Below are 56,724 nucleotides of genomic sequence, written 5' to 3'. Positions count from 1 at the left end.
CGACGGTCCCGGCTTCGACAAGGTGGTGCCGGCGGCCTTCTTCACGGCTGAACCGGACCGGGACCGGGCCGCTTTCACGGGCATCCGCGTCCCGCTGTACCCCGGGAGCACCGACCGGCTGTGGTGAGGGCGGACCCGGCCGAATCCGGCCGGGTCACACGGGTCGGGGCGCCTCGCCCCGGACCGGGACCACCAGCGGTGCGCCGGTGCGCGGGTGGGGGAGTACCTCCACGGGCTGCCGGTAGACGCGGCTGAGCAGCGCGTCCTCGAACACCTCGGCGGGCGGCCCGGCCGCGGCGATCCGTCCGCCGTACAGGACGGCGGCCCGGTCCGCGTAGGCGGCGGCCAGTCCCAGGTCGTGCAGGACGACGACCACCGCGTCCCCGGCGGCGGCCTGCTCCCGGCAGATCCGCAGCACGAGTTCCTGGTGGCGCAGGTCCAGGGCGGCGGTGGGTTCGTCGAGGAGCAGCAGCGGCGCCCGCTGGGCCAGTACGCGGGCCAGTGCGACCCGCGCCCGTTCGCCGCCGGAGAGGGCGGAGAAGGGCCGCTCCGCGAAATCGGTGACTTCGGTGGCGGCCATGGCGGCGGCCACCGCCTCCTCGTCCGCGTCGGCGAACGGGGTGCCGGCCCAGGGCGCGCGGCCCATCCGCACGACGTCCGCCACGGGGAAGGGGAAGGACAGCGCGGCCGACTGCGGCAGTACGGAGCGCCGCAGCGCCAGGTCGGGGGCCGACCACGCGTGCACCGGGCGGCCGTCGACCCGGATCTCCCCGGCGGCGGCCGGCAGATCGGCGGCCAGCGCGGCCAGCAGCGTGGACTTGCCCGCTCCGTTGGGTCCGACCAGGGCCAGCACCTCGCCGGCCCGGGCGGTCAGGTCGATGCCGGCCAGGACCTCGCGCCCGCCGAGCCGCACGTGCAGGCCGGAGATCTCGGCGAGGTCCGCACCGGGTGCGGGGCGGGCCGGGACGGTCCGCCGGTTCCGGGAGAGCAGCCCGGTGAGCCTGCCGGTCGTTCCGGTCACGCCCAGCCTCCTTGCTTGCGGCGGGTACGGCGCAGCAGCCAGAAGAAGAACGGGCTGCCGAGCAGGGCGGTCAGGACGCCGAGCGGCAGCTCGGCCGGCTGGGCGAGGGTACGGGCGGCCAGGTCGCCCGCGACCAGGACCAGGGCCCCGGCCAGTGCGCTGCCGGGCACCAGGAAGCGGTGGCCGGGGCCGTTGGCCATCCGCAGCAGGTGCGGGACCAGCAGCCCGACGAAGGTGATGATGCCGGCCACGGCCACGGCCGCGGCGGTGAGCAGCGCCACGACCAGGATGAGGGCGAGGCGCAGCCGCTCGACGTCGATGCCGAGGTGGCGGGCGGGGCGTTCGCCGAGGGAGAGGAGGTCGAGGCGGCGGGAGTGGAAGGGGGCCACGAGCAGGCCGGCCAGGGCGCAGGGCAGGACGGCGAGCACCTTGGGCCAGGTGGCCTGGGCGAGGGAGCCGAGCTGCCAGAAGGTGATCTGGTTGACCTGGCCGCTGTCCGCGAAGAAGACGAACAGCCCGATGAGCGCGCCCGCGAAGGCGTTGACGGCGATGCCGGTGAGGATCAGGGTGACGACCTCGGTCTTCCCTCCGTTGCGGGAGAGGAAGTAGACGGAGGTCACGGTGATCAGGCCCGCGACGAACGCGCAGACGGTGATGGTCCAGTTGCCGAAGAAGCTGAGCCCGAGCCCGATGGCGGCGACCGCGCCGACCGCGGCGCCGGCCGAGATCCCGATGACGCCGGGCTCGGCCAGGGGGTTGCCGAAGACGCCCTGCATGAGCGCGCCCGCGCAGCCCAGGCTCGCGCCGACGAGCAGCGCGAGCACGACGCGGGGCAGGCGCACGTTCCACAGGACGCTCTCCCCGACCCGGTCGAGGGGCGCCCCGCCCAGCCCCATGTGGTGCTGGACGGAGGCGACGACGTCCCCGAGGGGTATGTGGTAGGCGCCGGTTCCGGCGGAGACCAGGGCGAGTACGAGCAGGCTGACGACGAGGGCCGTGGTGAGCAGGGAGGCCCGTCTGTCGGGGAGGGTCACGTCAAGCGGCCTTGCTGTAGAGCTGGGTGATCAGTGCGGACAGCACCTGGTCGGTGCGCGGGCCGTAGTTGAGCATGACGCCGTCGTCGACCGTGACCACGCGGCGGTCCATGCCGGCCGGGGTCTGGGCGACGCCGGGGATCTTCGTCAGGCCGTCGATGCCTCCGACGGACTCCAGGCCCTTGGACATGACGAGGATCGCGTCGGGGGCGGCGGCGGCCAGGGCCTCGCTGGTGATCGGGGTGAAGTCCTTGCCGAGCCCGGACTCCTTGCCGGTGTCGACCGCGCCGGCCGCCTCCAGCAGCGAGGCCGCTCCGGAGTCGGATCCGCCGAGCAGGTAGACCGAGGCGGTGCCGCGCAGGTAGAGGAAGGCGACCCGGGGCTTCTTGCCGGAGGCGGCCGGGATCTCCTTGCGGACGGCGGCGATCCGGTCGGCGGTGCGCTGGTTCAGGCGTGCGCCGGCGTCGGTGACCCCGAGCGCGGCGGCGACCGCGTCGATCCGCTTCGGTACGTCCTCCAGCGACTTGGCGGGGGCGATGACGAGGACGGGGACGCCCGCGTCGCGGATCTGCTGGACGGCCTCGGCGGGACCCGTGGTGGTCTCCGCGAGGACCAGCGTCGGGCGCAGCGAGAGCACGCTCTCGGCGGAGACGTCGTGGCCACGTGTCACCACCGGCAGTGCGGCGGCCTGTTCGAAGGTGGCGGTGATGTCCTTGGCGACCACCTTCTCGCCGAGGCCCAGGGTGTGGACGATCTCGTTGAGGCTGCCGGTCAGCGGGATGATCCGGTCCGCCGAGGCGATGGTGACCGAGGTGCCGTCGGCCGAGGGCACGGTCGCCGGCAGCGCGGGCAGGGGAGCCGGGGTGAGCGGTTCCACGCGGTCCGGCGCCGCGGCGGTGTGGGCGGATGGGCCCGGGGTGGTGGCCGTACCTCCGCAGCCCGTCAGCGCGAGTGCCAGTGCTGCCACGGCGAGGGCGAGACGGGGAAAGCGGTGTGACGCGGCGGGCGTAGGCACGAAGGCACCGTCCTGATCGTCCGACTGAGGTTTCTGGTGACCGGGGGTTTCCCATCCGGCGTGGTTAGCTTAGGTTAGCCTAACCTTTGCTCGCTAGACCCTGGAGGGGGCAGTCATGCCCACGAGACCCGCCCGTACGTTCGCCGTCGCCCTGTTGGCGGCCCTGCTGGGGGCGCTGCTCCCGGCCACCGTCGCCCGGGCGGGCACCGTGCAGGGAGGTCGACTCGACTGGGGCATCAAATCGTCTTTCCAGAGTTATGTCACGGGTCCCGTGGCGAAAGGAAGTTTCAAGCTGAAGAACGGAGCCGCCACCGTGGGCGGCAGCCTGTTCCGTTTCCACACGGCGACCGGCTCCTATGACCCGGAGTCAGGGGCCTTCGAGGCCTCGTACTCGGGCGGGGTGACCTTCCAGGGCCACCAGAAGCCCGACGGGGCCTACGAGCTGGACATGACCGTCAGCCGCCCCACCGTCAAGATCAACGGCGGTAGCGGCACCCTGTACGTGGACGTCTCCAGCAAGGCCAAGGACACCGGCGCGGTCACCAGCCAGTCCCAGGTGCCGTTCGCGACCCTGGGCCTGCGCGGGGTCGACATGAAGGGCGCCACCGGCCCGCTGACCCTCACGAACGTCCCGGCCACCCTCACCGAGCAGGGCGCCAAGGCCTTCGCCGGCTACTACGCGGCCGGCGCGCAGCTCGACCCCGTCACGCTCTCCGCCGACGTCAAGGCGGCCCCGTCCGCCCAGCCTTCGCAGTCGCCCAGCGCGCAGCCGAGCACGTCCGCACAGACCCCGCAGACGCCCGGTGCCTTCACCGACGCCGCCGTCGACTGGGGCGTGCGCCGCACCTTCCGCGAGTACGTCTCCGGTTCGGTCGGCCAGGGCAAGTGGACCCTCGCCGAGGGCGCCCAGGACGGCGGCGCGCTGTTCCGATTCGCACAGGGCAAGGGCGCGTACGACGGCGGGAAAGGCACTCTTGACGCCGCCTTCGCCGGCACCGTCCACTTCACCGGCGCCCATCTGGACCTGAAGCTCGGCGCGGTGCGCGTCACGGTGGAGAACGGCAAGGGCGTCCTGTCCGCCGATGTCACCACCGGCGGTACGACGAAGAACGCCGTCGCCCTGGTCGAGTTCGACGCCAAGAACCTCAAGACCGAGGGCGGCCTGGCCACCCTCACCGAGGCCCCCGCCACCCTCACCGAGGGCGGCTCCCAGGCCTTCAACGCCATGTACAAGGCGGGCACCGAGATGGACCCCGTCTCGCTCGCGATCGCCCTCGACTCCACCGCGAAGCTGCCCGCGCTGCCCGACCTGGGCTCCACGGCCGCACCCTCGCCCGAACCCAGCGCCTCCCCCGAGGCGGTCGCCAAGGCCGCGAAGTCCTCGAACACGGGGCTGTACACCGCCCTGGCCGTGGCCGTGCTGGTGCTCGCCGCGGGCGCCGTCCTCCTCCTGCTCCGCAAGCGCCGCGCCCAGGCCCAGGCCGAAAGCGCGCGGGGTGCCGGGGCGGACGCCACGGGCAGTGCCGGGGCCGAAAACCCGTAACGGCCGCGCCCCCTGCTCCGCCCCCTTCTCCCGTACCTCTTCCTTCTTCTCTTCCTCTTCCCAGGAGTTCTCAGCCATGTCGTCCCACCGCCGCCCGATCGCCGTCGCGGCCGCCGTCCTCACCGCCGCCGCCCTCGGCGCCACCGCCCTGGTCCTGCCCGCGTCCGCCGCGGACGGTCCGCCGACCGCCCCGGTGAAGATCGTCGGCGGCACCCTCGACTGGGGCGTGCTCGCCAGCTACCGCGCCTACGTGACGGGCATGGCCAAGGGCACCATCACCGTGGCGGAGGGCGCCACCCAGAACGCGGACGGCAGCCTGCGGTTCGGCGAGCCGACCGGACAGTACGAGCCGGCCGCCGGCCACGTGGTGAAGGCCGCCTTCAAGGGCAGCGTCACCTTCTCCTCGCCCGCCCCGCCGGCCGGCCACGGTTTCGAGGTCAAGCTCTCGGACTTCCGCATCGACACGGGCACGAAGAAGGTCACCGCTGACGTCACCAAGGGCGGCGCCACGACCCAGGACGTGCCGCTGGCCGCCGTGGCCTTCGCCGGCCAGTCGATGGCCAACCTGGGGACCACCCTCACCAAGGAGGCCGCGGACGCGCTCGGTTCGGCCTCGTACGAGAACAAGGCGGGCGACCCGCTCACCGCGAAGCTGGAGTTCGAGAAGCCCGCCCCGCCGTCCCCCTCCCCGTCGCCGACCCCGTCGCCGTCGCAGTCGCAGAGCCCCTCCCCGACCCCGACGAAGTCGGCGACCCCCACCGAGAAGCCCACGGTTCCGGCCGACGGCCCGCAGAAGGTCCTCAGCGCCAAGCTGACGTGGGGCGTGAAGGAGTCCTTCCGCAAGTACGTGCTGAGCGCCGGCTCGATCACCCCGGCCGGCGGCGCCGCCAAGAACGGCGACCTCTACGACTTCGCCCTCGGCAAGGGCGAGCTCGACGCCAAGAAGCAGACGCTGAACGCCTCCTTCGAGGGCAGCCTCCGCTTCCAGTACGCCGCCCACGGCATCGACATGACCTTCGCCAACCCCCGCGTCGCGGCCACCGGCAAGACCGGCACGCTCTACGTGGACGTGAAGACCGCCTCCGGCAGCAAGACGGCCGTCCCCTTCGCCACGCTCGACCTGTCGAAGACGGACTACAAGACCAAGGACGGCGTCCTGGCGCTGAACGCCGTCCCGGCGGCCTTCACCACCGAGGGCGCGGCCACCTTCGCCAACGACACCACCGGCTCCATGTACAAGGCCGGGGACGCGATCGACCCGCTCACCGTCTCCGTGGCGGTGGACAAGGACGCCACCCTCCCGGGCGGCACCACCGGCGGTACGGGCGGCACCACCGGGGGCACCGGCGGCACGGGCGGCACCGGAGCCACCGCGGCCACCGTCGGCGGCAACCTCGCCGCCACCGGTGCGGAGATCCCCGCGGGAGCCCTGCTCGGCACCTCGGGCGCCGTGATGGCGGCCGGTGCCGGCGCGGTCTTCCTCGCCCGCAGGCGGCGCACGGCCCAGCGCTGACCCGTGCTTGAATGCCCGCGTGAACGATCAACTCGATCAACTCGACGTGTTGAAGGTCTTCTGCGCGGGCGACGGCCGGCACGGCAACCTGCTCGGTGTCGTACGTGACGGCCGGGCCTGCCCCGACGATGCGTCGCGGCAGGCCCTGGCGGCCGAACTCGGCTACAGCGAGACGGTGTTCGTCGACGATCCCGAGCGCGGGATCGTCGACATCCGCACGCCCGGCACGCGGATGTCCTTCGCCGGACATCCGCTGGTCGGGCTCGCCTGGCTGCTGGACGTCGAGGAGCTCCGGCCGCCGGCCGGGTCCGTATGGGCCCGCGACGACGGCGAGTTCACCTGGATCACGGCCCGCCCCGAGTGGGTCGAGGGCAAGCGCACCGAGCAGTACGGGTCGGTCGCCGAGGTCGAGGCGCTGCCGGCCCCGCCGCCGGGCGAGGGCTGGCTCTACGCGTGGGCCTGGGAGGACGAGGCCGCCGGGCGCGTACGGGCCCGCGGCTTCCCGCGCCGCGCCGACGGGGTCATCGCCGAGGACGAGGCCACCGGCTCCGCGGCGATCCTGCTCACGGTCCAGCTGGGCCGCGCCCTCAACATCACCCAGGGCGCGGGCTCCCAGATCCTCACCGCCCCGGGCCCCGACGGCAGCGTGGAGATCGGCGGCCGCGTCCGCTTCGCCCGGCTCGCCCCGCCGGCGGCCGGGTCCCACCGCTGACCCCGCGGTCCGCACGTACGAAGAGGGACGGCCCGGTGCGTTCGCACCGGGCCGGCCCTCTGTACGCCGACCGTCCCGCGGGGGACTGCTACGCGCTGAGCTGGAACTGCTCGCCCAGCTCGCGGAAGACCGCGCCGTTGAAGTCGAAGGCGCGCTTGCACTCGTCGATGATGCGCTGCTTCTCCAGGTCGTCCGCCGCTATGGCGTCCAGCAGCTCGCGGTAGGTCCGCTTGAAGGCCGCCGGGTTGGAGATGTCCGCGAAGACGTAGAAGCGCACCCCGTCGCCCTTGCGCTCGAAGCCCCAGGTGCGCTCCGCCTTGTCGCGGATGATCTGGCCGCCGGAGAGGTCGCCCAGGTACCGGGTGTAGTGGTGGGCGACGTAGCCGCCGGGCCACTCGGCCGCGCACTGGGCCACCCGGGCGGCGTAGGCCTCGGTCGCGGGCAGCGCCACGACGGACTCGCGCCAGTCCGGGCCGAGCAGGTGCGCGAGGTCGCGCTCGATCTCGGCGACGCGCATCAGCTCGGGCTGGATGAACGGACCCGCGACCGGGTCGTCCTTCAGGGACTCGGCGGCGTCCTCCAGGGCCCGGTACACGAACCACAGCTGCTCGGTGTAGCGCGTGTACGCGTCCACGCCGAGGCGCCCGCCGAGCAGGTCGCTCATGAAGGTCGACGTCTCTGCTTCGGTGTGCTGCTCGTGCGAGGCGACGCGGATGACCGTAGAGAAGGCGTCCAAGACGGACCTCCAGGAAGAGGAAACAGACGTGGCGGCATGCCCGCCACGTCCGATCTTCCTACTTAGGCATGCCTAAGTCAATGTGTTCCCGACGTCTTGTCGGTAAAAAACGCGGCGGCCGCGGAAGCCGCTACGGAAGGGTCAGGATCTCCGCCCCGTCGTCGGTCACGACGAGCGTGTGCTCGAACTGCGCGGTCCGCTTGCGGTCCTTGGTGACCACGGTCCAGCCGTCCGCCCACATGTCGTACTCGTGGGTGCCCAGGGTCAGCATCGGCTCGATGGTGAAGGTCATCCCGGGCTCGATGACGGTGGTGGCGTGCGGGCTGTCGTAGTGCGGGATGATCAGGCCGGAGTGGAACGACGAGTTGATGCCGTGACCGGTGAAGTCCCGGACCACGCCGTAGCCGAAGCGCTTCGCGTACGACTCGATGACCCGGCCGATGATGTTGATCTGGCGGCCCGGCTTGACGGCCTTGATCGCCCGGTTCAGTGCCTCCCGGGTGCGCTCCACCAGCAGTCGCGACTCCTCGTCCACCTCCCCGCACAGGTAGGTGGCGTTGTTGTCGCCGTGGACCCCGCCGATGTACGCGGTCACGTCGAGGTTCACGATGTCGCCGTCGCGCAGCACGGTGGAGTCCGGGATCCCGTGGCAGATGACCTCGTTCAGCGAGGAGCACAGCGACTTGGGGAAGCCCCGGTAGCCCAGCGTCGACGGGTAGGCGCCGTGGTCGCACATGTACTCGTGCGCGACCCGGTCCAGCTCGTCGGTGGTCACCCCCGGCGCGATCAGCTTGGCGGCCTCCTCCATCGCCCGGGCGGCGATGCGGCCGGCGGTGCGCATGGCCTCGATGGTCTCGGCCGACTGCACCTCCGGTCCGGTGTACGGGGTGGGTGCGGGCTTGCCCACGTACTCGGGACGGCGGATGTTTCCGGGAACGGAACGGACGGGAGAGAGCTCGCCTGGTACGAGCAGCGACTGGCCAGACATGCAAGCGAGTGTATCCAGCGGGGATGGGGCAGCATGGCGGCAGAGAGCGGTAGCGGCGGTATCGAGAGGAGCCCGACAGCGATGGCCGTGTTCAAGAAGCGCCAGGTGGGCAAACCGGGCGAATGGTACTACTGCCTGGTCCACCACAAGGTCGAGGAAGGCCCCGAGTGCCCCGCCAAGGACCGCTTCGGTCCGTACGGGACCCCGGAGGAGGCGGCCCACGCCATGGAGACGGCACAGGAACGCAACCTCGAATGGCAGAACGACCCCAAGTGGAACGACAAGTCCCGGGAGGAGGGCGGCGGCGAGGGCACGGCGACCTGACGAGGGGCTGGACAACGGCTGGACGAGGGCTACCAGCGGCTGGGCGGCGGCGCGGTCAGCTGATCGGCCAGCCGTGCCAGCCGGTCCCGGAAGCGGCGCGGCCCGCGCTGCACCGGCAGGCTGTTCTCCCCGGCCGCCGCGCTGACCAGGTGCTGGAGGGTGTCCAGATCCATCCCCCAGCCGTCCGCGGCAGGGGGCGCCCCCTCCGCGGGGCCCGCCGGCGCCGAGAGCGCGTCGTGCGCGAGCGCGCCCAGGTCCGGATCCCCGCCGTCCAGGGACAGTACGGTCGCCCCCGCGCGCCGGGCGTCGTGGACGCGCTCCAGCAGCCCCTCGCCCGGCTCCCCGGGAGCCACCACCAGCACCGTGTGCCCGCGCCGGGCCGCGGCCAGCCTGCCCAGCCCGACCGACAGGTGCGGCGGCTGCCCGGGCTGCACGCGGTGGCGCACCAGCGTGGGCGCCAGCTCCGGCAGCCCCGACCAGGCGGCCTCGTCCACCAGGTGCGCGGCCAGGTGCCAGGGTTCGTACCGCTCGGTCCCCACGAGCAGCAGCTTCCCGCCGGCCGGCACGACCGAGCGGCGCAGCGAGCCCGCGAAGCGGCGTGCGGCGCCGGGCCACTGCGTACCGGCGAGGACCTCGCGCAGCAGCGCGACTCTCACGGCATCCATAGCGGCATCCTGCACCATGAACCGGACAACCGCGGCCACTTCGCACCCCTTGGCTTCCCCCACCCCACCCCCTCCCTTCCCTCCTCCTCTGCGGTACTCGGCAGTACCCTCGCCCCCATGACCTCCACAGACAGCACGCAGCAACCCCCGGCGAAGGCCCCCGCCAAGGACCCGTGGGACCTCCCGGACGTCTCCGGCCTCGTCGTCGGCGTCCTCGGCGGCACCGGCGACCAGGGCCGCGGCCTGGCCTACCGGCTCGCCCGGGCCGGCCAGAAGGTGATCATCGGCTCGCGCGCCGCCGACCGCGCGCACACCGCCGCCGAGGAACTGGGCCTCGGCGTGGAGGGTGCGGACAACGCCGAATGCGCGCGCCGCAGCGACATCGTGATCATCGCGGTGCCGTGGGAGGGCCACGCCAAGACCCTCGAAGCACTCCGCGAGGACCTCGCGGGCAAGCTCGTCGTGGACTGCGTCAACCCGCTCGGCTTCGACAAGCAGGGCGCCTACGCCCTCCGGGTCGAGGAGGGCAGCGCCGCCCAGCAGGCCGCCGCCCTGCTCCCGGACTCCCGCGTCACCGCGGCCTTCCACCACCTCTCGGCGGTCCTGCTCCAGGACGAGTCGATCGACGAGATCGACACCGACGTCATGGTCCTCGGCGAATCCCGCGCGGACACCGACCTCGTCCAGGCCCTCGCCGCCCGCATCCCGGGCATGCGCGGCGTCTTCGCGGGCCGCCTCCGCAACGCCCACCAGGTCGAATCCCTGGTAGCCAACCTCATCTCGACCAACCGCCGCTACAAGGCCCACGCGGGCCTCCGCATCACGGACGTCTGACGGGGCCGGGTGGGATCGCGCCCGCCCTTACGGGAACACTGCGGGGCATGGGAGACACTGGAGGGGCTCGGCCCCGTTCAGTGTTTTCGAGGAGCTCTTTCCATGCCCCGCCTTGCCGTCTTCGCCGTTGTCGTCTGCGTACTCGCCATCGCCGCGGCCGTCGTCGCCTTCGTGGAGGGCAGTTTCATCGGGATCGTCTGGGTGCTGCTGGCCGGTCTCACGTCCAACATGGCCTGGTACTACATCCGCAAGGCGAAGGCCGAGAAGGCGGCGCGGGCCTCGTAGGGCCGTCCCGCCGCTAGTTCTGCGGGACCTCGCACAGGCCGTCGGCCTCCTGCCAGAAGCGGTAGAGGTCGCGGCCGCAGTACGTCTCCAGGTCCGACACGCCCAGGCCGGTCAGGATGTCGCGCACCACGTCGAAGAAGAACGCGTTGACCTCCGGGATCCACAGCAGCGCGAACACCGCGATCAGGCCGAACGGCGCCAGCGGCTCCAGTTCGCGGCGGATCCGGTACGAGAGCCAGGGCTCGATCACCCCGTAGCCGTCGAGGCCCGGCACCGGCAGGAAGTTCAAGATCGCCGCCGAGACCTGGAGCAGCGCCAGGAAGGCCAGCGCGTAGCGGAAGGCGAGCGGGACCCCGTCCAGGGCGTCCAGCCAGAACGGGGCCGTGCACACCACGGCGAAGGCCACGTTCGTCAGCGGGCCCGCCGCCGAGATGAGGCTGTGCTTCCAGCGGCCCCGGATGCGGTCGCGCTCGATGTACACCGCGCCGCCGGGCAGGCCCAGGCCGCCCAGGATCACGAAGAGCACCGGCAGGACGATGCTGAGCAGGGCGTGCGTGTACTTGAGCGGGTTCAGCGTCAGGTAGCCCTTGGCTCCCACCGTCAGGTCGCCGCCGTGCAGCGCGGTGCGGGCGTGCGCGTACTCGTGCAGGCAGAGGGAGACCACCCACGCCGAGGTCACGAACAGGAACACGGCGAGCCCGGTGCTCGTCGAGTACCCCGTCCACACGGCCCAGCCGGTGACCGCCATGACGGCCGCGATGCCGAGGAATACGGAACTGATCCGCCGCTCTCCGCGGCTGCCCTGGTGACCCATGCCGCGAAACCTATCCCGGTTGCCGTACGGAAATAAGGTCGGGGCCGGGCGCCCGTCCGGGGACAATGGGCCGGTGCGTTACGCGATTCTCGGTACGACCCAGGCCATGCGCGACGACGGGAGCCCCGTCGCCGTCGGCGGAGCCCGCCTGCGCGCGCTGCTGACCGCGCTCGCGCTGCGGCCCGGCCGGGCGGTGCCGGCGCACCTGCTCGTCGCCGAGGTGTGGGACGGCGAGCGGCCGGCCGACGCGCCGGCCGCCCTCCAGGCGCTGGTCGCGCGGCTGCGGCGGGCGCTGGGGCACCAGGCCGTGCGCTCCACCGAGGGCGGCTACCTGCTGGCCGCCGACCGCGAGGACGTCGACCTGTACCGCTTCGAGCGGCTGGCCCGGGCCGGTGCCGAGGCCCTGGAGAACGGCGATCCGGCCAAGGCCGCCGACCTGTACGAGGAGGCCCTCGCCCTGTGGCGGGGCCCCGCCCTCGCCGACCTTCCCGACCCGGCCGCGGAATCCGCGCGCTGGGAGGCCGTACGGATGGACGCGCGCCGGGGCCGGATCGCCGCGGCCCTGGCCCTGGGCGGGGCGGAGCAGGCCCTGCCGGAGCTGACGGAGCTGTGCGCGCGGCAGCCGCTGGACGAGTCCCTGCAGGCCCTGCGGATCCGGGCGCTGCGCGACGCGCACCGCCCGGCGGAGGCCCTGGAGGCGTACGACACCGTGCGCCGCGACCTGGCCGCCCGCCTGGGCACGGACCCGGGACCCGCCCTGCGCGCCCTGCACGCCGAGCTCCTGAACCCCCGGCCCGAGCCCGGCCCCGTGCCCGGCCCCGCACCCGTATCGGGCGCGCACGGCGCCGCCGCGCCGGCCGGGCCGCCGCCCGGGCAGCCCGGCCGGCAGCCCGCGCAGGGCAACCTGCGGGCCCGGCTCACCACCTTCGTCGGGCGCGAGGACGATATCCGCGACATCGGCGGCGACCTCGCCCGCGCCCGGCTCGTCACCCTGCTCGGCCCCGGCGGGGCGGGCAAGACCCGGCTCTCCCAGGAGGCCGCCGAGGCACAGGACCCGGACGGCTGGCCCGACGGGGTGTGGCTCGTCGAGCTGGCCCCCGTGGACGATCCGGAAGACGTCGCCGAGGCCGTGCTCGCCGCGCTCGGCGCGCGCGAGACCAAGCTGCGCGGCGCCGCCGCCGAGGAGCTGCGGGTGCTGACCGACCGCACCGGCGACGACCCCCTCGACCGCCTCGCCGAGCACTGCGCACGGCGCCGGCTCCTGCTGCTCCTCGACAACTGCGAGCACGTCGTCGAGGCCGCCGCCGTGCTCGCCGAGCGGCTGCTCACGCACTGCCCCGGCATCCGGATCCTGGCCACCAGCCGCGAACCCCTCGGCGTGCCCGGGGAGACGCTGCGGCCGGTGGAGCCGCTGCCCGACCCGGTCGCGCTGCGGCTCCTCGCCGACCGCGGCGCGGCCGCCCGCGCCGGGTTCACCGTGGCCCAGGACCCGGCCGCCTGCGCCGAGATCTGCCGCCGCCTCGACGGGCTGCCGCTGGCCATCGAACTGGCCGCGGCCCGCCTGCGGCTGCTCACCCCGCGCCAGATCGCCGACCGCCTCGACGACCGGTTCCGGCTGCTGACCGGCGGCAGCCGGACCCTGCTGCCCCGGCAGCAGACCCTGCGCGCCGTCGTCGACTGGTCCTGGGACCTGCTGGAGGAGCCCGAGCGCACCGTCCTGAGCCGGCTCTCCGTCTTCGCGGGCGGCTGCGACCTCGCCGCCGCCGAGACGGTGTGCGCCGGGGGAGCCGCCGGAGGCGTCCTCGACGTCGCCGGGACGCTCGGCTCCCTCGTCGACAAGTCCCTCGTCGTCGCCGCCCCCGGGCCCGACGGCTCCGGCATGCGCTACCGGCTGCTGGAGACGGTCGGCGAGTACGCCGCCGAGCGCCTGGCCGAGGCCGGCCGCGACCGGGAGGACACCGAGCGCCGCCACCTCGTCCACTACCGCGAACTGGCCCGCACCAGCGAGCCGTTGCTCCGCGGCCACGGCCAGCGGGCGGCGACCGACCGGCTCGCCACCGAGTACGAGAACATCCGCACCGCCCTGCGCCGGGCCGTCGCCGCCCGCGACGCCGACGAAGTGCTCTGCCTCATCCACTCGCTGGGCTGGTACTGGCACATGCACGACCTGCGCGCCGAGTCCCGGCACTGGACCGACGCGGCCGCCACCTTCGGCCCCGACCCGTTCGCCGGGCCCGGCGTCGCCTTGGCGGAGCCCGTGTACGAGCGGCTCGTCGACACGCCCCCGCCCTACCGCGGCGAACTCCTCACCGAGGCCTGGCGCGCCGTCCACCTGGTCCGGCTGGCCTCCCGCGACCAGACCAAGGCCGACTGGAACAGCCCCGACGTCCGCGCCCAGGTCGACGGGGTGATCGCCGCCTACCGCCCCGGACTCCCGCAGACCTGCCGGACCCCCGCCTCGCTCTGGATCTACGCCGTCATGATCGCGGGCGATCCCGGACGGCTCCACCGGGTCATCGACGCGACCGTCGACACCGCCCGCGAGCTCGGCTACCGCTGGGAGCTGGCCTCCGCCCTCCAGCTGCGGGCCAACATCCTCGCCAACCGGGCGGACTGGGCCGGCGACGCCTCCCGCGACGCCGACGAGAGCCTCGCCCTGTTCCGTGAGCTCGGCGACGCCTGGGGCTGCGCCGAGGCGCTCTCCGCCCGCGCCGAGTCCCTGGAGAAGCGCGGCGAGTACGCCCTGGCCGCCCGGGACTTCCGGGAGGCGATCGCGTACGCCGAACGCCTGGGAGCCAAGGCGCAGGTGACGGTCCTGCGCGTACGGATGGCCGGGACCCTCAGCGAGAGCGGCCGGATGGAGGAGGCCGAGGAGATCCTCACCGGGATCGTGGCCACGGTCCAGCAGTACGGCAACGAGGCCATGCCCGCCGCCCGGATGTTCCTCGCCGGCATCATGGGCCGCACCGGCCGCATTCCGGAGGCCCGGGCGCAGCTCCAGACGCTGCGCGAGGAGTTCGCCTTCGGCGCGTTCGCCATCTTCGACGGCTTCCTGCTGGGCACGCTGGCCTGGCTGGCGAACCAGGAGGGCGCGTACGAGGAGTCGCTGACCCTGCTGCGCCAGGCGATGGACACCGTCCAGGACCCGCTCGCCCGGATGGTGGCCCCGCAGATGCCGACGGTCTACCTGGTGACCGCGGCGTTCTCGATGGCCTCGCTCGGCGGCCCGCGGGAGTACGACGCCGCCCGGCTGCTCGGCGCCTACCGGGCGCTGCTGCCGCCCGGGCACTTCGCCGTCACCACGGAACGCGAGGACGCCGCCCGTACGGAGGAGCTGGCGCGGGCGGCGCTCGGCGCGGCCGGATTCGAGGCGGCGTACGCCGAAGGCGGCGGCCTCACCCTGGAGGAAGCCGCCGCCCTCATCTGACCCGGCCCCCGGCCGGAGCCCGTCCGGGACGCGATCCGGAACGGACCGGTCCGCGGATCAGGTCTTCTGGCGGAACTTGCGCACCGCGAGCGGCATGGTGACGGCGGTGATGGCGACCGACCAGGCGAGGGTCATCCACACCGAGTCGCCGACCGGACCCCCGTTGATCAGGGCGCGGGCCGCATCGGCCAGGTTGGACAGCGGGTTGTAGTCCGTGAAGGACTGCAGCCAGCCCGGCATCGTGGACGGCGGGGCGAAGATCGAACTGCCGAACTGCAGCGGCATCAGGACCAGCATCGCCATGCCCTGGACGGCCTGCGCGGTCTTCATGGTGAGACCGAGCAGGATGAAGATCCACATCAGCGAGGCGCCGAAGACGGCCGAGAGGCCGATGGCCAGGAACAGGTCCAGCACCGAGGACTTGATCGACAGGCCGAGGATGAAGCCGACGCCGAGCAGGATCGTGATGGCCACCATCATCCGGCCGAGCTCGACGACGATCTTGGCGAGGAGCACGGACGACCGGGCGATCGGCATGGACCGGAAGCGGTCCATCACGCCCTTCTTGAAGTCGTCGTTGACCCCGGTGCCGACCGCCATGGCGATGTTCATGCCCATCATGGCCATCAGGCCCGGGACCACGTAGTTCACGTAGTCCGCCTGGTTGCCCTTGCCGGAGATCGCGCCGCCGAAGACGAACACGAACAGCAGCGTGAAGATGATCGGCATGAACAGGACGTCGAACATCGACTCGGGGTCCTGCTTGATCTGCAGGGCGTTGCGGCGCACCAGCGCGCCGATGTGCCGCAGGTTGGCCCGCAGGCCGATGCGGCCCTCGCCGGGCAGCGGGGCCGCGGCGGCCCGGACGGGCGTGTCCCCGGCGGGCTGCTTCGTCGTGGTTACGGTGCTCATGCCGCGACTTCCTCGGTCATCTCGGTGGTGGGCTTCTGGCCGGTGATCGACAGGAACACCTCGTCCAGGCTGGGCAGGTAGGTGCCGAGGTCGGCGATCGCGTACCCGCGGGCGGCCAGCAGGCCGACCACGGCGGTCAGCTGTTCGTCGCTCAGGATCGGCACCAGCAGGACGCCCTCGTCCGGCACGGCCTGCGAGCCGGCCACGCCGTCGAGCCCGGCCTCGGCCAGCGAGCGGGCCATGCCCGGCAGGTCGGCGGAGTCCACGGGGCGCAGCCGCAGCGTGCGGCCGCCGACCCGGGCCTTCAGCTCGTCGACCTTGCCGTTGGCGATGACCTTGCCGCGGTCGATGACCGTCAGCTCGCTGGCGAGCTGCTCGGCCTCCTCCATGTACTGGGTGGTGAGCAGCACGGTGGCGCCCTCGGCCACCAGCCGCTGGACCTCGTCCCACACCTCGTTGCGGGTGCGGGGGTCCAGACCGGTGGTCGGCTCGTCCAGGTAGAGGACGGCCGGGTTGCCGATGAGGGAGGCCGCCAGGTCCAGGCGCCGGCGCATGCCGCCCGAGTAGTTCATGGCGGCCTTCTTCGAGGCCTCGGTCAGCGAGAACCGCTCCAGCATCTCGTCCGCGCGGGACCGGGCGTCCTTGCGGGACAGGTCGAGCAGCCGCCCGATCATGTAGAGGTTCTCCCAGCCGGAGAGCTTCTCGTCGACCGAGGCGTACTGGCCGGTGAGGCCGATGGTGCGGCGCAGCTGCCGGGGCTGGCGGACCACGTCGAAGCCGGCGACCCGGGCCGTGCCGGCGTCCGGGGTGATCAGGGTGGACAGGCAGCGCACCAGGGTGGTCTTGCCGGCGCCGTTGGGGCCCAGGACCCCGAGGACGGTGCCCTCGCGGACGTCCAGGTCGACACCGTCCAGGGCCTTCGTCTCGCCGTAGTGCTTGACCAGCCCCCGTACTTCCACGGCGTTGGGATTCTTGTCGTTTCGCGTCATGCCCACCATGGGATCAGACGCCACTGACAAAGCACCGACAGCCGGCCGACACGCGTGCGACAGCCCGCCGGCATCGCGTCGGCGGGCTGTCGGTCACTGCGGGTGCCGACCGCTAGTGGAAGGCGTGCTCCGCCTGCGGGAACGTTCCGCCCACCACGTCCGCGGCGAAGGCCTTCGCCGCGTCGTTCATCGTCTGGCGCAGGTTCGCGTACTGCTTCACGAACTTCGGCATCTTCCCGCCGGTCAGGCCCATCATGTCGGTCCACACCAGCACCTGCGCGTCGCACTCCGCGCCCGCGCCGATGCCGACCGTCGGAATGTGCAGGGACCGGGTGACCTCGGCGGCCAGCTCGGCCGGGACCAGCTCCAGCACCACGGCGAAGGCCCCCGCGTCCTGCGCGGCCTTGGCGTCGCGCAGCAGCTGGTGCGCGGCCTCGTCGCTGCGGCCCTGGACCCGGTAGCCCATGGCGTTGACCGACTGCGGGGTCAGGCCCAGGTGGGACATGACGGGGATGCCCGCCTGCACGATCAGCTCGGTCTGCGCCAGCGAGCGCTCGCCGCCCTCCAGCTTCACGGCCCCCACGCCGGCCTCCTTGACGAGGCGGGTGGCGCTGCGCAGCGCCTGCACGGCACCTTCCTGGTACGAGCCGAACGGCATGTCGCCGATGACCAGGGCGCGGCTCGTGCCCCGTACGACGGCGGCCGACAGCATGGTCATCTGGTCCATCGTGACCGGGACGGTGGTGTCGTAGCCCAGGTGGCAGTTGCCCATGGAGTCGCCTACGAGGATCACGGGGATGCCGGCCTCGTCGAACACGGACGCGGTCATCGCGTCGTAGGCGGTCAGCATGGGCCACTTCTCGCCGCGTTCCTTGGCGAGGTTCAGGTCGCGGATCGTGATGCGCCGGGTGCCGGTGCCGCCGTACAGGGTGGGGCCCGACGGAGAGGCTGCTGCGGGTTCGCGGGCAGGCGAAACGGCATGCGTCATTGCAACTGCTCCTAGTGTCATCTCGAGGCGCCCTCACGGCGTCCCCGGACTCATCACCCATGGTCGCACCCGGGTGGCCCGCGGCGGAAGTGGCCGCGGCGGCGGACCGGACCCGCCCCGCCCGCACCCCACTCCCGCTCGAGCCAATGTGAGCGTTCTGTGACAAGCGGAACCCGTGGCGTACGGACGTTCGTCCTGCGGAACGTACGGTCGCGACAGGCGGTCGTGAGGTAACGCACGGAAGGCTCCGTACATCGCCTAGGGTCAAGGGGCGGGAACGGAGCGCGAGCACGGCAGTGAGGGCGGCGGCATGGCACAGGCGTACATGACGGAAAAGGGGAACGGCGGCTCGGAGCCCGAGCCCTCCGGATCCCGCTTCCGACGCCGGCTGGCCGAGCTGCGGGGCGACCGGGGGATCTGGCGGCGCGGGCTGGTGCTGGCCGGGTTCTCCGTACTGATCTCGCTGGTCATGATCTTCCACGCACAGCTGCCCAACCAGGTGGGCAACCTCGGCAGCCTCACCGAGACCTTCCTGCCCTGGCTGGGCCTGGCCGTGCCGGTGCTGCTGGCCGCCGCCCTGCTGCGCCGGTCGGCGACCGCGCTCATCGCGATACTGCTGACGGCCGTGGTCTGGGCGAACCTGTTCGGCGGCCTGGTCACCGACAAGTCCGGCGCCGGCGGCAACCTCACCGTCGCCACCCACAACGTGGACGCCGACAACGCCGACCCCCGCGGAACCGCCGAGTCCGTGGCGAAGTCCGGAGCCGACGTCCTGGCCCTGACCGAGCTCAAGGGGAACGTGGTCCCGGTCTACGAGAAGGCCCTGGCGGCCACGTACAAGTACCACTCCGTCGAGAACACGGTCGGCATCTGGAGCAAGTACCCCCTGACCGCCAGCGCCCCCGTCGACATCAAGATGGGCTGGACCCGGGCCATGCGCGCCACCGTCGACACCGCGCACGGACAGGTCGCCGTCTTCGTCGCCCACCTGCCCTCGGTACGGGTCAAGCTGAACGCGGGCTTCACCGCCAACCAGCGCGACAACAGCGCGGACGCGCTGGGCGCCGCGCTCGCCGCCGAACCCCTCAAGAAGGTCATCCTGCTCGGCGACCTCAACGGCACCATGAACGACCGCGCCCTGTCCGAGGTCACCTCGCAGATGCGCTCCACGCAGGGCGCCGCGGGCGACGGCTTCGGCTTCAGCTGGCCCGCCCAGTTCCCCATGGCCCGGATCGACCAGATCATGGTCCGCGGGATCACCCCGAAGGCCTCCTGGACCCTCCCGCGCACGGGCAGCGACCACCTGCCGATCGCCGCGCGGCTGAACGTCTAGGCCGCCCGTACGCACACGGAAGGGGCCCGCCGCATCAGCGGCGGGCCCCTTCCGTGTGCGTACGGGCCGGGCGCGGCGGCTACGCGCGTTCGCGCCAGCCGTTCGTGATCGGCAGCCGGCGGTCCTTGCCGAAGCCCTTCGCGGAGATCTTCGTGCCCGGCGGGTACTGGCGGCGCTTGTACTCCGCCGTGTCCACCATCCGCAGGATCTTCGCGACCAGCTCCCGGTCGAAACCGGCCGCGACGATCTCCTCCAGGCCCTTGTCGCGGTCCACGTACAGGGCCAGGACCGCGTCCAGCACCGGGTAGTCCGGCAGCGAGTCCGTGTCCACCTGGCCCGGGCGCAGCTCGGCGCTCGGCGGCTTCACGATCGAGTTCTCCGGAATCGGCGGGACCTCGCCGCGCTCGGCCGCGGCCCGGTTGCGGTACCGGGCGAGCCGGAAGACGTCCGTCTTGTACACGTCCTTGATCGGGCCGTACGCGCCCACCGAGTCCCCGTACAGGGTCGAGTAGCCGACGGCCAGCTCCGACTTGTTGCCCGGGGCCAGCACGATGTGGCCCTCCTGGTTGGAGACCGCCATCAGCATGGTGCCGCGCAGCCGGGACTGGAGGTTCTCCTCGGCGAGTCCGGTCAGGCCCAGCGAGCCCATGTAGGCGTCGAACATCGGCTCGATCGGCACGGTCCGGAAGTTCAGCCCGGTCCGCTCGGCCAGCTCGGCCGCGTCGCCCCGGGAGTGCTCCGAGGAGTACTTCGAGGGCATCGAGACGCCGTGGACGTTCTGCGCGCCGACGGCGTCGCAGGCGACGGCCGCGACCAGCGCGGAGTCGATGCCGCCGGAGAGGCCGATCAGGACGGAGCGGAAACCGTTCTTCCTGACGTACGCGCGCAGGCCCACGACCAGCGCGTCGTAGACCTCCTCGTCGTCGTCGAGGCGGTCGGCGTACCCGCCGGGGACGACCGGCTCGTAGGCCTCGACCGCTTCCTCGGACAGGATCACCCGGTCGATGCGCAGCCCGTCGTCGACCACGCCCTCGGGCGCGGCGGGCTGCGCCGCGGGAAGGTCGAGGTCGACGAGCACGCAGCCCTCGGAGAACTGCGGGGCGCGGGCGATGACCTCGCCGCTGCCGTCGACGACGATCGAGTCCCCGTCGAAGACCAGCTCGTCCTGCCCGCCGGTCATCGCCACGTAGGCGAGGGTGCAGCCGGCCTCCTTGGCCCGCTTCTGCACCAGTTCCAGGCGCAGGTCGTCCTTGTTGCGCTCGTACGGGGAGGCGTTGATCGAGATCAGCAGGCCGGCCCCGGCGGAGCGGGTGGCCGGGACCCGGCCGCCCTCCTGCCAGAGGTCCTCGCAGATGGCCAGGGCCACGTCGACGCCGTGGACCCGGACGACCGGCTGGGTGTCGCCGGGCACGAAGTACCGGAACTCGTCGAACACGCCGTAGTTGGGGAGGTGGTGCTTGGCGAACCGCAGCACGACCTCGCCGCGGTGCAGCACGGCGGCCGCGTTCTCCGGGGAGCCGGCCGGACGGCCGAGCCGGGGGGCCGAGGCGTCGCTGCGGTCGAGGTAGCCGACGACGACCGGCAGGTCACCGAAGCCCTCGTCCGCCAGCCGCCGTGCGAGGTCGCGCAGGCCGGTGCGGGAGGCCTCGACGAAGGACTCCCGCAGGGCGAGGTCCTCGACGGGGTACCCGGTCAGCACCATCTCGGGGAACGCCACCAGATGGGCGCCCTGCTCGGCGGAGTGACGGGTCCAGTGGACGACCGAGTCCGCGTTGGCCGCGATGTTGCCGACGTGCGAATCGATCTGATTCAGAGCGAGGCGTAGTTGAGGCACGGGGCCCAGTGTAATCGTCTTTCTGACGCGATGTCCTGGGCCCCGGCCGCCTTTCCGTTCCGGACCGCCGGGTCAGGTGACGGGACCGGTGTACTTCACGTCGTCGAGCAGGGTTCCCGCGGAGATGTCCGCGCTGATGCTCGCCGTGCCCTCGGGCACCTCGTACGCGATGACCCCGCTGGCGGACTCGCCGGGCAGGATCGAGCCCCGCACCATCTTGGGGACGCCGCCGCCGGAGCCGCCGCTGTCGAAGACCAGCTCGGCGGTCATGCCCTTGTCGTCGCGGACGTTGGGCACGGCGTAGATCACCTCGTGCGGCTCGGTCGAGCCGTTGGTGATGGTCACCGTGATCTGGATCGCGTTCTTCACCTGCTCGCGGGCGATGATGCCCTTCGGCTGGTACTTCTTGGGCGCCGAGAGGCTCACCTTGACGCCGTTGTCGTACGTGAAGGTCTCGCCGAACGGCAGCGCGCTGGTCAGGCCCGGCACCTGGGTGGGCGAGGGCGAGGGCGAGAACTTGGGCTTCGGCGAGGAGTCGGGGTAGGGGACCAGCTCGGGGTCCTCCCAGTCGAGGCGGCGCTCGGCCCGGTCGGCGGCCTTCTCGATGACGAGGGCGGAGAGGAAGACGCCGCCGACGGCCGCGCCGAGGCCGACCACGCCGAGGACGGTCCCGGTGACGGCCATCGCCTTGCGCGGGGCGCCCTTGGAGGCGCGGACCAGCGCGCCGATGCCGAGGCCCAGGGCGGTCGCGGCGAGGATGGCGCCGGCCCAGAAGAAGAAGGGGACGAGCGCGACCAGGATCCCGACGATGCCGACGACGAGGGCGGCCACGGCCAGCCCGTTCGTGGTCGGGAGCAGCGGCGGGTACCCGTGGTACGGGGCCCCGCCGTAGCCGGGCGCGGGCTGGGCCCAGGGGCCGCCGGGACCGCCGGGTGCGCCGGGTGCGCCGGGTCCGCCGGGTCCGCCGGGTCCGCCGGGTCCGCCGGGTCCGAAGCCGCCGGCCGCGGGGTGCGCCGGGGGAGCGGGTGCGGCGGGGGAGGGCGGGGCGAACGGGTTCGGCGCGGGCGCCGCCGGCTGTACCGGAGGTGCGGGCTGCTCGGGCGCCGGGGTCTGGCCGGGGGCCGCGGGCTTGTCCGGGGACAGCGGCGCGTCGGACGACCGGGCGTCGGACGGCAGCGGCTTCTCGAGCGAAGTCTTCTCGGGCGAGGGCTTCTCGGGGGACGCCTGCTTGTCCAGGGACAGCGGCGGTTCGGGTGTCGTGGGCTGCGGGAGCGGCTTGGCGGCGGGGGCCGCCTCGGGTATGGGGGTGCCGGCCGGTTCCGTCGGGGGACCGGTCGGCGGGGTGGGCGGGTTCGGCGGGGTGCTCATACCGGCGGAGGCGTCCTTTCTGATCCCCGCAAGGGTGCCACGCCGACGCCCCGGTCCCCGCCGGGTTTTCCGTGCCCCTAGTGTCCTGAGTCTGGAATTCTGTTCAGATAGCTGGCGAGTCGTTCGAGGATGTCGTCCGCGGTCTTGGTCCAGGCGTAGGGCTTCGGGTCGCTGTTCCAGGTGGCGATCCAGTCCCGGATGTCCTTCTCCAGGGCCTGCACGGACTTGTGGACACCTCGCCGTATCCGCTTGGTGGTCAACTCGGCGAACCACCGCTCCACCAGGTTCAGCCAGGAGGATCCGGTGGGCGTGAAGTGCAGGTGGAAGCGGGGGTGCGCCAGCAGCCACTTCTTGATGTCCGGGGTCTTGTGGGTGGCGTAGTTGTCCAGCACGAGGTGGATCTCGAGGCCGGCCGGCATTTCCTTGTCGAGCTTGACCAGGAACTTCTTGAACTCCTCGGCCCGGTGGCGGCGGTGCAGGGATCCGATGACCTTGCCGGTGGCGACTTCGAGTGCGGCAAAGAGCGTGGTGGTGCCGTGCCGGACGTAGTCGGCCGTCCGCCGCTCGGGCACCGCCGGCATCATCGGCAGCACCGGCTGGGACCGGTCCAGGGCCTGGATCTGCGACTTCTCGTCCACGCAGAAAACCAGGGCCCGCTCCGGCGGGTCCAGGTAGAGGCCGACGACATCGTGGACCTTGTCGACGAAGTACGGGTCCGTGGACAGCTTGAACGTCTCGGACCGGTGCGGCTGCAGACCGAACGCCCGCCAGATACGGGACACCGTCGACTGCGACAGGCCGGTCTCTTTGGCCATCGACCGCGTGGACCAGTGCGTCGCGCCCTTCGGCGTCGACTCCAGCGTCTTGGTGACGAGGGCGGCGACCTGCTCGTCCGTCACCGTCCTCGGGCCGCCCGACCGTGGCATGTCCCCCAGGCCCGTGATGCGGTACTGCACGAACCGGGCTCGCCACCGACCCACCGCCTGAGGTGTGGAACCGACCAAGGCCGCGACGTCCTTGTTCGTCGCACCTTCGGCACTGGCCAGGATGATCCGGCAACGCAAGGCCCAGGCCTGCGGTGTCGAGCGGCGCCGCACCCAGCCCTCGAGCGCGGCCCGCTCCTCATCCGTGAGCACCAACTCGGCCTTCGGCCTCCCCATCGCCATACCGAAAAGCCTACATCTGAACAGAATTCCAGATTCAGAACACTAGGGCCTGTCGTCAAACTCCCGTCGTCGCCCGGAGGGCGGCCCTGCGACGCCTGGCACGCACTCTCGCCGCACCGGCCGGAAGCCCGGGTACGCCCAGCACGCAGGCTTCCGGCCGGCACGCCGAGAGCACGCACCGGACGCCAATCCTTCCCCACGGGCATCCGTCAGACACCCCTAGAGCTGGTAGCCGATCACCGTCATCATCCCGGACTCCGAGTGGTAGACGTTGTGGCAGTGCGTCATCCACAGCCCCGGATTGTCCGCGTCGAACTCGGCCGTCAGCCTGCCGCCCGGCAGCAGGATCGCGGTGTCCTTCCGGGCCCCGCCCGCCTCGCCGGCCAGCGCGAACGTGTGCCCGTGCAGGTGTACCGGATGCCACATCGGCGTCGCGTTGCGGAAGTCCAGCCGGACCCGTTCGCCCGCCTTCACCGGATGCCGCTGGTCCGGTGTGTACGGCTTGCCGTCGAAGGCCCAGTTGTAGCGCGACATCGACCCTGTCAGCCTGATCTGCACCGTCCGGTCCGGCTCGCGCGGGGCCAGTGCCGCGGACTCCGCCGGCCTGAGCACCTCCGCCGTCAGCGGGCGCCCGTCCAGCTCGGCCGGCCGGGTGGCGGCCGTGGGCGCCGTCCCCGCACCCGTGCGCAGCACCGCGAGCGCCGACCGGCCCTTGCCCTCGGCCAGCGCGGTCAGCGGGAACACCCCGTCCTTCGCGGTGACCAGGACGTCGTACCGCTCGCCCATCCCCAGCAGCAGCGCGCCGGTCTTCGCGTGCTCCACGGGGAAGCCGTCCGTGTGGGTGACCGTCAGTTCGTGGTCGCCGAGCGCGATCCGGAAGGCGGTGTCCCCGCCCGCGTTGATCAGGCGCAGCCGGATCCGGTCGCCGGGACGGGCGGTGAAGACCGACGGGTCCTCCGGGACCTTTCCGTTGATCAGGTAGTGCGGGTAGTCGACGTCGCCCGCCTCCTTGCCGAGGACGTCGCTGTCCGCGCCCACCAGGAGCCTCGAGGGCCCGCCGGTGGGGGCCGGCCCGCGGTGCGCGGCATGGGCGGAGCCGTTCTGTCCCTTGCGGAGTTCGGCGAGCACGGCGTCCGGGGTCGCGCCGTCGACCCCGTCGATCCAGTCGTCCAGCACCACCACCCACTCCTTGTCGTAGGCGAGGGGCTCCTTCGGGTCCTCGACGATGAGCGGGGCGTACAGGCCGCGGTCCTGCTGGACCCCGGTGTGCGGGTGGAACCAGTACGTCCCCGGCTCGGTCACGGCGAACCGGTAGGCGAACGAGCCGCCCGGGGCGATGTCCCGCTGGGTCAGCCCGGGCACCCCGTCCATGTCGTTGCGCAGCGCGAGGCCGTGCCAGTGCAGGGAAGTCGGCTCGGGCAGGTTGTTGGCGAGGGTCAGGGCGAGGGTGCCGCCCGCGGTCACCCGTACCTCCCGGCCCGGCAGCCGGTCCCCGTACGCCCAGGAGCGGACCGTGTGCCCGCCGCCGAGGTCGAGCGGGGTGGCGGTCGCAGTGAGCCTGACCTCGGTGACCGGCCCGGTGGCCTTGCGGGTGGCCTCGGCGGCCTTGACCTCCGGACCGGCCGGGTCCACGTACCCCTCGGGCCCGTCGGCGGCCGGGCCGCCGTGGTGCATGGACCCGTGGGGGCCCTGCCCGGAGTCCGGTCCGGAGCCCGGCCGGGGAGGGCGGGCGCAGGCGGCGAGCAGACCCGATCCGGCACCCGTCACGGCGACGGCGGCGGCGGCGCCGAGCACGGCGCGACGGGTGGGAAGAGAGCGCATCGAAGCACCTCACGGGTCGGGTTTGCCGCGCCCCCGAGCGGCGCGGCGGCTCGCCGGGAACTGCACGTCAAGCCCGGACGTTACCCGGGGCAGGTATCCGATCTGAGGACCGACGCCACGTTGCATAGGATTAGTCACACTATGTCCATACATGGCCTCTCTTCGCGCCCGCCTCGGACGGCCCTGCCCGTTGCCGCCCTCATAGGTCTGGGCGCCGCCGCCTACACCGCGTGGGTGCTCGAAGTCGTCCTCTCCACGGGCCTCAACCCCATCGAAACCTATGTGAGCGAGCTGGCCGCCCAGGACCAGCCGCTCGGCGGCCTGTTCCGGGCCACCGACTTCACCGCCGGAGTGCTCGTCTTCCTCGGCGGACTGCTGGCGCTGCTCCGGCTGGCACGGCACGCGGAATCTCGCCGTCCGTGGACGGTGGCCGGCTGGGCCGGGGTCACCCTGTTCGGCGCGGCCACCGCCGCCGACGCCTGGCTGCCGCTGAGCTGCGCGCCCACCGTGGACCCCGAGTGCGCCGCGCGGGAGACCGCCGGACTCGTCCCCGCCACCCATCAGGCCCACGCCGTCAGCAGCAGCCTGGCCATGACCGGAGCCCTCGTCGGGATCGTGGCCCTCACCATCGCCGCCCGCCGCTACGGCTGCTTCGCCCCGCTCGCCCGCTACGGGCCCGTGCTCGTCGTGCTCGAACTGCTCGCCACCGCCTGGACCCTGTCGGCCATCGCGATGTTCACCGCCGGGCGCGGCACCTGGGCGCTGGGCGCCGGGCAGCGCCTCCAGGTGCTGTTCGTGGCGCTCTGGCTGGGCCTGCTCGCGTACTCGGTCCACCGGGAGCGCCGTACATGAACGCGCCGTACAAGAACGCGGGGCACCGGGACGCGGGATACGGGTACGCGGGATACGGGGGCCCGGGGTACCGGAGCCGGTTCGTGCGCGTGGACGTGGACGGGGTCCCGCTGCACGTCGTCGTCGAAGGCGAGGGGCCGGTGGCCGTGCTCAGCGCCGGGCTCGCCATGGCCTGGTTCGACTGGGACGCCGTCTCCGCACTGCTCGTGGCCGGCGGCCGCACCGTCGTCCGCTTCGACCGCCCCGGGCACGGCCTCAGCGGCCCGGCCGGCGCTCCGGCGACCGCGGCCGGGGAGGCCCACCGGATCGCCGGGCTGCTGGACGCGCTGCGCCTCACCGGCCCCGTCACCGTCGCCGGGCACTCGATCGCCGGATTCCACGCCGAGGCCTTCGCCCGCCTCCACCCGGAGCGCACCGCAGCCCTGGTGCTGGTCGACTCCAGCGTGGAGGAGGCCCCCCGTGCGCTGCTGCCCCAGCCGCTGCGCACCGCCGCCGCCCGCGCGCTCGGCCGGGCCGTGACCGCCGCCGGACTGCCCGCCGCGCTGGGACCCGCGGCCCGGCGGGCGACCGTACGGGCCTCCCGTACCGGCGGCGGTGATCCGGCCGCGCGGGACCTCGTACGCCGCTGCTACCGCACCGGCCGCGTCTGGCGCGGGGCCCTGCTGGAGAACGCGGGCTACCCGGACGCGGCGGCCGAGGTCCTGGCGCTGCGCGGGACGCGTCCGCTGACTGCACCGGCCACCGTACTGGCGGGCCACGACGGCTCCGGGGGCCGTGGCGCCCTGCGCTGGCTGGCCCGGCAGGCGGACCTCGCCGACCGGCTCGGGGCCCGCTTCGAGGTCGCCGAGCCCGCCGGGCACCTGGTCATGCTGGACCGCCCGGACGAGGTGGCCCGGGCGGTCCTGCACACCGCGCGGCGTCAGGACCGCGCGTAGACCTTCTCGGCCCAGCCTGCGATCTGGTCCTCCGTGAGGTGCTTGGCCAGGTCGGCCTCGCTGATCATGCCGACGAGCTTCTTGTCGCGGATCACGGGCAGCCGCTTGATCTGGTGGCTCTGCATCTCCTCGAGCACCTCCGACACGTCCGCTCCGGCGTCGATCCAGCGCGGTGTGCCCTGTGCCATGTCACCGGCCGTCACCTTCGCCGGGTCGTGGCCCTTGGCCACGCAGCCGACCACGATGTCGCGGTCGGTCAGGATGCCGCAGAGCCGTTCCGACGTGTCGCTGATGGGCAGCGCGCCCACGTTCAGGCGGGCCATCAGCTGCGCGGCCCGGTCCAGGGTTTCGGTGGCGGGGATCCACTGGGCCCCGGCGTGCATGATCTCTCCGGCGGTGGTCATCGCGTCAACCTCCTGAGCGCCGTCGTGCGGCGGGACGCGGACGCGGCCGCCGCGGCGTCCCCCGGCCGGTACGGGGGAAGGGGGACGTGCAACGCGGAGTGCACGCCCGTACGGCTGGGAGGCGCCCTCCCACCACCGTACGGGCGTGTCCCGTCACCCGCGCGGCGCAGCCCCGCGCTGTCCGAGCATGTTCGCCATCAGGGTGAGCTCCGAGCGCTGCGCGTCGACCATGCCCTGCGCCAGCTCCCGCTCGACCGGGGTCTGGCACTGCTGCGCGCAGCCCTCGGCCATCGCGACGCCGCCCTTGTGGTGGTCGGTCATCAGCTGGAGGTAGAGCACCTCGGCGTCCCGGCCGGAGGCCGCGTCCAGCCGGGCGATCTCCTCCTTGGTGGCCATGCCGGGCATCAGCGCACCGGGCTTGGCGGCGTGCCCGCCGCCGTGACCGGCGTGCCCGCCGGTCTCCGACGTCCCCGACGTCCCCGACGTCCCCGACGTCCCCGACGTCCCCATCCAGGACATGGGCGGCTCGCCCGCCACCACCTTCGGCAGCCCCCACAGGTCCAGCCAGCCGAGCAGCATGCCGCGCTGGTTGGCCTGGGTGTTGGCGATGTCGTAGGCCAGGCTGTGCACCGCCTCGTCCTGCGTGCGGTCCCGGACGATGAACGACATCTCCACCGCCTGCTGGTGGTGCACCGCCATGTCCCGGGCGAAGCCCGCGTCCGGCGAGTGCAACGCCGGTGTGCGGGCCTGCGCCCCGGAGCCGCCCGTGTCACCGGACGCGGCGGTGACCGTGGCCGCCGCCGCGAAGAGCAGCGCCAGCAGCACGGCCGTGCCCGCGACCCAGTACGTACGGGGCGTGCGGCGGACGGCGGGGCCGTCGTCGCCGGACGGCAGGCTCACTGGGCGGCCACGCCGCTGGTGCAGGACGCGCCCGGCTCCGGGGTCTGCTGGCCCTGCACGTACTTCGTGAAGAACTGCGCCACGCGCGGGTCGTCAGCCTTCTCGACCGTCAGCTGCTTGCCCCAGGCGCTGAGCATGATCGCGCCGGCCTGCTCCTTGACCGGGCTCATCAGCGTGTACGGAAGGCTGCCCACCGTCTTGGCGAGCTTGTCCACGTCGCTCTGGGCGGCCTTCTCGTTGTACGTCACCCAGACCGCACCGTGCTCCAGCGAGTGCACGGCGTTCACCTCGGGCACCGGGCTCTTGTAGACGTCGCCGTTGCAGTTCATCCAGCGGGGGTGGTGGTCACCGCCGACCGGCGGGTTCATCTCGTACTTCACGGGAGTCTCGACGTGGTTGCGGCCGAGGTTCTTCGCGTCCCAGGTCTGCTCGCTGTCGACCGGCGTCTTGCGGGCCAGTTCGACGGCGTCCTTCTTGCGCTGCTCTTCCTGCTTCTGGCCGATCAGCACCCAGGCGCCGAAACCGACCAGGCCGACGACGATGACCGAGGAGGTCGTGATCGCGATGGCCTTGTTGCGCCGGTCGCGCGCCTTTTCGGCCCGGCGCATCTCGGCTATGCGCGCCTGGCGGGAGTGCTGGTCTGTGGTCTTTCCGGACTTGCTGGCCATGGTGCCCTGGTTCCTTCTTCAGAGGGGGGTGGATGGACGCGAAACCGGACCCGTCAGGTCCGCAGCACCTGGAGCGCATGCAGGTCGGGAGCGCGCGCGAGCGCGAGGGGAGCCCGGATCCGGCCCGGCCCGCCGGCCGGGGCCACCGCCGGCGGACTCCCGCCGGCCACGGTCACGGCGGGCGGCGGCACGGGCAGCAGCCCCGGCGTCACGTGCGCGAGGGCCGAGCAGCCGGGGAGGTCGTACGGGGACACGCAGACGGAGCGCGCGGCGAGGTGCCCCTGAACCTGCTGACCTTGCCCTTGGCCTTGACCTTGGCCTAGCCCTTGTCCTTGCCCTTGTCCTTGGACATCGACCGGGGCGGGGGACTCACCGGGCCGCGCGCAGAACAGCAGCACCCCGAAGACCACGCACGCGAGCACACCCGCGAGCGCGCCGAAGGCCGCCCTCAGGACGGCGCGCGGAAGGCCGGGGCGTGTGTAACGCCCCCCTCGCGTGTGCTGCCGGCCCCCCATGGGCGCAGATGGTAATGCTCATGACGGGTCCATGGTCAGTGCGGGGGTGCCGCGAGCTGTGCCGGGTGCGTAATGTGGCGGAAACCACCGCTGGCGATACTGGGCCGGCCCGACTGCGCCCACGGCTCGGCGGTGGTGGTGCACAGGCCGTCTGAACTGCGAGGATGAAGGCATGGACAAGCAGCAGGAATTCGTCCTCCGGACGCTTGAGGAGCGAGACATCCGCTTCGTGCGCCTGTGGTTCACCGACGTACTGGGCTTCCTGAAGTCCGTCGCGGTCGCCCCCGCGGAGCTGGAGCAGGCCTTCGACGAGGGCATCGGCTTCGACGGCTCCGCGATCGAGGGCTTCGCGCGGGTCTACGAGTCCGACATGATCGCCAAGCCGGACCCGAGCACGTTCCAGATACTGCCGTGGCGCGCGGAGGCCCCCGGGACCGCCCGGATGTTCTGCGACATCCTGATGCCGGACGGCTCCCCGTCCTTCGCGGACCCGCGCTACGTCCTCAAGCGCATCCTGGCCAAGACCTCGGACCTGGGCTTCACCTTCTACACCCACCCCGAGATCGAGTTCTTCCTGCTGAAGGACAAGCCGCTGGACGGCACCCGCCCGGTCCCCGCCGACAACTCCGGCTACTTCGACCACACCCCGCAGAACGTGGGCATGGACTTCCGCCGCCAGGCGATCACCATGCTCGAATCCATGGGCATCTCGGTCGAGTTCAGCCACCACGAGGGCGCCCCGGGCCAGCAGGAGATCGACCTCCGCTACGCCGACGCCCTCTCCACGGCCGACAACATCATGACCTTCCGCCTCGTCATGAAGCAGGTCGCCCTCGAACAGGGCGTCCAGGCCACGTTCATGCCCAAGCCCTTCTCGGAGTACCCGGGCTCGGGCATGCACACCCACCTCTCCCTCTTCGAGGGCGACCGCAACGCCTTCTACGAGTCGGGCGCCGAGTACCAGCTCTCGAAGGTGGGCCGCTCCTTCATCGCGGGCCTGCTGCGCCACGCCGCCGAGACGGCCGCCGTCACCAACCAGTGGGTCAACTCCTACAAGCGCATCTGGGGCGGCTCCTCCCGCACGGCAGGCTCGGGCGGCGAAGCCCCCTCGTACATCTGCTGGGGCCACAACAACCGCTCGGCCCTGATCCGCGTCCCGATGTACAAGCCGGGCAAGACGGGCTCCTCCCGCGTCGAGGTCCGCTCGATCGACTCGGGCGCCAACCCCTACCTCACGTACGCCGTCCTCCTGGCCGCCGGCCTGAAGGGCATCGAGGAGGGCTACGAACTCCCGGCCGGCGCCGACGACGACGTCTGGGCCCTCTCCGACGCCGAACGCCGAGCGATGGGCATCGAACCCCTCCCGCAGAACCTCGGCGAGGCCATCGCCCTGATGGAACGCAGCGAACTGGTCGCCGAAACCCTCGGCGAACACGTCTTCGACTTCTTCCTGCGCAACAAGAAGCAGGAGTGGGAGGAATACCGCTCGGAGGTAACGGCCTTCGAACTCCGCAAGAACCTTCCCGTGCTGTAGCCGCGGCTCAGCGGCAGTATCCGAGTCACACGACCCTCCGGGCCGGCGGCGCTCAGCCGTCGGCCCGGAGGCGTGTTCGGAGGTGGGCGGGAGTGGGGCACCGGTGAAACGCGACCCGGGGCGTGCAGGGTGGTCCCGGGGCCGGGGTTGCCGGTTGCCTCGGCGTGGGTGCGGGAGAAGGGGAGCCACATGAACGGGTCTGCTGTCGTGCGGCCGTTGGCGCCGAGCGAGGTGACGTTCGCGGGTGCCGGGGTGTACATGGGCTATGCCGTCCGGGTGTCCGGCGGGCTGGATACGGTGGCGCTCGGCGTCGCCTACGAAGCAGTGGTGCGGGCCTTTCCGGTGCTCGGGGCGCGGTTGGAGCCGGGGGACGACGGCGGGTTCGATCTCGTCGCCGCCGCGCCGGGGTGCGTACCGGCGATCTCCGTGGTGGACGGGGATCCCGAACGGCTGGTCCACGAGCAGCAGTTCGACCAGGGCGCCGTCCTCAGCCACGTGTCCGTCGTCCGCGCCGGCGAGACCGCGAGCGTGGCGCTGTTCACCCATCACGCCATCGCGGACGCCCACCACTCGCTGGCCGTCCTCGCCGAACTGTGGTCCTGCTACACCGATGTGGTGAACGGGATTCCGCCCGAGCGCGCGGTACGCCCGTACCCGGTGCCGGTCGAGCAGCTGCTCGCCGAACGCGGCATCGAGAAGAGCGGGCCTGCGGTGCCGACGGCGGGGCCCGGGGCCGATGGCGAACCGGCCGTCGTCGAAGCGCCGGCGGACGCCGCCGCCGTGCACCTCCCGCTGCTGGTCACGCGGCGCCGCCTGTCCGTCGCCGAGACCGCGGCGCTCGTCGCGCTCGGGCACCGGGAGGGCGTCACGGTCAACGGGCTGGTCTCAGCCGCGATCCTGCTGGGCGACGCCGAGATCCGCGGACTCCCGCCGGCCGAGATGACCTACGTCTACCCGGTCGACCTGCGCACCCGGATCACCCCGACCGTCGGTACGACCGACGGAACCAACCTGCTCGGGGCCGCCGTCTACCGGCCGGCGCAGGAGCCGACCTCGCTCGTCGAGCTGGCCCGCGGCATCTGCGCCTCGCTGGCGCAGGCCATCGCCGACGGAACCGTGCAGCAGTCGCCGCTGCACATCCCCCGGGGGACCGCGCCGCGCGCCACACCGCCGCCCCCGGGACTGCTGATCGTCACCAACTGGGGCCGGGTGCCGGCGCCGCGCGCACCGGAAGGCCTGCGGATCACCGACTTCCGCTCGGCCGTCGTCCCGGCGTCCCGCCCGGACGCGCCGCCTCCGCCGCAGCAGCCGGGCGGCGGCGCCTGCATCCTCAGCACCTTCGCCGGCCGCCTGAGCATCGAGTTCCACCACACCGCGGCGGACGCCGCACAGCAGCGACGCCGCGCCGACACCCTCACGGCCGGGCTGCGCGACGCCGTGTCGGCCCCGCGCCCCTCGGCGCCGTCGCGGGGGTGAGGGCCGCCGGCTACGGGGCGACGCCCCGGCGCGGCCGCCTCCCGAGGCGGCCCAGACCGACCGCCACCAGGAGGGCCGCCGCGAGCAGGATCGCCGTGTCGATCACCAGGACCGTGCGGACCCCGTCGAGCAGCGCCGTCCGGGTCGTGGCCAGGACACCCAGGAGCGGGATGCCGATGGTCAGGCCGACCTGCTGGGTGGTGGTGACCAGGCCGGTCGCCAGGCCCTGCTCCTCGTCGGGCACGCCGCTCGTCACCACCAGCCCGTACGAGATGATCGCGCCGAGGTGGCACATGCTGGCCAGGGAGACGGCCACGGTCGCCAGCAGGGCGCCCGACTGCGCGCCCGCGCCGAGCAGCACGGCCGTGAGCAGGCCCTGGCCGGCCAGCGAGGCGACCAGGATGCGGCGGGCGCCGAAGCGGCTGATCACCCGGGGGGCGTACGCACCGGCCACCACCGAGGCCGCGCCCTGGACGCCGAACACCAGCCCCGTACGGAACGACGACAGCCCCAGCGTCTCCTGGAGGTAGAGCGTCAGCACGAAGATGACCGTGGACATCATCGAGAACGTCACCAGGCCGCCCACATTGCCCCAGGCGACCGTACGCCGCCTCAGCATCGGCAACGAGACCAGCGGAGCGGGGGACTTCGACTCCACCACCACGAACGCGGTGAGCAGCGCGAGTCCGACGGCCAGCGTGCCCCACACGTCCACACCGCCGAAACCGCGCTCCGCCGCCGTCGACAGGGAGTAGATCAGCGAGAGCAGACCGCCGGTGACCGTGACGGCGCCCGGCACGTCCAGCCGCGGCCGCTCGGGCGTACGGGACTCCGGCAGCAGCCCGGGCGCGAGGAGCAGCACGATCACCGAGGCGACCGTGAGCAGGCCCATCGTGGAGCGCCAGCCCAGGGTGTCGGTCATGACACCGCCGAGCAGCATGCCGACGGTGAAGCCGAGAGAGAGCAGGGTGCCGGAGATGCCGAGCGCCTTGTCGCGCAGCGGGCCCTCGGGGAACGTCGTGGTCAGCAGGGACATCCCGGTCGGCACGATGACCGCCGCGCCCAGGCCCTGCAGGGCCCGCCCGGTCAGGAAGGACGCCGGGTCCCAGGCGAGGGTGGCGAGCAGCGAGGCCGCGCCGAAGACGACGAGGCCGGCCAGGAACAGTTTCTTGCGGCCGAACAGGTCGGCGATCCGCCCGAAGAGGAGCAGGAAGCCGCCGGACGGCAGCGCGAACGCGGTGACCGCCCACTGCAGGGCGGACCGGCTCAGCCCCAGGTCCTCGCCGAGCACCGGCAGGGCCACGTTGAGTACGGAGAAGTCGAGCGCCACCATGAACTGGGCGGCGCAGAGTACGAAGAGGACCAGTCGGGCGCGGCCGGAGAGCCGCTCGGGATCCGGTGCCGCGGTGCGCCGCCCACCGTCCGTGGTGGTGCCGGGTGTCGTCTGTGTGTTGATCGCCATGGCCACCACCCTCGTGGCCCGGGAATGCCCGTGGAGAGTGGGAACTTATCCTGTTGGCGGTACCACCAGGCAGCTGAACAGGGGGATTTCGTGACGCCTGCGTCCGAGCAGCACCGCCGGGCCGAACTGCGCGAGTTCCTCATGAGCAGACGGGCCCGGGTCACTCCCGCCGAGGCCGGCCTGCCGGACGGCGGCGCCCGCCGCCGTACTCCGGGCCTGCGCCGCGAGGAGGTCGCGGTGCTCGCCGGAGTGGGGGCCTCCTGGTACCAGTGGCTGGAACAGGGCCGCGACATCACGGTGTCCTCGCAGGTACTGGACGCGGTGGGCCGGGTGCTGAAGCTCTCCAGCGCCGAACTGCGGCACCTGTACGTCCTCGCCGGGCTCAACCCGCCCGCCCTCCAGGTCGCCCCCGCCGACCGGGACATGTGCCAGGGGCTGCGCCGGCTGATCGACGCCTGGATGCCGTTCCCCGCGCACATCATGGACCGGTACTGGAACACGGTGTTGTACAACGACGCGGCCTCGCTGGTCTTCGGGATGCGTCCGGAGATCGTGCAGAACTGCCTGATCGCCTTCTTCACCGACCCCATCTACCGGGCCCGCTCCACGCACTGGGAAGAGGTCGCCTGCCAGGTGGTGGCCCAGTTCCGGGCGGCCTGGTCGGACCACCCCCACGACGAGGGCTTCGGGGCCGTGGTCGAGGAGGCGCGGGAGCTCAGCCCGGAGTTCGCCGAGCTGTGGGGGCGGCGGGACGTCGAGCCCGGCGGCCAGCTCGAGAAGCAGATGGAACACCCCGTCGTCGGCAGGCTGTCCGTGGAGTCGACGCAGCTGCGCGTCCCGGCCCGCCCCGACCTGGTGATCGTGCTCCACACCCCGCTGCCGGGCACCGAGACGGCGGAGAAGCTGGAGTGGCTGACCTCGCCGGAGGGTCGGCGCGGGTCGATGTACCCCGTCGCCGGCTAGCACCGCGCGCGTCACGGCACGTCGCGCTCAGCGCACCTCCTGCTCAGCGCACCTCCTGCTCAGCGCACCTCCTGCTCAGCGCACCTGCCGCGTCAGCGCACCGCGCGGCGCCAGGTGGGCCCGCCGGGTGCCGTGGCCGCCGTGGTCGTGTGGAGCTGTGCGTCCAGGCCCAGCACCGCCATGGTCGCGCCCGCCGGTTCGGCCACGGCCGCCGGCGCGCCCGCGTACAGCATCCCCGACTCCGTCCACGCGGGCGGGCCGCCCAGCCCCGTCGTACCGACGGTCCCGCTGTCCGCGCGGCCCGTGATGTGCCGGCCCGCGACGCCGACCGCGCCGTATCCGGCCCGGCCGCCCGCCTCCGCGACGCTGGAGACCTGGAGCTTGCCCGGGCCCGCCGTGACCAGGGCGGAGCGGACGACGCCCGAGTCCGGGCGGCGGAAGTACAGCCGGACGCCCGCGCCCTCCGGGGCCGCCGACAGCGGGACCGTCGTGGCGGGCAGGCCCGTCCGCTGCGGTCCGGCCAGCGGGGCGCCGGGCGCGGCCTGGGTCCAGGCCAGGACCGAGGTGACGGTGGTGACGTACACGTGACGGCGCCCGGCGGAGTCGACCGCGGTCACCGGGTCGCTCTGCAGGTCCTCGCCGCCCAGCCGGCTCCAGGCGGAGAACCCGCCGTTCGGCTGCTGGGCGGTGGCGCGCAGGGTGCGGCGGGAGTCGCGGACGTAGACGGTGAGCCGGCCGTCCGCGTCCACGGCCGCGGCCGGAGCGCTGATCGCCGAGGTGCCGTCGTCGTCGGCGCGCTCGGGGCTGCCGAGCGACTGCCACGGCCCGAACGGCCCGTCGGGCGCGGACTGGACGGCGTACACGACCTCGCGCCGGTAGTCCTCGGGCCGCGCCGTGCCGAAGACGGTGCGGGTGGCGAGGACCGCGATCCGCCCGTCCGGCAGCCGGGCCGTGGTCGCGCCCGGGTCGATGCCCGTGCCCGGGAGGAGGGAGGGGCCCGTCCACTCGCCGCCGGGGTTCCGCGTCCAGAAGGCGGTCTGCCCGTCCAGCGTGGCGAAGGCCCAGAGGCGGCCGGGCGTGCCCTCGACCAGCCAGGACGTGTGGTCGGCGCGGGTGTAGCGCATCGACTGGGCCCAGTTGCGCCCGGTGGGGTTGCCCGCGACCTTGCGGTCGCCGCAGCCCGAAGGGGAGCCGCAGTAGTCCTGGTGGTCCTGCCAGGCGTACGTCCGCAGGAAGCCGGTCTTCGTCTCGGCCGTCTGCGGGTCCAGCGCGTGCGGCAGGGCGCTGTTGTGGTAGCCGAGGTAGCTCTGGACCGAGAAGCGCGGGCGGTCCGTGTACTGGGCGGCGTAGGCGGCCGAGGCGGCCTGCACGAACCGCGCCCCGTACATGTGGTCCTGGTGGTCGGTGAACCGGCCGGTCTCGCTGTACCGGCCCGGTGTCGGGTCCTGCATCCGTATCGTCGTCGGCCGGTAGCGCGCCAGCACCCCGGCTATCGACTGGACGAGCTGGTCCTTCGTGTACGTGAACCGCTGCCTGACCGGGGTGCCGGAGGTCAGCTGGGCCCCGAGGGCGGGTATCCGCCCGTTCCACAGGCCGCGCAGGCTGTCGGGGGTGTCGGCGCCGGTGCTGCGGGCCTCGCGGAGCTGGAACCACACCAGGTTGACGTGCGGCTTGGCTATCAGGATGTCGAGCTCGGCCTGCCCGCCGCCCGCGGTGGGTATGACGGTGCGCTTCCAGGCGCTGGTGCGGTCGCCGGTGGCCATCTGCGCGTAGGCGGAGCGTATGCCGTTCTGCCGGGCCTCCGCGTAGTGGGTGCGGTCGGCGGGCTGCTCGGGGTCGCGGACGGTCGCGCCGTGCGCCTCGTTGCGGCCGTCGGCCTCGCCGGAGGTCAGGTAGGCGGTGGTGACGGGGACGCCGGACAGCAGCGAGCGGCTGAGGTCGGGGTTCATGAAGAACAGGTCGTCGTCGGGGTGCGCGACGACCTGGACGACCGATCCGGCGGTGAGACTCGCGGGCAGCGCGGCGACGGCGGTCTTCTCCTGGGTGGCCTCGGCCGAGGTCTGCTGGCCGGAGGCGAACGCGAGCACACCGGTGGAACCGGCGGTGAGCACGCCGAGCAGAGCCGCGAAGCGGCGGCGGGTCAAGGGCATCGGGCACGCCTAGGGTTCGATCGTCCGGCAGGAAAACCGCTGAGCAGTCAGAGAGAGGCCATTCCGGCGAACTTGGTTCACCGGTTCCGGCGATGACTGTGGCTTTCCGGAAACGACCGGACGTGATTGTGCCCTGTGGAGATTTTGATCCGGATATGTGACCGAGATGTGGACGCTGTTCGTCCGGCCCCCGGATCAACCGGCGTACGGGTGTGGGGTGTTAGCGGTAGATTTTATGGATTCGCCACACTTCGGGATGTATGTCCGTATGGTCGTAGCCGTACGGGCGCGCCGCGGACCCGCTGCGGACCCGCTGCGGACCCGCTACGGAGTCGCGTTGTGCGGGCCCACCGGCTGCCACGGCGCCAGGTACGCGTCCGGGGCGTCCGCCGAGGTGGTCACGTACAGCCGCGCGTCCAGACCCACCACGGCCAGGCTGACCAGGTTCTTTCCGGTCATCGTCGAGGACGGGGCGCCGACGAACATCAGCGGCGACCGCTCCCAGGGGCGGCCCCCGCCGACGTCCGAGCCCAGCTGTCCGCCCGCCGCGCGGCCCGCCAGCACGTGCCCGCTCGCCGTGACCGAGCCGAAGCCCTTGAGGCCGCCGAGGTCGGTGAGATTGTTCACCTTCAGTCCGCCGTCACCCGTCATGAGGGCGGTACGGACGTTGCCGGAGCCCGGCTTGCGGAACCACAGCCGCACCCCGCCCTCGCGGCCCTCCGCGGTCAGCGGGAGCGTGGTGTCCGGCAGTCCGGTGGCGGCGACCGGGCCCAGCGGGGCGCCCGGCTTCGGCTGCACCCAGCCCACGACCGTCTTGGAGGTGGCCGAGAACACCATCCGCCGGCCGGCGCCGTCGGTCCCGGTGGCCGGGGTGCCGTGCAGGTCGGAGCCGCCGTACTTGTCCCACGGGCCCCAGCTGCCGTCCGCCTGCCGCACCCGGCCGCGCAGGGTGTACGCGCCGTCGCGGACGTACGCCGCCAGCTGCCCGGTGCCGTCGACCGAGACGGCGGGGGAGCTGATGTCGGAGGTCCAGTTCTCGTCCGCGGTCTCGGGGGTGCCCAGCGACTGCCATTCGCCGAACTCCTCGGAGCCGGGGGCCTTCTGGACGGCGTAGGCGACCTCGCGCCGGTAGTCCGCGGGCTTCGCGCCGAAGGAGGTCCGGGTGCCGAAGGCGGCGATCCGGCCGTCCTGCAGGGTGACCGTGGACACACCCGGGTCCATGCCGGTGCCGGGCAGCAGGTCCGGGCCGCTCCAGCGGCCGATCAGGCCCGGCCGGTGCCAGACGGCGACCTGGCCGTCGAGCACCTTGAAGGCCCACAGTCCGTGCTCCTTGTCGGAGGCCAGCCAGGAGGTGCTGGTGCCGCGGGCGTAGTTGATGGAGTCCGACCAGTGGTTGCCCGCCGGGTGGTCGGCGACCTTGAGGTCGCCGCAGCCGGCGTCGCTGCCGCAGTGGTTCTGCTGGTCGAGCCAGGCGTAGGTGTCCAGGATGTCCAGCTTCTCCTTGGCCTCGTCCGGGTCCAGGGCGCTGGGCAGGGAGCCGTTGAAGTAGCCGAGGTAGTTCTGCACCGCGAAGTGCGGGCGGTCCTTGACGTCCTTCGCGTACGCGGCGGTGGCCAGCTGCACGAACCGGGCGCCGTAGAAGTGGTCCTGGTGGTCGGTGTACCGCTTGGTGTCCGGGTACCGGCCGGGCGTCGGGTCCTGGGAGCGGACGGTGGTCGGCTTGTACTCCTCCAGGATGCCGACCAGGGTCTGGACGACCTGGTCCTTGGTGTACGCGAACTTCTGCTTGACCGGGGTCCCGGAGGCGAGCATCGACTCCAGGCGGGGGACCTTGCCGTCCCACAGGCCGTGCAGGCTGTCGGGGACGTCGGCGTAGACGTTGCCGGCCTCGCGCAGCTGTAGCCAGACCAGGTTGACCTGGGGCTTGGCGACGAGGACGTCGACCTCGGCGTGCCCGCCGCCCTTGGTCGGGACGACGCTGCGCTTCCAGGCGCTGCCGCGGTCGCCGGTGGCCATCTTGGCGTAGGCGGCGCGGATGCCGTTCTGGCGGGCCTCGGCGTAGGCGGGCTTGTTGGGGGTCGTGGTGGCCTGCTTGGCGGAGCCCGCGTTGATGCCGTCGGCTTCGCCGGAGGTCAGGTAGACCGAGGTGACGGGGAGACCGGCGGATATGGAATAGCGCAGGTCCGGATTCATGAAGTAAAGGTCGTCATCGGGATGCGCGATGATCTGGAGCACCCGGCCGGGGTCGGGCGCGTCCGCGGGGGCCGCGGGGGCGGTGGCCCTGCTGTCGGGGGTCACGGGGGAGACCAGGCGGTCGAGGGCCTCGTTCCCGCGGAGCAGGAGCATGCTGCCGGCGGCGGTGGCCGCGCAGAACGCGACGACCTTGACGAGCCGGGCCCAACGGGTGCCTCTGCCTCCCGGCGGGGTGGCGGTTCCGGTGGGGGGTGCGCCTGTGCCCGCGCGGCGGTGGTTGCGCCCGGCTTCCGGGGCGGACGGGGCCTTGGCGCGCTTGCCGCGGCTGCCGCGGTTGCCGCTGCGCTCGGCCTCGCGGGCCAGGCGCGCGGCCTTGCGGCCGGCGGGTAGGTCATCCGTCTCCGGGGCTTCGGCCGCCCCGGACCGAGCCGCGGGAACCCAGGCCTGACGGCCCGACGGGGCTTCGGCCGGGTGGCCGGACCGGTTGCCGTGCTGCCGGGGCAACGGGGGCGGGGCGTCGGAGTGGTGGCCCGGCTGCCGGGCTGCGGCCTGCGCGGCCTCGGCCTCGCGGCCGGACCAGGCTGCGGCGGGCGAGCCCTCGGGTTCGTGGCCGGCCTGCCGGGCTGCCGCCGGCGGAGTCGGTGTGCGGTGGTCGGGATGTCCGGTTGCCCGGCGCGAGGCGTCGGCCGGGTGGGCCCCCGGCCGGCCTGCCGCGAACGGGGCGCCGGCCCGGTGGCCGGCCTGCCGGGCTGCCGGGGGCTGGGCCTCGGCAGGGTGGGCGGGGTGCCGGCCTGCCGGGGGCTGGGCCTCGGTTTCGTGGTTCGGGTGCCAGCCTGCTGTCGGGTGGGCTTCGGGCTGGTGGGCGGGGTGCCGGCCTGCCGGGGGTCGGGCTTCGGTTTCGTGGTTCGGGTGCCGGCCTGCTGCCCGGCGGGGCTCGTGCTCCGGGGTTTGCGGGGGCCACGGTGTCGGGTCGGCGGCGCGGGGAGTGCCGGGGCCGGGTATGTCCGGGTGTGGCCAGGGGGAGCCCGAGGGCGGGCGGGCGTCGGGCATGGGGCTCCTCGCGGCCGGTCGGCGGGGAGTGGGCCCCATCAAGCCATAAGTCTTCAGATAATCCGATAATCCTGCTCATGGTACGTCCCGGTGAGTCGAACGCCTGCTCCGGCTAGGCTCACCTGGAGGTACGCCAGGGCAGTGGCAGCGACGACCGCGGGAGGCGGCGGGATGACAGTCCCGGGACGCAGGAGCAGCACCTTCATCCGGCTGCTCCGCAGCGGATTCACCGACCCCTCGGCCGCCGCCCGGCTGCTCGACGCCGACGCGCTGGCCTCCGTACGCGCCGACCCCGTGCTGCTCGACGCCCTCGGCGCCACCGCCGACCCCGACCTGGCCCTCCTCGGACTCGTCCGGCTCGCCGAGGCACAGCCGCCCGAGGAACTGTCCCTGCTCCTCGACACCCTCGTCAGCGCCAAGCCGCTGCGCGACCGCCTGCTCGGAGTGCTCGGCGCCTCCGAGGCCATCGGCGACCACCTCGCCCGCCACCCCCGCGACTGGCACGCCCTCGTCACGTACGAGGCCGCCGACCTGCACCCCGGGCTCCCCGAGTTCGAGCGCGGCCTCGCCGACGCCCACGACCCCGTCGCCCTGCGCGTCTCCTACCGCCGCTGCCTGCTCTCCATCGCCGCCCGCGACGTCTGCGGCACGATAGACATCGCCCAGACCGCCGCCGAGCTCGCCGACCTCGCCACCGCCACCCTCCGCGCCGCCCTGCGCATCGCGAGCGCCGCCGCCCCCCAGGACGCCGCCCAGTGCCGGCTCGCCGTCATCGCGATGGGCAAGTGCGGCGGCAACGAGCTCAACTACGTCTCCGACGTCGACGTCATCTTCGTCGGGGAGGCCACCCCCGGCACCGACGAGGGCAAGGGCCTCCAGGCCGCCACCCGCCTGGCCTCCCACCTCATGCGGATCTGCTCCGAGACCACCGTCGAGGGCACCATCTGGCCCGTCGACGCCAACCTCCGCCCCGAGGGCAGAAACGGTCCGCTCGTCCGCACTCTCTCCTCCCACCTCGCCTACTACCAGCGCTGGGCCAAGACCTGGGAGTTCCAGGCCCTCCTCAAGGCCCGCGCCGTCGCCGGCGACCCCGACCTCGGCGCCCAGTACATCGAGGCCATAAGCCCCCTGGTCTGGCAGGCCGCCGAGCGCGAGAACTTCGTCGCCGACGTCCAGAAGATGCGCCGCCGCGTCGTCGACAACATCCCCGCCGCCCAGGTCGACCGCGAGCTCAAGCTCGGCCCCGGCGGCCTGCGCGACGTCGAGTTCGCCGTCCAGCTGCTCCAGCTCGTGCACGGCCGCAGCGACGCCACCCTGCACTCCGGCACCACCCTCGACGCCCTGCACGCCCTCGCCGCCGGCGGCTACGTCGGCCGCGCCGACGCGGCCCAGCTCCACGACGCGTACCGCTTCCTGCGCACCATGGAGCACCGCATCCAGCTCTACCGGCTGCGCCGCACCCACCTCGTCCCCGAGGACGAGCAGGACCTGCGCCGCCTGGGCCGCTCCATGGGCCTGCGCACCGAACCCGTCGCCGAACTCAACAAGGCCTGGCGCCGCCACGCCTCCGTCGTGCGCCGCCTGCACGAGAAGCTCTTCTACCGGCCGCTCCTCGACGCCGTCGCCCAGCTCACCCCCGGCGAGACCCGGCTCTCCCCGCGCGCCGCCGGCCAGCGCCTCGAAGCCCTCGGCTACGCGGACCCGGCCGCGGCCCTGCGCCACCTCGAGGCCCTCGCCTCCGGCGTCACCCGCAAGGCAGCCATCCAGCGCACCCTGCTGCCGGTCATGCTCGGCTGGTTCGCCGACTCCGCCGACCCGGACGCCGGGCTGCTCGGCTTCCGCAAGGTCTCCGACGCCCTCGGCAAGACCCCCTGGTACCTGCGGCTGCTGCGCGACGAGGGGGCCGCCGCCGAGAACCTCGCCCGTGTCCTGTCCGCCGGCCGGCTCGCCCCCGACCTGCTGATGCGCGCCCCCGAGGCCGTCGCCCTGCTGGGCGACCCCGAGGGCCTCCAGCCCCGCAGCCACGAGGCCCTGGAGCAGGAGGTCCTCGCCGCCGTCGGCCGCGCCGAAACGCCCGAGGCCGGCGTCGCCGCGGCCCGCGGGGTCCGCCGCCGCGAGCTGTTCCGCACCACCGCCGCCGACATCATCCGCTCGTACGGTACGGAGGACAGCCCGGCCGAGGAGGACCACGGAGCCCTCGTCGACCGGGTCGGCGGAGCCGTCTCCGACCTCACCGCCGCCACCGTCGCGGGCGCCCTGCGCGCCGCCGTCGGCACCCACTGGGGCGACACCCTGCCCACCCGCTTCGCCGTCATCGGCGTCGGCCGCTTCGGCGGCCACGAACTGGCCTACGGATCCGACGCCGACGTCCTGTTCGTCCACGAACCCCGCGAGGGCGTCGACGAACAGGAAGCCGCGAAGGCCGCCCAGACCGTCATCGCCGAGATGCGCCGCCTGCTCCAACTGCCCACCGCGGACCCGCCGCTGCTCATCGACGCCGACCTGCGCCCCGAGGGCCGTTCCGGCCCGCTCGTGCGCACCCTGGCCTCGTACGCCGCGTACTACCGGCGCTGGTCCCTGACCTGGGAGAGCCAGGCCCTGCTGCGTGCCGAACCGGTCGCGGGCGACACCGACCTGGGCCGGCGGTTCATCGAGCTGGTCGACCCGCTGCGCTACCCGGTGGAGGGGCTCGGCGAGGACGCCGTACGGGAGATCCGACGGCTCAAGGCCCGGATGGAATCGGAGCGGCTGCCGCGCGGCGCCGACCCGACCCTGCACACCAAACTCGGCCGCGGCGGCCTCAGCGACGTCGAGTGGACCGTCCAGCTGATCCAGATGCGGCACGCCTGGGCCGAACCGGGCCTGCGCACGACCCGCACCCGGGAAGCCCTGGCCGCCGCCCACGCGGCCGGGCTGATCCCGACCGAGGAGGCGCAGATCCTGGACGAGGCCTGGGTGCTGGCCACCCGGGTCCGCAACGCGGTGATGCTGGTGCGGGGCCGCGCCGGGGACACCTTCCCCTCCGAGGCCCGCGAACTGGCGGCGGTGGGCCGCTACCTCGGCTACGCGGAGGGCACGGTCGGCGAGATGCTGGACGACTACCGGCGCATCACGCGCCGCGCCCGCGCGGTGGTGGACGAGCTGTTCTACGGGGCGTAGGGCCGGGCGGCGGGCAGCCCGCGGCGGCATCCGGTTCCGCGCGGGCCCCCGCCCCCGGCCCCGCCCCGCCCGTCGCCGAGCCCCCGCCCCCCACTCGCCGCCCCCGAAGGAGCAGACCAGTGCCCGCTGCCGACACCGTCCTCACCGGAGCCCGCGTCCGCACCCTCGACCCCCGCCGCCCCGAGGCCCGTGCCGTCGCCGTCCGGGGCGGGCTGATCGCCGCCGTCGGCGACGAGGCCGACGTACGGGACTGGCGCGGCCCCGGCACCGAGGTGATCGACCTCGGCGGCGCCACCCTCACCCCCGGCCTCACCGACGCCCACAGCCACCCCGTCTGGGGCATCGAGATGGCCACCGGCACCGACCTCTCCGCCGTACGCGACATCGGCCGGCTGCGGGCCGTGCTGCGGACCGCCGAGCGCAGCAAGGGCTGGGTCGTCGGCCACGGGCTCGACCACAACGCCTTCGGCGGACAGCCCGTCGACCGCGCCCTGATCGAGGACGTCCTGGACGGCGCCCCCGCCTTCCTGCGCCTCTACGACGGCCACTCCGCGCTCGCCAGCGGTCCGGCCCTGGCCGCCGCCGGCATCACCGGCCCCCGCACCTTCGCCCAGCGCTCCGCCATCGTCTGCGACGCGGCCGGGCGCCCCACCGGACACCTCGTCGAGCACGCCGCGATGGAGCTGGTCGCAGCCCTGGTCCCCAAGCCCGCCCCCGTCGAACGCCGCACCCGCCTCGTCGCCCTCCTGCGGTCCATGGCCGCCACCGGACTGACCGGCGCCCACGTCATGGACCTCGGCGACGGAGACGTACCGGCCCTCCTGTCGACCGTCGAGTACGAGGGCGACCTGCCCCTGCGGCTGAGCCTGGCCCCCTGGTGCATGCCGGGCGCGGACGAAGAAGAACTCGCCGGGCTGATCGGGCTCCAGGGCCTGGCCGGCCGGCACTGGCGGGTCGGCGGCGTGAAGTTCTTCATGGACGGCACCGTCGAGGGCGGCACCGCCTGGCTGGAGCACGCCGACTGCCACGGCCAGGGCACCGACGCCTTCTGGCCCGACCCGCAGGCCTACGCCCGCGCCGTCCGGGTCCTCGACGCGGCCGGGGTGCGCACCGCGACCCACGCCATCGGCGACGCGGCGGTCCGCCACGTCCTCGACACGGTCGCCGCACTCGGCGGACAGGCCCGCATGCGGCACCGCATCGAGCACGTCGAGACCGTCCCCGACGACCAGCTGAAGCGGTTCGCGGAGCTCGGGGTGATCGCCTCGATGCAGCCGCCGCACGCCGCGTACACCCGCGCCGACCACACCGACGAGTGGTCCAGGCGGCTGGGGGAGGAGCGGGCCGGGCGTGCCTGGCGCTGCCGGGACCTGCGGGACGCGGGAGCGGTCCTCGCGCTCGGCTCCGACTGGCCCATCGCCCACTACGACGCCCGCCGGATCCTCGTGGCCGCCCGCGCCCCTCTCGGCGCGGCCGCGGCCGGACCGGCCCTGACCGGGCTGATGGCCCTGGAGGGCATGACCTCACACGCGGCGCTCGCGGCCGGGGAGGAGCAGGTGGCGGGCCGGATCGCGGCCGGCCGGCGGGCGGATCTGACGGCCTTCGCGCTCGACCCGGTCACGGCGGGGGTGGACGAGCTGGCCGAGGCCCCGGTCCGCCTCACGATGTCCGGCGGGCGCGTCACGCACCGGTGAGGAGGAGGGGGAGCGGGTCCGAGGGGCTGGGGTAAGGGGCCGTTAGCCCCGGAAACGGTTCAGCAGCGCCGTCGCCGGATGCGGGCCCGCGTGCTGGGGGTGGCGCGGCAGCCGGTGCGGGAGCGAGCGGAACCAGGCCGCCGACACGGTGTAGCCGAAGGCCAGGCAGAGCATGCCGCCCACGGCGTCGAGCCAGAAGTGGTTGGCGGTGGCCACGATCACGACGAGGGTCGCCGCCGGGTAGAGCAGGCCCAGGATCCGGGCCCAGGGGGCGGAGGCGACCGCGAAGATCGTCAGACCGCACCAGAGCGACCACCCTATGTGCATGGACGGCATCGCCGCGTACTGGTTCGACATGTGCTTGAGGTTCCCGGAGGCCATGGAGCCCCAGGTGTGGTGGACCAGCACGGTGTCGATGAAGTCCTGCCCGTTCATCAGCCGGGGCGGCGCGAGCGGGTACAGGTAGTACCCGACCAGGGCGACGCCCGTGGTGGCGAAGAGGATCAGGCGGGTGGCGGCGTACCGCCCGGGATGGAAACGGTAGATCCACACGAGCACGCCGATGGTCACGATGAAGTGGAGCGTGGCGTAGTAGTAGTTCATGCCCACGACCAGCCACGTCACGGAGTTCACCGCATGGTTGACCGTCTGCTCGACGGCGATGCCCAGGCTCCGCTCGGCGTTCCAGATCCAGTCGGCGTTCGCGAGCGCGGCCGCCTTCTGCTCGGGCACCGCGTTGCGGATCAGCGAGTAGGTCCAGTAGCTGACGGCGATCAGCAGGATCTCGAACCAGATCCGCGGACGGCGGGGGCTGCGCAACCGGGCCAGAAGGGTGCGCTCGGGCCCCGTCCGGACCTCACTCTCGGTCACGAGGGGTGACGACGAGACGTCCGTCCGAGTTTCCAGTGTCTTCACGCTCGCTTCACCCATGGGGAGAGAGTCTGCCAGATGCGATCTCGCCTCCGATCATCCCTCGGGACGGTCTTCGGCGCCTGCGCTCCGACCTACGGACGAGTCCGGCCCCGAGCCTGCCCGGGGCCCGAGGCCGTGGAGCCGCGGACCACCAGCTCGGGCAGGAAGACGAATTCGCTGTGCGGGGCCGGCGTACCGCCGATCTCCTCCAGCAGGGTCCGGACCGCCGCCTGCCCCATGGCCTGCACCGGCTGCCGGATGGTGGTGAGCGGCGGATCGGTGAACGCTATGAGGGGGGAGTCGTCGAAGCCGACGACCGACACGTCCTGCGGCACCCGCAGCCCCCGCTGCCGGGCGGCGCGGATCGCGCCGAGCGCCATCATGTCGCTCGCGCACACCACCGCCGTGCAGCCCCGCGAGATCAGCGCGGTCGCGGCGGCCTGGCCGCCCTCCAGGGTGTACAGGGAGTGCTGGATCAGCTCCTCGGTCTCGGCCTCGTCGAGCCCGAGCCGCTCCTTCATCCCGAGCCGGAAGCCCTCGATCTTGCGGACCACCGGCACGAAGCGCTTGGGCCCGACGGCCAGCCCGATCCGGGTGTGCCCCAGCGCCGTCAGGTGGGTGACCGCGAGCTGCATCGCCGCGCGGTCGTCGGGGGAGACGAAGGGCGCCTGCACCTTGTCGGAGAACCCGTTGATGAGGACGTACGGGACGCCCTGGCCGCGCAGTTGGTCGTAGCGGCCCATGTCGGCGGTGGTGTCGGCGTGCAGACCGGAGACGAAGATGATCCCGGAGACCCCGCGGTCGACGAGCATCTCGGTCAGCTCGTCCTCGGTGGACCCGCCGGGCGTCTGCGTGGCCAGCACGGGCGTGTACCCCTGCCGGGTCAGTGCCTGGCCGATGACCTGGGCGAGCGCCGGGAAGATGGGGTTGTCCAGCTCGGGCGTTATCAGGCCGACGAGCCCCGCGCTGCGCTGGCGCAGCCGTACGGGCCGTTCGTAGCCGAGCACGTCGAGCGCGGCCAGTACGGATTCACGGGTGCCCGCGGCCACACCGGGCTTGCCGTTGAGCACGCGGCTGACTGTGGCTTCGCTGACCCCCGCTTGGGCTGCGATGTCGGCTAGCCGTGCGGTCACGGGATTGGACTGTACCGGTCGCACGTTCAGATTGCCCACCACGTGCACGAGTCCGCCGGCAGCAGCACGGTGCGGCCGTCCGTCTCGACGGGCGCGCTGGACAGTACGGGACGTCCGGGCGCGGGCAGTTCGACCGCGGCGGGCCGGCCGTTGAGGGTGCAGGCGAGGCCGGGCCGGGTGAAGAGGAGCACTCCCTCGGGCGCGGGCAGCCAGGTCAGCGGGCCCGCCTCCGGGGAGCCGAGACCGGGCAGGGCCCGGCGCAGTTCCAGGGCGGCGCGGTACAGCTCGAGCGTGGAGTGCGGGTCGCCGGTCTGGGCGGCGACGCTCAGCCCGCCCCAGCCGGCGGGCTGCGGCAGCCAGGCGCCGGCCGGTCCGAAGCCGTACGGGGGCCGGTCGCCGCACCAGGGCAGCGGCACCCGGCAGCCGTCGCGCAGCCCGTCCTGTCCCGCGGTGCGCAGGAAGGCGGGGTCCTGGCGGACCTCGTCGGGCAGGTCCGTGACCTCGGGGAGGCCGAGCTCCTCGCCCTGGTAGACGTACGCCGACCCGGGCAGGGCCAGCATCAGCAGGGCGGCGGCCCGCGCCCGGTCCAGGCTGCCGTAGCGGGTGCGGTGGCGTACGACGTCGTGGTTGGACAGCACCCAGGTGGTGGGCGCCCCGACCGAGGCGGTGGCGGCCAGGGACTCGTCGATGACGGTCCGCAGGGCGGTGGTGTCCCACGGGCAGTTCAGGAAGCGGAAGTTGAAGGCCTGGTGCAGTTCGTCGGGGCGGACGTAGCGGGCGAGGCGCTCGGAGGTGGGCGCCCAGGCCTCGGCGACGCCGATCCGCGGGCCCTCGTAGGAGTCGAGGAGGCGGCGCCAGGAGCGGTGGATCTCGTGGACCCCGTCCTGGTCGAAGAAGGGGAGCGGCTGCGTGCCGATGAGGGTGGCCTGGGCTCCGTGGCCGATGTCGGGCAGGCCGGCGGCCTTGACCATGCCGTGGGCCACGTCCACGCGGAAGCCGTCGACGCCGAGGTCGAGCCAGAAGCGCAGCACGGAGGCGAACTCGGCGGCGACCTCCGGATGCTCCCAGTCCAGGTCGGGCTGCTCGGGGGCGAAGAGGTGCAGGTACCAGGAGCCGTCCTCGACGCGGGTCCAGGCCGGGCCGCCGAAGACGGACTCCCAGTCGTTCGGGGGCTCGGCGCCGCCGGGCCCCCGGCCGGGGCGGAAGTGGTAGCGCGCCCGGGCCCGCGGGTCCCCGGCGAGGGCGGCCCGGAACCAGGGGTGCTGCTCGGAGGTGTGGTTCGGCACCACGTCCACGATGACCCGCAGGCCCAGCGCGTGCGCGGCCCGTACCAGGTCGTCGGCGTCGGAGAGGTCGCCGAAGAGCGGGTCGACGGCGCGGTAGTCGGCGACGTCGTAGCCGCCGTCGGCCTGCGGGGAGACGTAGAAGGGGGTGAGCCACACGGCGTCGACCCCCAGCCGGGCCAGGTGCGGGAGCCGCTCCCGCACCCCGCGCAGGTCCCCGACGCCGTCGCCGTCACTGTCGGCGAAGGACCTCACGTACACCTGGTAGATGACGGCATCACGCCACCAGCCGGTGCTCGCGGCGGCGTTGCTGGAAGCGCTTGCAAGCTGGACGGCCGTCGACTCATGGGTCATATCGGGGTCAACGCGAGCACACGCCCCGTGGTTGCGGCCCGGGGCGGGCGAAGGTGCGCGCGACTACCAGCAAGCTGCGGCAACCGTCCGGACACGTGGATGTAACGATCAGCCGGTCTTGCAGAAAATTGCCGCAAGCCCTTTCGGTCTTCTTTCAGCCTTGTTACGTTCCTGGCAACTCGGGACCGCGAGGGCGCGGCCGGGATCATCGAAGGAGTTCATATGCGGCGTGGCATAGCGGCCACCGCGCTGGTCGCGGCCCTGGCGCTCGCGGCGACGGCTTGCGGTGGTGACACCAAGGACGACAGCGGCGAGACGAAGGCCGGTGGCGAACTTTCCGGCACCGTCACCTGGTGGGACACGTCGAACGACGCCGAGAAGGCCAGCTTCCAGAAGATCGCCGAGGCGTTCACCGCGAAGCACCCGAAGGTGACCGTCAAGTACGTCAACGTTCCCTACGGCGACGCGCAGAACAAGGTCAAGAACGCCTTCAGCAGCGGTTCCGACGCCCCCGACGTGATCCGCGCCGACGTCGGCTGGGTCGCCGACTTCGCTTCGCTGGGCTACCTCGACGAGGTCCCCTCCGACACGGCGAAGAAGGTCGACGCCGAGTTCCTCCCGCAGGCCGCGGCCAGCGGCAAGTACGAGGGCAAGACCTACGCGGTCCCGCAGGTCATCGACACCCTCGGCCTCTTCTACAACAAGAAGATGCTCGCCGACGCCGGCGTCCAGCCCCCCAAGACGCTCGAGGAGCTGAAGACGGCCGCCGCGGCCATCAAGGCCAAGACCGGCAAGGCCGGCCTCTACCTGCGCGGCGACGACTCCTACTGGTTCCTCCCGCTGATCTACGGCGAGGGCGGCGACCTGGTCGACGCGAAGAACAAGACGGTCACCGTCGACAACGCGGCCGGCGTCAAGGCCTTCAAGACCGCCCGCGAACTGGTCACCTCGGGCGCGGCGGTCACCAACGCCACCGACGGCTGGACCAACATGCAGACGGCCTTCAAGTCCGGCGAGGCGGCCATGATGATCAACGGTCCGTGGGCCGTCGCCGACACCTACGCCGGTGACCAGTTCAAGGACAAGGCCAACCTCGGCGTCGCCGCCGTCCCGGCCGGCTCGGTCAAGGCGGGCGCCCCGCAGGGCGGCCACGACCTCGGCGTCTACGCCGGTTCGAAGAACCGCGACGCCGCCCACGCCTTCGTCGAGTACATGACCTCGCAGGAGGTCCAGGTGCAGTCGGCCAAGGAGCTCAGCCTGCTCCCCACCCGCACCGCCGCCTACGAGCAGCCCGACGTGAAGAGCAGCGAGATGGTGCAGTTCTTCAAGCCGGCCGTGGACAAGGCCGTCGAGCGCGCCTGGATCCCGGAGAACGGCTCCCTCTTCGAGCCGCTGAAGGTCGAATACACCAAGGCGATCACCGGAGCCTCGAGCCCCGAGGACGCCGCCAAGGCGGCCGGCGCCGAGTTCCGCAAGATCCTCAAGGGTTGGAAGTAACGACAAGATGGCTGCTCACACCAGCCAGTCGGTGGCGAAGGCCGCGGGTGACGGCGTCGGGAACGACGTCGCCGCCCGCGGCCGGAGCCGCAGGACTGACAGCGGGAACAGAGGCGGACTGAGGCGCGCCCTCGCCACCCACTGGTACGCCTGGGCGATGATCGCCCCGGTGGTGCTCGTCCTCGGCGTGATCATCGGCTGGCCGCTGATCCGGGGCATCTACCTGTCGCTGACCGACGCCAACGAGCGCAACGTCTCGCGCACCATCGGCGCCCGGCACATCGAGGCCACGTACGAGTTCGTCGGACTCGACAACTACGCGGCCGTACTCAGCGACCCGGTGTTCCTGCAGCGGCTGGTGTGGACGGTAGTGTGGACCGTCGCGTGCGTGTCCATCACCTTCACCCTCGGCCTCGTCCTGGCCAACATGCTCAACCGGAACTTCCGGGGCCGCGCCGCCTACCGGATGGCGCTCATCCTGCCCTGGGCCGTCCCCGGCTTCGTCTCCGTCTTCGCCTGGCGGTTCCTCTTCAACCGCGACAACGGCATCCTCAACAAGATCCTCGACGGTGGCGGCATCACGGGTCTCTCGGCGGTTCCGTGGCTCGACGACCCGACCTGGGCCAAGTTCTCGGTCATCGCCGTCAACGTCTGGCTCGGCGTCCCCTTCATGATGGTCGCCCTCCTCGGCGGCCTCCAGTCCATCCCCGGCGAGCTCTACGAAGCCGCCGAGATGGACGGCGCGAGCGCCTGGCAGCGGTTCCGCCACATCACCCTGCCCGGCCTGCGCGCGGTGAGCATGACCGTGATCCTGCTCTCCACCATCTGGACCTTCAACATGTTCCCGGTGATCTTCCTGCTCACCCGGGGCGGACCGGGCGACTCCACCGAGATCCTCGTGACCCAGGCCTTCCGCGAGGCGTTCGTGGCGAGCCCGCGCGACTTCGCCGGCTCCGCCACCTGGGGCGTACTGATCCTCGCCCTGCTCATGATCTTCGCGCTGGTCTACCGGCGCTCGCTGCGCAAGCAGGGAGAGGTGTGGTGACCATGTCCCCTGCGGACACCGCCCGCAAGGCCGCCGCCCGTACGAACACCGCCGGTGCGAACGCCGCCGGTACGGCCGCCCGTACGGCCGCCGCCCGCGGCCGGGGCAGCCGGTCCCCGCTCGCCTCCTTCGGCCTGCACGCCACCCTCGTCGTGGCGTCCGTCATCGCCGTCTTCCCGGTGCTGTGGATCCTGCTGACCTCCCTCAAGCCGGCCGAGCAGGCGATCAGCACGGACTTCGTCAAGGAACCGACCCTCGGCAACTACACGTACCTGCTGGAGCAGAGCCACTTCCTCAGCTGGTTCGCCAACTCGGTCCTCGTCGCCGGAGTCACCACCGTCCTCGGCGTGTTCATCGCCGCCACCACCGGATACGCGGTCAGCCGCTTCAAGTTCCCCGGCATGAAGCCGCTGATGTGGACCCTGCTCATCACGCAGATGTTCCCGATGGCCATCCTCATCGTCCCGCTCTACAACCTGATGGGCGACCTCGGCCTGCTCAACCAGCCCGTCGGCCTGATCATCACCTACCTCACCATCGCCGTGCCGTTCTGCGCCTGGATGATGAAGGGCTTCTTCGACACCATCCCGGTGGAGATCGACGAATCCGGCCGCGTCGACGGACTCAACCCCTTCGGCACCTTCTGGCGGCTGATCCTGCCCCTCGCCAAGCCCGGCCTCGCCGTCACCGGCTTCTACGCCTTCATCACCGCATGGGGCGAAGTCGCGTACGCCTCCGCCTTCATGGTCGGCGAGGAGAACCTCACCCTGGCCGGCGGACTGCAGACCTTCGTCACCCAGTACACCTCCAACTGGGGTGCGATGAGCGCCGCCTCGGTCCTCATCGCCATCCCCGCGGCGATCTTCTTCGTTTTCGCCCAGCGTCACCTCGTCGCCGGAATGACGGCAGGCGCCACCAAGGGCTGACCACCCGTGCCTGCCCCCTCTCACCCCCGGCCCGATCTCTCCAAGGACGACATGACCCAGCACCTCGCCGACGCACTTCCCACCTCCACCGGCACCCAGCCCGGCTGGTGGAGAGAAGCGGTGATCTACCAGGTCTATCCGCGCAGCTTCGCCGACTCCAACGGGGACGGCATGGGGGACCTCGAAGGCATCCGCAGCCGCCTGCCCTACCTCAAGGAACTGGGCGTCGACGCCGTCTGGCTGAGCCCCTTCTACGCCTCCCCGCAGGCCGACGCGGGCTACGACGTCGCCGACTACCGGGCCATCGACCCGATGTTCGGCACCCTGCACGACGCCGACGCCGTCATCCGCGAGGCCCACGCCCTGGACCTGCGCATCATCGTGGACCTCGTCCCCAACCACTGCTCCGACCAGCACGAATGGTTCAAGCAGGCCCTGCGCGAAGGCCCCGGCACCCCGCTGCGCGAGCGCTTCCACTTCCGCCCGGGGCAAGGCGCGCACGGCGAGCTGCCGCCCAACGACTGGGAGTCCATCTTCGGCGGCCCGGCCTGGACCCGCGTCGCCGACGGAGAGTGGTACCTGCACCTCTTCGCCCCCGAACAGCCCGACTTCAACTGGGAACACCCCGCCGTCCAGGACGAGTTCCGCTCCATCCTGCGCTTCTGGCTCGACCTCGGCGCCGACGGCTTCCGCATCGACGTCGCCCACGGCCTGGTCAAGGCCCCCGGCCTGCCCGACCTCGGCCGCGACGAGCAGCTCAAACTGCTCGGCAACCAGGTGCTGCCCTTCTTCGACCAGGACGGCGTCCACGAGATCTACCGCTCCTGGCGCCGCGTCCTCGACGAGTACGCGGGCGACCGCATCGGCGTCGCCGAGGCATGGACACCGAGCGCCGACCGCACCGCCCTCTACCTGCGCCCCGACGAGCTGCACCAGGCCTTCAACTTCCACTACCTGAGCACCGGCTGGGACGCGCCCGCGCTGCGCGAGGCCATCGACGACTCGCTCGACTCGATGCGGCCCGTCGGCGCACCGACCACGTGGGTGCTGTCCAACCACGACGTCGTACGCCACCGCACCCGCTTCGGCAGCCTCGAGCGGGCGCGGGCCGCCGCCCTGCTGATGCTGGCCCTGCCGGGGTCGGCGTACGTCTACCAGGGCGAGGAGCTCGGCCTCCCCGAGGTCACGGACCTGCCCGACGAGGTCCGCCAGGACCCCTCCTTCTTCAAGGCGAACGGCCAGGACGGGCTGCGCGACGGCTGCCGGGTCCCGATCCCGTGGTCCGGCGACCAGGCCCCGTACGGCTTCGGCAGCGGAGGCAGCTGGCTGCCTCAGCCGGCCGAGTGGGCGGGCCTGAGCGTCGAGGCGCAGACCGGCGATCCGCAGTCCACGCTGGAGCTGTACCGGACGGCGCTGCGGATCCGCCGCGAGCACGCGGACCTCGGCGCGGGCGACGCCGTGGAGTGGCTGACCGCCCCGGAGGGCGTGCTGGCGTTCCGCCGCGGGGGCTTCGTCTGCACCGTCAACACGACGGGCGAAGCCGTACGGCTGCCCGCGCCGGGCGCGGTGCTCCTCGCGAGCGGGGAGCTCGCCGACCGCGATCTCCTGCCCGCCGACACCGCGGTGTGGTGGCAGGGGTGACTTCCCCGCTGCGGCTGACGGACATCGCCGCGCAGGCCCAGGTCAGCGAGGCGACGGTCAGCCGTGTGCTCAACGGCAAGTCGGGCGTGGCGGCCGGCACCCGGCACAAGGTGCTGGCCGCGCTCGACCTGCTGGGCTACGAGCGGCCGGTGCGGCTCAAGCGGCGCAGCAACGGCTTGGTGGGCCTGCTGATCCCGGAGCTGACCAACCCCATCTTCCCGGCGTTCGCGCAGGTCATCGAGCAGGCGCTGGCCGGGCACGGGTACACGCCGGTGCTGTGCACGCAGACGCCCGGCGGGGCCACCGAGGACGAACTGGTGGAGCAGCTCGAGGAACGCGGGGTCACGGGCATCGTGTTCCTGTCGGGCCTGCACGCCGACACCCACGCCGACCCCTCGCGCTACCAGCGGCTCGCGGCGCGCGGTACGCCGTTCGTCCTGATCAACGGCTTCAACGAGCAGGTGAACGCGCCGTTCATCTCCCCGGACGACCGGGCCGCGGCCGATATGGCGGTACGGCACCTGGAGGACCTGGGGCACCGGAGGATCGGCCTGGCGATCGGGCCGACGCGGTACGTGCCGTCGGCCCGCAAGGAGCAGGGCTTCGTGGCCGCCTGCCCGTCCGCGGAGTCGGAGGGCCTGATCCAGCGCACCCTGTTCACGGTCGAGGGCGGCCACGCGGCCGGCGGCGCCCTGCTGGACCGGGGCTGCACGGGGGTGGTGTGCGGGAGCGACCCGATGGCGCTCGGCGTCATACGGGCGGCGCGCGAGAGGGGGCTGCGGGTGCCGGAGGACGTGTCGGTGGTCGGCTTCGACGACTCCCCGCTGATCGCCTTCACCGACCCACCGCTGACGACGGTCCGCCAGCCGGTCCGCGCGATGGCGACGGCGGCGGTCGGAGCCCTCCTGGAGGCGGTGGCCGGCACCCCGGTCCAGCGCACGGAGTACGTCTTCCAGCCGGAGCTGGTGGTGAGGGGGTCGACGGGGCAGGGGCCGGGGGGTTCGGGGGCTTCGGGTGCTGTGGGGCCTGATTCCGGCGGAGGCTGATCAGGGAGGGTTTGGGGGTTTCCCGCCCGTCCGACTGTCTCTCCGGGTCGGGCCGTCCTGTCAAGGGCGCTCCCTTCGGTCGCGTCGCTGCGCGATGGCCTGCGGCCACCCTTGACAGGCCGTCCCGCCCCGGAAAGACAAGGACCGGCGGGAACCTCCCAAAGGAACGGTCCACCAGTTCCCTATGCCTGCCTGTGGACATCAGGGACCGACACCTGACCACCGGGGACCGGCAGGATCCGCGCCCGGGCCGGGCACGGAAGCGATCCGGGGCCGGGGGCCGCCCAACCCGCACCAGACAGCGCCCACAAGCCCATCGGAAGCCGGTAGCGCGCCAGATCGCTACGCGCTCCTCATCTCTCAGCGTCCGACGGCCGTCCGGGGCTGGGCGTCGGCGGGCGCGACGTTGGGGGCTGCGGTCGTGAACTCGCGGCCGGACGCGTCCCGGATGTAGGCCAGTTCCACCCAGCATTCGTGGACGGCAGAGTCCGAGACGTTCTCGTTGATCACGGCCATCAGTTCTCCCTCGACGCCGGACGCGATATCGCGGACCCGGCGGCGAAGGAGCCGATGCGGCACGTACGCGTACCGCTCAGTCATCGGAGTCCTCTTCGACGGACGAGAGGAAACGCTCCCAGCCGACGAGAGCACGGTCGAGCAGCTCCTGGCTGAGCCCGGAACTGACGTGGGGGCTCGGCCAGGGGGAGTCCGGGGGGTCGTGGGCATCCAGAGCCATCGTCGGGAGCTCAGCGATGCTCATTCGGTATGTGGTCATGGGGCCAATGACACCGCTCTCCCAGTCCTCTTCCCAGGGGAAACCTTCGGGGGAAAAACCTGTCAAGGGGGAACCTGTGGGGAATTCAGCGGCCATCATGGGGCGACGCCGTCGGACAGGGGGCACACTCATTTCCGCAGAGCCGTTCGGCCAACTGCTGCTCAGGCTTCGTGTGGAAGCTGGACGCACTCAGGAGCAGCAGGCAGCCGCGATTAACACGGTCTCCGGCAGGGACACCGTGACTCGCCGTGAGATCAGCCGGTACGAGAACGGCGAGAACATTCCAACCACCCACACCCTTGCTCACATCGCGGTGGCCTGCGGGCTCCCAGCAGAGCAGCTTCAGGGGGAGGCTGCCGCTGCACGCGCACGACGTAGGAACCTGGTAGGTCGGGAAGAAAGGGAGTTGGGCGACGTGGAGCGGCGCAACCTGATTGGGGCCGCCATCGGTGCTGCTGTCGCCAGTGAGCCATGGGGGCGACTGGCCTACGCTCTTGTCAAGGGACGTCGCGTCGACACTCGCGCGGCAAGTGCCCTTGTGAACCGGGCTGGCGCGCTGCACATCAGTGAGCACCACCTGACGGCACGGCAACTTCGAGGACCCGTCGAGACGCATCTTGATGCGATCACTTCGGCCCTCCCTTACGCCCTTGAACATGAAGGCGACCTCAGCATCGCGGCCGGCGAGACGGCGGCTCTGGCTGGGTGGATCGCCTGGGATCTGGGCGATCACGCGGCAGCGCGCTCGTACTATCGAGTCACCGTTGCTTGCGCCGATGCCGTGGGTCATCCCCCGCTGCGCGCACTTGCCTTGACATACGCGAGCTACGGAGCT

General features: G+C 72.6%; 48 protein-coding genes and 1 pseudogene (2 of these 49 only partly in view). 23 read left to right on the top strand and 26 right to left on the bottom strand.

Translation table 11 applies throughout. The features are described from left to right. On the top strand, positions 1-127 hold the 3' end of the coding sequence (locus tag ACTVZO_RS13060) for a GNAT family N-acetyltransferase (protein ID WP_443298531.1). The gene continues 458 nt to the left of window position 1, outside the view; 127 of the gene's 585 nt are visible here — the last part of the coding sequence; its start codon lies beyond the left edge, outside the window; its stop codon occupies positions 125-127. A gap of 27 nt (positions 128-154) precedes the next feature. Here ACTVZO_RS13060 and ACTVZO_RS13055 read toward each other — a convergent pair whose 3' ends face one another. The 3 genes from ACTVZO_RS13055 to ACTVZO_RS13045 are packed head-to-tail and all read right to left on the bottom strand — an operon-like array spanning position 155 to position 3,070. Next, complete coding sequence (locus tag ACTVZO_RS13055) at positions 155-991, bottom strand: heme ABC transporter ATP-binding protein (RefSeq protein WP_443303154.1); 837 nt, start codon at positions 989-991, stop codon at positions 155-157. A 26-nt stretch (positions 992-1,017) separates the two neighbouring features. Next, the gene (locus ACTVZO_RS13050; RefSeq protein ID WP_443298530.1) at positions 1,018-2,055 is read right to left on the bottom strand and encodes a FecCD family ABC transporter permease; all 1,038 of its coding nucleotides are present in this window, start codon (positions 2,053-2,055) and stop codon (positions 1,018-1,020) included. A 1-nt stretch (position 2,056) separates the two neighbouring features. Beyond that, on the bottom strand, positions 2,057-3,070 hold the full coding sequence (locus tag ACTVZO_RS13045) for a heme/hemin ABC transporter substrate-binding protein (RefSeq protein ID WP_443298529.1): 1,014 nt from the start codon (positions 3,068-3,070) through the stop codon (positions 2,057-2,059). Positions 3,071-3,185: 115 nt separating this feature from the next. On the opposite strand from ACTVZO_RS13045, the gene ACTVZO_RS13040 reads away from it, so the two are divergent. From ACTVZO_RS13040 to ACTVZO_RS13030, 3 genes are all read left to right on the top strand, one after another. After that, a complete protein-coding gene (locus ACTVZO_RS13040; RefSeq protein ID WP_443298528.1) occupies positions 3,186-4,613 on the top strand; it encodes an HtaA domain-containing protein in 1,428 nt (475 codons plus the stop codon). A gap of 76 nt (positions 4,614-4,689) precedes the next feature. After that, the gene (locus tag ACTVZO_RS13035; protein ID WP_443298527.1) at positions 4,690-6,126 is read left to right on the top strand and encodes an HtaA domain-containing protein; all 1,437 of its coding nucleotides are present in this window, start codon (positions 4,690-4,692) and stop codon (positions 6,124-6,126) included. A gap of 19 nt (positions 6,127-6,145) precedes the next feature. Then, positions 6,146-6,838 carry a PhzF family phenazine biosynthesis protein gene (locus tag ACTVZO_RS13030; RefSeq protein ID WP_443298526.1) on the top strand — a complete coding sequence of 231 codons (693 nt, stop codon included), beginning with the start codon at positions 6,146-6,148 and terminating at the stop codon, positions 6,836-6,838. Between the two features lie 88 nt (positions 6,839-6,926). Here the strand turns inward: ACTVZO_RS13030 and ACTVZO_RS13025 are convergent, their stop codons facing one another. Together ACTVZO_RS13025 and map are read right to left on the bottom strand one after the other, a co-directional pair. Continuing rightward, positions 6,927-7,574, bottom strand: a complete 648-nt coding sequence (locus tag ACTVZO_RS13025; protein ID WP_443298525.1) for a biliverdin-producing heme oxygenase — start codon at positions 7,572-7,574, stop codon at positions 6,927-6,929. Positions 7,575-7,704: 130 nt separating this feature from the next. After that, positions 7,705-8,562 carry a type I methionyl aminopeptidase gene (gene map / locus ACTVZO_RS13020; RefSeq protein WP_443298524.1) on the bottom strand — a complete coding sequence of 286 codons (858 nt, stop codon included), beginning with the start codon at positions 8,560-8,562 and terminating at the stop codon, positions 7,705-7,707. A gap of 81 nt (positions 8,563-8,643) precedes the next feature. Between map and ACTVZO_RS13015 the strand changes: the two genes are divergently transcribed. After that, positions 8,644-8,886 (top strand): hypothetical protein, encoded by a 243-nt coding sequence (locus ACTVZO_RS13015; RefSeq protein ID WP_443298523.1) that lies wholly within the window; start codon positions 8,644-8,646, stop codon positions 8,884-8,886. A 29-nt stretch (positions 8,887-8,915) separates the two neighbouring features. Here the strand turns inward: ACTVZO_RS13015 and ACTVZO_RS13010 are convergent, their stop codons facing one another. Further along, complete coding sequence (locus ACTVZO_RS13010; protein WP_443298522.1) at positions 8,916-9,551, bottom strand: hypothetical protein; 636 nt, start codon at positions 9,549-9,551, stop codon at positions 8,916-8,918. A 117-nt stretch (positions 9,552-9,668) separates the two neighbouring features. Here ACTVZO_RS13010 and npdG point away from each other — a divergent pair, with 117 nt between their 5' ends. Both npdG and ACTVZO_RS13000 read left to right on the top strand, forming a co-directional pair. Beyond that, on the top strand, positions 9,669-10,385 hold the full coding sequence (gene npdG, locus ACTVZO_RS13005) for an NADPH-dependent F420 reductase (protein ID WP_443298521.1): 717 nt from the start codon (positions 9,669-9,671) through the stop codon (positions 10,383-10,385). 102 nt (positions 10,386-10,487) lie between these two features. Then, positions 10,488-10,670: a hypothetical protein gene (locus ACTVZO_RS13000; RefSeq protein WP_384226375.1), complete on the top strand. Its 183-nt coding sequence runs from the start codon at positions 10,488-10,490 to the stop codon at positions 10,668-10,670. 13 nt (positions 10,671-10,683) lie between these two features. Here the strand turns inward: ACTVZO_RS13000 and ACTVZO_RS12995 are convergent, their stop codons facing one another. Further along, positions 10,684-11,484, bottom strand: coding sequence for a site-2 protease family protein (locus ACTVZO_RS12995; protein WP_443298520.1), 801 nt, complete (start codon positions 11,482-11,484; stop codon positions 10,684-10,686). Positions 11,485-11,557: 73 nt separating this feature from the next. Here ACTVZO_RS12995 and ACTVZO_RS12990 point away from each other — a divergent pair, with 73 nt between their 5' ends. Continuing rightward, positions 11,558-14,911, top strand: a complete 3,354-nt coding sequence (locus tag ACTVZO_RS12990) for an AfsR/SARP family transcriptional regulator (RefSeq protein WP_443298519.1) — start codon at positions 11,558-11,560, stop codon at positions 14,909-14,911. A gap of 57 nt (positions 14,912-14,968) precedes the next feature. Here ACTVZO_RS12990 and ACTVZO_RS12985 read toward each other — a convergent pair whose 3' ends face one another. The 3 genes from ACTVZO_RS12985 to panB form a co-directional block, all read right to left on the bottom strand. After that, entirely contained in the window at positions 14,969-15,823 is an 855-nt protein-coding gene (locus ACTVZO_RS12985) for an ABC transporter permease (RefSeq protein WP_443298518.1), read from the bottom strand. Then, entirely contained in the window at positions 15,820-16,821 is a 1,002-nt protein-coding gene (locus ACTVZO_RS12980; protein WP_443303153.1) for an ATP-binding cassette domain-containing protein, read from the bottom strand. Before ACTVZO_RS12980 ends, ACTVZO_RS12985 begins: the two co-directional genes overlap by 4 nt. Positions 16,822-16,924: 103 nt before the next feature. Next, positions 16,925-17,800 carry a 3-methyl-2-oxobutanoate hydroxymethyltransferase gene (gene panB, locus ACTVZO_RS12975; RefSeq protein ID WP_443298517.1) on the bottom strand — a complete coding sequence of 292 codons (876 nt, stop codon included), beginning with the start codon at positions 17,798-17,800 and terminating at the stop codon, positions 16,925-16,927. Between the two features lie 310 nt (positions 17,801-18,110). Here panB and ACTVZO_RS12970 point away from each other — a divergent pair, with 310 nt between their 5' ends. Further along, positions 18,111-19,133: an endonuclease/exonuclease/phosphatase family protein gene (locus ACTVZO_RS12970; protein WP_443298516.1), complete on the top strand. Its 1,023-nt coding sequence runs from the start codon at positions 18,111-18,113 to the stop codon at positions 19,131-19,133. A gap of 79 nt (positions 19,134-19,212) precedes the next feature. On the opposite strand, the gene ACTVZO_RS12965 is transcribed toward ACTVZO_RS12970, so the two are convergent. The 4 genes from ACTVZO_RS12965 to ACTVZO_RS12950 form a co-directional block, all read right to left on the bottom strand. Next, positions 19,213-20,967, bottom strand: coding sequence for an NAD+ synthase (locus ACTVZO_RS12965; protein ID WP_443298515.1), 1,755 nt, complete (start codon positions 20,965-20,967; stop codon positions 19,213-19,215). Positions 20,968-21,039: 72 nt separating this feature from the next. Continuing rightward, positions 21,040-22,335: a hypothetical protein gene (locus tag ACTVZO_RS12960; protein ID WP_443298514.1), complete on the bottom strand. Its 1,296-nt coding sequence runs from the start codon at positions 22,333-22,335 to the stop codon at positions 21,040-21,042. Positions 22,336-22,412: 77 nt separating this feature from the next. Continuing rightward, complete coding sequence (locus ACTVZO_RS12955) at positions 22,413-23,495, bottom strand: IS630 family transposase (protein WP_443303152.1); 1,083 nt, start codon at positions 23,493-23,495, stop codon at positions 22,413-22,415. 225 nt (positions 23,496-23,720) lie between these two features. Further along, positions 23,721-25,322: a multicopper oxidase family protein gene (locus ACTVZO_RS12950; RefSeq protein WP_443298513.1), complete on the bottom strand. Its 1,602-nt coding sequence runs from the start codon at positions 25,320-25,322 to the stop codon at positions 23,721-23,723. A 141-nt stretch (positions 25,323-25,463) separates the two neighbouring features. On the opposite strand from ACTVZO_RS12950, the gene ACTVZO_RS12945 reads away from it, so the two are divergent. Both ACTVZO_RS12945 and ACTVZO_RS12940 read left to right on the top strand, forming a co-directional pair. Next, positions 25,464-26,174: a DUF998 domain-containing protein gene (locus tag ACTVZO_RS12945; RefSeq protein WP_443298512.1), complete on the top strand. Its 711-nt coding sequence runs from the start codon at positions 25,464-25,466 to the stop codon at positions 26,172-26,174. After that, a complete protein-coding gene (locus ACTVZO_RS12940) occupies positions 26,171-27,109 on the top strand; it encodes an alpha/beta fold hydrolase (RefSeq protein ID WP_443298511.1) in 939 nt (312 codons plus the stop codon). Before ACTVZO_RS12945 ends, ACTVZO_RS12940 begins: the two co-directional genes overlap by 4 nt. Here the strand turns inward: ACTVZO_RS12940 and ACTVZO_RS12935 are convergent. From ACTVZO_RS12935 to ACTVZO_RS12920, 4 genes are all read right to left on the bottom strand, one after another. Then, the gene (locus ACTVZO_RS12935; RefSeq protein ID WP_443298510.1) at positions 27,094-27,513 is read right to left on the bottom strand and encodes a CBS domain-containing protein; all 420 of its coding nucleotides are present in this window, start codon (positions 27,511-27,513) and stop codon (positions 27,094-27,096) included. The two genes, ACTVZO_RS12940 and ACTVZO_RS12935, sit on opposite strands and share 16 nt — an antisense overlap. 153 nt (positions 27,514-27,666) lie before the next feature. Next, positions 27,667-28,413 (bottom strand): DUF305 domain-containing protein, encoded by a 747-nt coding sequence (locus ACTVZO_RS12930; protein WP_443298509.1) that lies wholly within the window; start codon positions 28,411-28,413, stop codon positions 27,667-27,669. Then, positions 28,410-29,081, bottom strand: a complete 672-nt coding sequence (locus ACTVZO_RS12925) for a DUF3105 domain-containing protein (RefSeq protein ID WP_443298508.1) — start codon at positions 29,079-29,081, stop codon at positions 28,410-28,412. The genes ACTVZO_RS12930 and ACTVZO_RS12925 overlap by 4 nt, the downstream gene beginning before the upstream one ends. Positions 29,082-29,134: 53 nt before the next feature. Next, a complete protein-coding gene (locus tag ACTVZO_RS12920; RefSeq protein WP_443298507.1) occupies positions 29,135-29,335 on the bottom strand; it encodes a hypothetical protein in 201 nt (66 codons plus the stop codon). 433 nt (positions 29,336-29,768) lie between these two features. Between ACTVZO_RS12920 and ACTVZO_RS12915 the strand changes: the two genes are divergently transcribed. Next, entirely contained in the window at positions 29,769-31,130 is a 1,362-nt protein-coding gene (locus ACTVZO_RS12915) for a glutamine synthetase family protein (protein ID WP_365917224.1), read from the top strand. Positions 31,131-31,319: 189 nt separating this feature from the next. Next, on the top strand, positions 31,320-32,606 hold the full coding sequence (locus ACTVZO_RS12910; RefSeq protein ID WP_443298506.1) for a phthiocerol/phthiodiolone dimycocerosyl transferase family protein: 1,287 nt from the start codon (positions 31,320-31,322) through the stop codon (positions 32,604-32,606). Between the two features lie 10 nt (positions 32,607-32,616). On the opposite strand, the gene ACTVZO_RS12905 is transcribed toward ACTVZO_RS12910, so the two are convergent. Continuing rightward, on the bottom strand, positions 32,617-34,068 hold the full coding sequence (locus ACTVZO_RS12905) for an MFS transporter (protein ID WP_443298505.1): 1,452 nt from the start codon (positions 34,066-34,068) through the stop codon (positions 32,617-32,619). A gap of 141 nt (positions 34,069-34,209) precedes the next feature. Here ACTVZO_RS12905 and ACTVZO_RS12900 point away from each other — a divergent pair, with 141 nt between their 5' ends. Further along, positions 34,210-35,031 (top strand): helix-turn-helix transcriptional regulator, encoded by an 822-nt coding sequence (locus ACTVZO_RS12900; RefSeq protein WP_443303151.1) that lies wholly within the window; start codon positions 34,210-34,212, stop codon positions 35,029-35,031. A gap of 92 nt (positions 35,032-35,123) precedes the next feature. Here ACTVZO_RS12900 and ACTVZO_RS12895 read toward each other — a convergent pair whose 3' ends face one another. Both ACTVZO_RS12895 and ACTVZO_RS12890 read right to left on the bottom strand, forming a co-directional pair. Further along, positions 35,124-37,181 (bottom strand): PIG-L family deacetylase, encoded by a 2,058-nt coding sequence (locus ACTVZO_RS12895; RefSeq protein WP_443298504.1) that lies wholly within the window; start codon positions 37,179-37,181, stop codon positions 35,124-35,126. Between the two features lie 324 nt (positions 37,182-37,505). Then, positions 37,506-40,424, bottom strand: coding sequence for a PIG-L family deacetylase (locus ACTVZO_RS12890; RefSeq protein WP_443298503.1), 2,919 nt, complete (start codon positions 40,422-40,424; stop codon positions 37,506-37,508). Positions 40,425-40,595: 171 nt separating this feature from the next. Here ACTVZO_RS12890 and ACTVZO_RS12885 point away from each other — a divergent pair, with 171 nt between their 5' ends. Next, positions 40,596-43,583: a bifunctional [glutamine synthetase] adenylyltransferase/[glutamine synthetase]-adenylyl-L-tyrosine phosphorylase gene (locus ACTVZO_RS12885; RefSeq protein WP_443298502.1), complete on the top strand. Its 2,988-nt coding sequence runs from the start codon at positions 40,596-40,598 to the stop codon at positions 43,581-43,583. Positions 43,584-43,702: 119 nt separating this feature from the next. Beyond that, positions 43,703-45,277 carry an amidohydrolase gene (locus tag ACTVZO_RS12880; protein ID WP_443298501.1) on the top strand — a complete coding sequence of 525 codons (1,575 nt, stop codon included), beginning with the start codon at positions 43,703-43,705 and terminating at the stop codon, positions 45,275-45,277. A 42-nt stretch (positions 45,278-45,319) separates the two neighbouring features. Here the strand turns inward: ACTVZO_RS12880 and ACTVZO_RS12875 are convergent, their stop codons facing one another. The 3 genes from ACTVZO_RS12875 to ACTVZO_RS12865 all read right to left on the bottom strand — a co-directional run bounded on the left by ACTVZO_RS12875 (position 45,320) and on the right by ACTVZO_RS12865 (position 48,959). Continuing rightward, positions 45,320-46,207: a phosphatase PAP2 family protein gene (locus ACTVZO_RS12875; RefSeq protein WP_443298500.1), complete on the bottom strand. Its 888-nt coding sequence runs from the start codon at positions 46,205-46,207 to the stop codon at positions 45,320-45,322. Positions 46,208-46,281: 74 nt separating this feature from the next. Further along, positions 46,282-47,322, bottom strand: a complete 1,041-nt coding sequence (locus ACTVZO_RS12870; protein WP_443298499.1) for a LacI family DNA-binding transcriptional regulator — start codon at positions 47,320-47,322, stop codon at positions 46,282-46,284. 26 nt (positions 47,323-47,348) lie between these two features. Further along, positions 47,349-48,959 (bottom strand): glycoside hydrolase family 13 protein, encoded by a 1,611-nt coding sequence (locus tag ACTVZO_RS12865; RefSeq protein WP_443298498.1) that lies wholly within the window; start codon positions 48,957-48,959, stop codon positions 47,349-47,351. A gap of 222 nt (positions 48,960-49,181) precedes the next feature. On the opposite strand from ACTVZO_RS12865, the gene ACTVZO_RS12860 reads away from it, so the two are divergent. The 5 genes from ACTVZO_RS12860 to ACTVZO_RS12840 are packed head-to-tail and all read left to right on the top strand — an operon-like array spanning position 49,182 to position 55,114. Further along, positions 49,182-50,456, top strand: a complete 1,275-nt coding sequence (locus ACTVZO_RS12860; RefSeq protein WP_443298497.1) for an extracellular solute-binding protein — start codon at positions 49,182-49,184, stop codon at positions 50,454-50,456. A gap of 7 nt (positions 50,457-50,463) precedes the next feature. Continuing rightward, positions 50,464-51,501: a carbohydrate ABC transporter permease gene (locus ACTVZO_RS12855; protein ID WP_443298496.1), complete on the top strand. Its 1,038-nt coding sequence runs from the start codon at positions 50,464-50,466 to the stop codon at positions 51,499-51,501. Positions 51,502-51,503: 2 nt separating this feature from the next. Further along, positions 51,504-52,427 carry a sugar ABC transporter permease gene (locus ACTVZO_RS12850; protein WP_443303150.1) on the top strand — a complete coding sequence of 308 codons (924 nt, stop codon included), beginning with the start codon at positions 51,504-51,506 and terminating at the stop codon, positions 52,425-52,427. A 51-nt stretch (positions 52,428-52,478) separates the two neighbouring features. Then, complete coding sequence (locus tag ACTVZO_RS12845; RefSeq protein ID WP_443298495.1) at positions 52,479-54,068, top strand: glycoside hydrolase family 13 protein; 1,590 nt, start codon at positions 52,479-52,481, stop codon at positions 54,066-54,068. Beyond that, on the top strand, positions 54,053-55,114 hold the full coding sequence (locus ACTVZO_RS12840) for a LacI family DNA-binding transcriptional regulator (RefSeq protein WP_443298494.1): 1,062 nt from the start codon (positions 54,053-54,055) through the stop codon (positions 55,112-55,114). The genes ACTVZO_RS12845 and ACTVZO_RS12840 overlap by 16 nt, the downstream gene beginning before the upstream one ends. 360 nt (positions 55,115-55,474) lie before the next feature. On the opposite strand, the gene ACTVZO_RS12835 is transcribed toward ACTVZO_RS12840, so the two are convergent. Further along, entirely contained in the window at positions 55,475-55,714 is a 240-nt protein-coding gene (locus tag ACTVZO_RS12835) for a hypothetical protein (protein ID WP_443298493.1), read from the bottom strand. Next, positions 55,707-55,889, bottom strand: a complete 183-nt coding sequence (locus ACTVZO_RS12830) for a hypothetical protein (protein WP_443303431.1) — start codon at positions 55,887-55,889, stop codon at positions 55,707-55,709. Before ACTVZO_RS12830 ends, ACTVZO_RS12835 begins: the two co-directional genes overlap by 8 nt. On the opposite strand from ACTVZO_RS12830, the pseudogene ACTVZO_RS12825 reads away from it, so the two are divergent. Further along, positions 55,867-56,169 (top strand): annotated as a pseudogene (locus ACTVZO_RS12825) (hypothetical protein); the annotation flags it as partial. The gene ACTVZO_RS12830 and the pseudogene ACTVZO_RS12825 overlap by 23 nt on opposite strands. A gap of 135 nt (positions 56,170-56,304) precedes the next feature. Beyond that, positions 56,305-56,724: the 5' portion of a transcriptional regulator gene (locus ACTVZO_RS12820; RefSeq protein ID WP_443303430.1), read on the top strand. The gene runs 537 nt beyond the window's last position; 420 of the gene's 957 nt are visible here — the first part of the coding sequence; its start codon is at positions 56,305-56,307; its stop codon lies beyond the right edge, outside the window.

Origin of the sequence: Streptomyces sp. IBSNAI002 (assembly GCF_052244475.1) — a bacterium.
In the GTDB taxonomy this organism is placed as follows: Bacteria; Actinomycetota; Actinomycetes; order Streptomycetales; family Streptomycetaceae; genus Streptomyces.
The sequence above is the reverse complement of the archived record's forward strand: the minus strand, read 5'-3'. Positions and strand labels throughout refer to the sequence as shown.

Bases quoted from the DNA above. Each gene is read 5' to 3' on its own strand.
- ACTVZO_RS13040 (WP_443298528.1), top strand. From the start codon at position 3,186: ATGCCCACGAGACCCGCCCGTACGTTCGCCGTCGCCCTGTTGGCGGCC.
- ACTVZO_RS13035 (WP_443298527.1), top strand. From the start codon at position 4,690: ATGTCGTCCCACCGCCGCCCGATCGCCGTCGCGGCCGCCGTCCTCACC.
- map (WP_443298524.1), bottom strand. From the start codon at position 8,562: ATGTCTGGCCAGTCGCTGCTCGTACCAGGCGAGCTCTCTCCCGTCCGT.
- ACTVZO_RS13015 (WP_443298523.1), top strand. From the start codon at position 8,644: ATGGCCGTGTTCAAGAAGCGCCAGGTGGGCAAACCGGGCGAATGGTAC.
- ACTVZO_RS13010 (WP_443298522.1), bottom strand. From the start codon at position 9,551: ATGGATGCCGTGAGAGTCGCGCTGCTGCGCGAGGTCCTCGCCGGTACG.
- npdG (WP_443298521.1), top strand. From the start codon at position 9,669: ATGACCTCCACAGACAGCACGCAGCAACCCCCGGCGAAGGCCCCCGCC.
- ACTVZO_RS13000 (WP_384226375.1), top strand. From the start codon at position 10,488: ATGCCCCGCCTTGCCGTCTTCGCCGTTGTCGTCTGCGTACTCGCCATC.
- ACTVZO_RS12995 (WP_443298520.1), bottom strand. From the start codon at position 11,484: ATGGGTCACCAGGGCAGCCGCGGAGAGCGGCGGATCAGTTCCGTATTC.
- ACTVZO_RS12985 (WP_443298518.1), bottom strand. From the start codon at position 15,823: ATGAGCACCGTAACCACGACGAAGCAGCCCGCCGGGGACACGCCCGTC.
- ACTVZO_RS12980 (WP_443303153.1), bottom strand. From the start codon at position 16,821: ATGGTGGGCATGACGCGAAACGACAAGAATCCCAACGCCGTGGAAGTA.
- panB (WP_443298517.1), bottom strand. From the start codon at position 17,800: ATGACGCATGCCGTTTCGCCTGCCCGCGAACCCGCAGCAGCCTCTCCG.
- ACTVZO_RS12970 (WP_443298516.1), top strand. From the start codon at position 18,111: ATGGCACAGGCGTACATGACGGAAAAGGGGAACGGCGGCTCGGAGCCC.
- ACTVZO_RS12960 (WP_443298514.1), bottom strand. From the start codon at position 22,335: ATGAGCACCCCGCCGAACCCGCCCACCCCGCCGACCGGTCCCCCGACG.
- ACTVZO_RS12955 (WP_443303152.1), bottom strand. From the start codon at position 23,495: ATGGGGAGGCCGAAGGCCGAGTTGGTGCTCACGGATGAGGAGCGGGCC.
- ACTVZO_RS12950 (WP_443298513.1), bottom strand. From the start codon at position 25,322: ATGCGCTCTCTTCCCACCCGTCGCGCCGTGCTCGGCGCCGCCGCCGCC.
- ACTVZO_RS12945 (WP_443298512.1), top strand. From the start codon at position 25,464: ATGTCCATACATGGCCTCTCTTCGCGCCCGCCTCGGACGGCCCTGCCC.
- ACTVZO_RS12940 (WP_443298511.1), top strand. From the start codon at position 26,171: ATGAACGCGCCGTACAAGAACGCGGGGCACCGGGACGCGGGATACGGG.
- ACTVZO_RS12935 (WP_443298510.1), bottom strand. From the start codon at position 27,513: ATGACCACCGCCGGAGAGATCATGCACGCCGGGGCCCAGTGGATCCCC.
- ACTVZO_RS12925 (WP_443298508.1), bottom strand. From the start codon at position 29,081: ATGGCCAGCAAGTCCGGAAAGACCACAGACCAGCACTCCCGCCAGGCG.
- ACTVZO_RS12915 (WP_365917224.1), top strand. From the start codon at position 29,769: ATGGACAAGCAGCAGGAATTCGTCCTCCGGACGCTTGAGGAGCGAGAC.
- ACTVZO_RS12910 (WP_443298506.1), top strand. From the start codon at position 31,320: ATGAACGGGTCTGCTGTCGTGCGGCCGTTGGCGCCGAGCGAGGTGACG.
- ACTVZO_RS12905 (WP_443298505.1), bottom strand. From the start codon at position 34,068: ATGGCGATCAACACACAGACGACACCCGGCACCACCACGGACGGTGGG.
- ACTVZO_RS12900 (WP_443303151.1), top strand. From the start codon at position 34,210: ATGAGCAGACGGGCCCGGGTCACTCCCGCCGAGGCCGGCCTGCCGGAC.
- ACTVZO_RS12895 (WP_443298504.1), bottom strand. From the start codon at position 37,181: ATGCCCTTGACCCGCCGCCGCTTCGCGGCTCTGCTCGGCGTGCTCACC.
- ACTVZO_RS12890 (WP_443298503.1), bottom strand. From the start codon at position 40,424: ATGCCCGACGCCCGCCCGCCCTCGGGCTCCCCCTGGCCACACCCGGAC.
- ACTVZO_RS12885 (WP_443298502.1), top strand. From the start codon at position 40,596: ATGACAGTCCCGGGACGCAGGAGCAGCACCTTCATCCGGCTGCTCCGC.
- ACTVZO_RS12875 (WP_443298500.1), bottom strand. From the start codon at position 46,207: ATGGGTGAAGCGAGCGTGAAGACACTGGAAACTCGGACGGACGTCTCG.
- ACTVZO_RS12865 (WP_443298498.1), bottom strand. From the start codon at position 48,959: ATGACCCATGAGTCGACGGCCGTCCAGCTTGCAAGCGCTTCCAGCAAC.
- ACTVZO_RS12860 (WP_443298497.1), top strand. From the start codon at position 49,182: ATGCGGCGTGGCATAGCGGCCACCGCGCTGGTCGCGGCCCTGGCGCTC.
- ACTVZO_RS12855 (WP_443298496.1), top strand. From the start codon at position 50,464: ATGGCTGCTCACACCAGCCAGTCGGTGGCGAAGGCCGCGGGTGACGGC.
- ACTVZO_RS12850 (WP_443303150.1), top strand. From the start codon at position 51,504: ATGTCCCCTGCGGACACCGCCCGCAAGGCCGCCGCCCGTACGAACACC.
- ACTVZO_RS12845 (WP_443298495.1), top strand. From the start codon at position 52,479: ATGACCCAGCACCTCGCCGACGCACTTCCCACCTCCACCGGCACCCAG.
- ACTVZO_RS12835 (WP_443298493.1), bottom strand. From the start codon at position 55,714: ATGACTGAGCGGTACGCGTACGTGCCGCATCGGCTCCTTCGCCGCCGG.
- ACTVZO_RS12830 (WP_443303431.1), bottom strand. From the start codon at position 55,889: ATGACCACATACCGAATGAGCATCGCTGAGCTCCCGACGATGGCTCTG.